Source organism: Stenotrophomonas sp. SbOxS2 (assembly GCF_013416715.1).
Lineage (GTDB): Bacteria > Pseudomonadota > Gammaproteobacteria > Xanthomonadales > Xanthomonadaceae > Stenotrophomonas > Stenotrophomonas lactitubi.
In genome coordinates, this window is sequence record NZ_JAAVXD010000002.1 from 228,987 (window position 1) to 285,553 (window position 56,567).

Sequence of the window (56,567 nt, forward strand, 5' to 3'; positions counted from 1 at the left end):
GAGGCCACGGGTGATCAGGCCGGCACGGGCGTTCAGGCCCAGCTGCATGCCATCGGCCACGCCGGTGGCCACGGCCAGCACGTTCTTCATCGCACCGCCCAGCTCGGCACCGACCATGTCGTCGCCGGTGTAGGCGCGGAACGCCGGACCATGCATCGCCTCGGCCACCGTCTGTGCGAACTCGGGCACGTCGCCGTGTACGGTGATCGCGGTCGGCAGGCCCAGGGTGACTTCCTTGGCGAACGACGGCCCGGTGACAACGGCCAGCGGCACGTCCTCGCCCAGCACTTCGCGCGCCACTTCATGCAGGAAGCGGCCGGAGCCGGGCTCGAAGCCCTTGGTCGCCCAGGCCACGCCGGCACCGGCCGGACGCAGCGGCGCCAGCGCGCGCACGGTTTCACCGAATGCGTGCGACGGGGTCACCACCAGGATCCAGGCGGCACCCTCCACCGCCGACGCCAGGTCGGTAGTGGCGCGCAGCGATTCCGGCAACGGAATGCCCGGCAGGTAGCGCGGATTCTCGTGGCGCTGGTCGATGGCTTCAACCACAGCGGCATCGCGCCCCCACAGCACGGTCTGGCGACCGTGCCGGGCGAGCAGCGTAGCCAGCGCGGTTCCCCAGGAACCGGCGCCGAGTACGGCAATCTTGTCAGCGGTAGTGCTCATCCGTGACGTCGCGGCCGGGATCAGGCGTTGCCGGCCGGCTCGGAGTCAGCCAGCGACGGTGCGTCGCCCTGCTCCTGGCGCTGGCGCAGGGTTTCTGCGTACAGGCCTTCGAAGTTGATCGGCTGCAGGAAGAACGGCGGGAAGCCGCCGGCCTGGATCAGGTCGCTGACCAGCTGGCGCACGTACGGGAACAGGATGTTCGGGCACTGGGTGCCGAGCAGCACGTCGATCGACTGCGGGTCCAGGCCGACCAGGCCGAACACGCCGGCCTGCTTCACTTCGGCCACGTACGCGGTGCGCTCGCCGGCCTGGCAGGTCAGGGTCACGGCCAGCACGACTTCAAAGGCATTCTCGCCCAGACGCTGGACCTGCTGGTTCAGGTTGAGCTGCAGTTCCGGCTGCACCTGGTCGTTGAAGATCGACGGGGCATTCGGCGACTCGAAGGAAACGTCCTTGACGTAGATCTTCTCGACGGTGAACGCGGGGCCGGTGGCGGCATCGACCGGCGCGACAGCGCCGTTGGTGGTCTCTTCGGACATTTCCAGTAACTCCAGTGAATGCAATGAAAACGATGGTCGAATTACTGCGATGGGGGCGGCGGAGGGCGCAAACAAGGCCACTTCCGCCATCGCCTGCGATCAGTTGCGGCCCTTGACCAGCGGCAGTTCTGCCTGCTGCCACGCGGGGATGCCGCCGTCGAGCACGAAGACCTTCTCGAAGCCGGCCTTCTTCAGCGCCTTGGCGGCGGTCTCGGACGCGTTGCCGCTGCGGCACACCAGTACCACCGGGGCCTGCTTGGCGTTGGCCACCAGCTTGTGCTCGGGGCCGAACGCGCTGGCCTGGGCACTGCGGCTGCCGGCGATGTGGCCCTTTTCGAAATCGGCGCTGGGCGACAGATCCACCACCACCGTGCCGCCCGCGTTGATCAGCTGGGTCAGTTCGGCGGGCTTGATGCCCTTGAAGCCCCGGAACAGGCGGCGGATTTCGGTGACGATGAGGGCCACGGTCAGGCCGACCAGGGCCGCGGACAGCATCGGGTTTCGGCCTGCGAAGGCCAGCAACTCTTCGTAATTCACTCAGGTCACGGGTCGATTAAGCGGGCGCCGATTGTCGCACAAGCCGGACGCGACCCGTCACTGCCCCTGCCAGAGGTCCGGCAGGCCCGCGCTTTGCCACCAGCGCTTGGCTTCCGGATCCCAGCGCCAGCGCTCGGTCACCACCACGGTGCGCTCGGCCTGGGTGTTCTGGTTGATCACCCCGATTTCCACCCGGCGCTCGACCAGGCCGCCATCCAGCGCTGCCGTGCTGCGCTCGCGGTAGGACGACACGCGCAGCTGGGCATAGCGGTTGAGCTCGAACTCGGTCGGCGGCTTGGACTTGCGCAGCTGCGGGTCCAGATAGGCGATGGCGTCATCCATGCTGCCCCAGCGGATGGTGGCGCCGTAGGCGATCTGGGTCTCTTCCAGCAGCTTGCGCTGCTTGCGGCTGAGGTCGTCGGCGGCAGCACCGGCAGCGGCGCTGAGCAGCAGCAGGGAACACAGGAGGATCTGGATGAGGCGGCGCATCGGTGGGTTCCGCAGGGCGTCAGCCTGCCATCCTACCCTTTGGCGAAGGCAACGAAACGACCGCTGAATTCGGCCGCGGCCTTGCCATCGGCGCCCGGCTGGGTCGCGACAATGCTGATGCGGGCCTTGCCGCGCTGGCGGAAGGTGGCCAGGAAGGTATCCCAGGCGCCGCTTGCGGTGGCTTCGGCGTGGGCGTGCAGGTCTTCATAGACCGGCGCCAGGTAGCGCAGGTTGCTGTCGGCCACGTAGACCTCGGCGTCGTGGCCGGCCAGGCGCAGGCGCAGGCTGACCAGCGCCCATCCGGACAGGGTCAGCACCGAGGCCAGGCTGCCGCCGAATGCATTGCCCTTGTCATTGACGTTGGCCACCAGCGGCGCGGTGATGCGCAGCACGCCGTCGGCATAGCCATCCAGGCGGATCTGCATCGCGCGGACCGCCGGCATGCAGTCCAGCACGTCCTGCAGGGCAGCCAGCGAAGAGGTCAGGGCATCAACAGCCATCAGCAGCAACCACGACAACAAAGGGCCCGCATAATGACGGGAATGGCCAACCATACGATACCCACTGGCTGGACCCTGATCTCACTGCGCCCGCAGGGCCAGCAGGCGGCGCTGCGCCACGCCGCAGCAGCGCTGGGAGGCCGTACCGTCGCGCTTTCGCCCTGGCGGCTGCAACGTCTGCATGACACTGCTGCAGCGCAGCAATTACAACGTGCGCTGACCAGCGATCGGGTGGTGTTCACCAGTCCGGCGGCCGTCGCGGCGGCGGCCAGCCTGCTACCGCTGGCGGCAGCGCAACGCAGCCCGTGGCTGACCGTGGGTGAGGGCACCGCGCGCGCGCTGCTGGCGCACGGCGTCGCCGACGTCCATGCGCCCCAGCGGATGGACAGCGAGGGCCTGCTGGCGATGCCGGTGCTGGGCGATGTGCGGGGCATGCAGATCGGGCTGGTGACCGCACCGGGAGGGCGTGGCCTGATTGCCGCCGAACTGCAGGCCGCAGGCGCACAGATCACCCGCGCCAATGTCTACCGACGGCTGCCGCTGCGCTTGTCGCGGCGCATGCTGGCGCGTTTGGCCCGTTCTCCGTCGCCCTGGCTGCTGGCCATCAGCAGTGGCGAGGCCTTGCAGCGTTTCTGGCAGCAGCTGCCCGCGCACTGGCAGCAGCGGCTGCAGGCGAACGCGATCGCGCTGGTGGCCAGCGAGCGGCTGGGCGCGCAGGCGCAGGCACTGGGGCTGACCCGGATAGTGCGCAGCGAGGGTCCCACCCATCTTCAGTTGATCGCCGCTGCACACACTGCGCTCACCGGCCCGGCAGCGACCTGAACAGGCACCCGGCAGTGGCTTGCCGGTGTCGTTGGCAACAGTGATGCTGTGCACAACGCTGCCTGCCGGATCTGTTCCGGCGTTGCCGCCGACAAGGAAGCCCGATGAACGACACTCTGCCGCCCGCTCCATCGCCCCATCGCCCCGTGCGCTGGCTGCTGCCGCTTGCCGCGCTGGCGGTGCTGGGCGCGGGCGGCTATGCCGGCTACCACTATTGGCAGAAGCAGCAGAGCGACCAGCTGGCGCAGGCGCAGACCACCGCCGTGCAGCTGAAGGGACTGGAGGCCACGGTCGAGGCCCTGCGCCGTGACCAGCGCGCTGCCAGCCAGCGCCTGCAGGATGCGGCCACCACCAATCGAGTCCTGCGCGACGAAATGCTGGGCCTGTCGCAGCGCAGTGCCTTGCTGGAAGAAAACCTGGCCAAACTGGCCGACAGCGCCAACCAGGGCCGCCAGGCGGTGCAGCGTGATGAGGCCGAACTCCTTCTGACCCAGGCTGCGCAGCGTCTGGCCTTCGCCGATGACGTGGAGGGCTCGCGCCGTCTGTATGCGCTGGCCGCCACGGCATTGGCCGATCTTCCCGACAGCGACGGGCTGAACCTGCGCCAGGCACTGGTGCAGGAACGCAACGCGCTGGATGCGTTGGGCGCGGGCCCTCGCGTGCAGTCGCTGCAACGCCTGGACGCACTGGGCAAGGCGCTGCAGGGCCTGCCTTCGCAGATCGCGCAGACGCCCGCCGACAACACCGCTAAACCGTGGTGGCAGGCCGCGCTGGCGCCCTTCGTGGACATCACCCCGAGCCGTCTGAACGGCCCGCTGACCTCGGCCGAGCGCACCACCATCGACACAGCGCTGCAGCTGGAACTGACCCTGGCCCGTGCAGCGATCGAGCGCGGCGACGGCAGCGGCCGCGATGCCGCGCTGAACAGAATCGATCTCTGGGCGCAGCGGCGCTGGCCGGATTCACCGGACCTGCGCGCGCAACGTGCTGAACTCCATGCCCTGCGCACGCTGCCATTGCAGGCCGACAACACCGTGCTTGGCAGCACCCTGCAACAACTGCGTACCCAGACCGACCGGAGGTAAGCCCGTATGAAACCCCTGCAATCACTGGTCGTGCTGTTGCTGGCAGTGGCCATTGGCGTGGTTGCCGCGCAATGGCTCGGCACCGATGACCTGAACCGCTACGGCGAAGTAACCCTGCGCTACGCCGGCTACGACTACCACAGCAACCTGCCGAAGGTGGCGCTGCTGTCGGTGATCGGCGTGCTGGTGCTGTGGCTGCTGTGGAGCCTGATCGCCGCACCGTTCCGTGCCTGGGGCCGCTACCGCCGCAAGCAGGGCCGGGTGCGCCTGATCGATGGCCTTCTGGCCTACGAGCATGGCCAGTGGCAGCGTGCTGAGAAGCTGCTGGACGGCGCCGCCAAGGATCCGGAAGTGAGTGGCGTTGCGCTGGCCAATGCCGTGCGCAGTGCGCAGGTGCGCGCCGATGCACCCGCTGCCGAGGCGCTGCTGCAGCGTCTGGGCGAAAGCGATGCGACGTTGCAGGCGCTGCTGCGCGCCGAACAGCTGCTGGCCAACGATCTGCCGGTGGATGCGATCAACGCACTGGACGTCGCCGCGATCCAGCCGCTGCCGCCGCGCGGTCTGTGGCTGCGTACCGAAGCGCTGGCCCGTGCTGGCCGCGCGCATGAGGCTTATGGCCAGCTGGGTGCACTGCGCCAGACCAAGGTGCTGCCGGCCGAGGCCAGCAGCGAACTGGAAGCACGCCTGGCCGCGCAGGCACTGCTGGAAGCCGGCGACGTCAACGCACTGGCTACGCAATGGGAAGCCACGCCGAAGGCGCTGCGACCGACCCCGGACGTGGTGGCCGCCTACGCCACCCGTGCGGTTGCACTGGACTGGGACGAACCGGCGCTGCTGGCGCTTGAGCAGGCGCTGGACCACCGCTGGGATGACGAACTGGTGGCGTTGTATGGCCGTCTGCCGGCCGAGCGTCTGGCTACACGCCAGGCCAACCTGCAGCGTTGGCGCAACGTGCACGACGACTCCGCCGCCCTGCGCCTGGCCCAGGGCCGCATCGCGCTGGCGCAGCAGCAGTGGGACGCCGCCGATGCGTTCCTGCATGAAGCCATCGCCGCGGGTGCCGGCGCTCCTGCGTGGGAGGCGCTGGGTGAAGCCTTCGCACAGCGTGGCGAGCATGTACTGGCCGCGCAGTGCCTGACCAACGCACTGCGCCTGCAGCGTGGCGAAGACAGCGTGGCGCTGGTGCGGGCATCGGCAGCGGCCACTGACACGCCGCTGCATGCGACCGTCGAAGAGCAGCCGATTGCACCGTTGCCGCCGGTGTATGACGCCAACGAAGAGCGCGACGCGTTCGGCAACCCGCGGTTGCCGTAGCCCGCTTCGGTAGACGCCAACCTTGGTTGGCGACTTTCGCAACCGCATAACCAGAACGCCGCCCATCGGGCGGCGTTTTCGTGTGTAGATCCACGCCATGCGTGGATGCTCATCGAGCAGTGCCAAGCGAGCTTGGCATCTACCAGAGCAGTCGCATCACCGTTCGACGATCGCCACCACGCCCATGCCACCGGCGGTGCAGATCGACACCAGCGCACGGCCACCGCCGCGCTCGGCCAGCTGCTTGGCCGCCGTGGCGATCACGCGTGCACCGGTGGCGGCGAACGGGTGACCGGTGGCCAGCGACGAGCCCAGCAGGTTGATCTTGTCCGGGTCGATGCGGCCCATCGGCGCATCCAGGCCCAAGCGGTTGCGGCAGTAATCCTCGCTCTCCCACGCGCGCAGGGTGCACAGCACCTGTGCGGCGAAGGCTTCGTGGATCTCGTAGATGTCGAAGTCCTGCAGGGTCAGGCCGTTGCGCTTGAGCATCTCCGGCACGGCCACGGTCGGTGCCATCAACAGGCCTTCGCCGTGCACGAAATCGACGGCCGACACGTGTGCATCGCGCAGGTAGGCCTGCGGCTCGTGGCCATGCGCCCGCGCCCACTCCTCACTGGCCAGCAGCACGGCGGCGGCGCCATCGGTCAGCGGGGTGGAATTGGCAGCAGTCAGGGTGCCGCGGCCGGACACCTTGTCGAAGGCCGGCTTCAGCGTCGCCAGCTTTTCCAGCGAGGTGTCGGCGCGCAGGATGTTGTCGCGCTCGACGCCGCGGAACGGTGCGATCAGGTCGTTGAAGAAGCCACGCTCATAGGCGGCCGCCAGCTTCTTGTGCGAGGACACCGCCCACTCGTCCTGCGAGTCGCGCGAGATGTTCCACTCCTTGGCCATGTCCTCGCAGTGGTCGCCCATGCTCTTGCCGGTACGTGGCTCGGCCACGCCCGGGAACTCCGGCTTGAGCTCGGCGAACTTGAAGCCGGAGGTCAGCGCGCGGATCTTGTCGCCGGTGGTCTTGGCACGGTTGGCGGCCAGCAGGCGGGCGCGCAGCTTCTTGCCGTACACGATCGGCACGTCGGAGGTGGTGTCCGAACCGCCGCCGATGCCGGACTCGATCTGGCCCAGGGCGATCTTGTTGGCTACGGTGATGATGCTGTCCAGCGAGGTGCCGCAGGCACGCTGCAGGGTGATGCCGGGGGTCAACGGCGACAGGCCCGAGGACAGCGTGGCTTCGCGGCCCAGGTTCCAGTCGCTGGAGTGCTTGATGACCGCACCCATCGCTACTTCGCCCAGCTGCTGGCCGTGCAGGCCGAAGCGCTCGACCAGCGCTCCCAGCGTGCGCACCGACATGCCGAGGTTGCCGACATCCGAATACGCGGTGTTCTGGCGGCAGAACGGAATGCGGACGCCACCGAGGATGGCGACGGGACGAGCGTTGGGCATGGAGATACCTGGCATGGATGAGGGTGTCTGCAACATGGCCTGCACGACAGAGCAGGCATAATGGGGCCAAGTGTAGCTGCCGCCCTGTGATGGGCCAACCGTGGAACCATGAGCAAACCCGACCCTGCGATGAATGCCCTTGGCGTGCTGGCCCTGGAACTGGCCGGCGGCGAAATCCCCCGCCAGGCGGTGCTCAGCGCTGAACAGGCCGGTGAACTGGCCGAACGCGTCGGCCGCGACCTGTCCAAGCTGGTGCCACAGGTGGCCGAGCTGGACCTGGTGTTCGCCGCCGCCCATTTCGATCCGGCCGAAGTGCTTCGCCCGGGCTGGCCGATCCATCGCCGCCTGGAAGAACTGCAGATGCGCGCGCCCGGCCGCAACCAAGGCCCGCGCGTGCTGGCCTTCGGCGCCGATGCCAGCGGTGATGTACCGCTGCCGTTCCAGGCCGACGCCACACTGGTCGGCGGTGGCCTGCGGGTGGTGCCGTTCCTGCTGACCGGCAGCGAGGTGGCAACCACGGCGGCCGTGGCCGATGCGCTGGAAGAGGTGCTGCTGGCCAATGGCATGGCCCATGCCGATACCGCGCTGATGGCACAGAACACGTTCGGTGCACGCGTCGAGCACGCACGCTATTTCACCGTGAACGATCTGGCCGCGATGATGTCGATGCAGTACGACAACCAGGGCCTGGCCGCGCTGTGGCCGCTGATTGAAACCGCGATCATGGCCCCGGGCCAGGATGAATGGCTGAGTGACGCGCCCGAGCCGTTGCTGCGCTATACGCAGGGTGAAGCGCGCATGGCGCTGTTCGATCCGGCCGGCTGGTGCGCCCATTACAACCACGGCAAGGGTGACTGCGAGCGCCTGCAGGGCATCTACGAGCAGTTCCTGATGCGCCAGCGGCAGATGGCCGCGGTGCTGGAAGCGCACGGTGTGCCGGTGCTGTTCGTGCATTGCGAGGCTGGGCAGGACGCGCGCGAACTGCTGGCGCGCTGATAGGAAACGGTGGCCGCGACGTGTTGTAGAGCCGAGCCCATGCTCGGCTCAGGGCCCCGGAAGAGCAGCCGAGCGTGGGCTCGGCTCTACAGGAAGCAGTGCAAAGAAAAACGCCGGCTTGCGCCGGCGTTTTTTCATTTCTTACGGGGCCTTGTTGATCACCGCGCACGCCAGGCGCGCACCGGCGTTGCCGGTCGGCTGGGTCTTGTAGTCGTCCGCGTCGGCGTGGACGATCAGGCCGCGGCCGATGATGTCGAAATCATCACCCTTGCCGATGTTGACGTTGCTCGACACCGGGCCATCGACGGTGGCTACGCCCTTGTCGTCGGCCTTGATGTTGGGCATGTCGCCGCCGTGGTGCGGATCGGTGGCCACGTTGCCGTGGTCCTGCTTGCCCGGGTTGAAGTGGCCGCCGGCGCTCATGCCGTCCGGCGCGCTGCAGTCACCCTTCTCGTGGATGTGGAAGCCGTGCTCGCTGCCCGGCTTCAGGCCGGTGATCTGGCCGGACGCGTGAACCTTGCCGTCGACGAGCTTGAAGGTGATCGAGCCCTTGGTTTCATTGCCCTGGGTCGGTGCCAGCTCGGCAGTGGCCGAGGTATTGGCTGCCGGGGCCGCTGCGGTAGCCGGTGCAGTGGCCGGATCGGCCGGTGCTGCCGAACCTTCGGCCGGGGTGGTGGCCGGGGCTTCGGCGGCCGGTGCGGCCGGTTGCTGGTTGCAGGCGGCCAGGCCCAGTGCAGCGATGGCGGCGAACAGCGAAGTGTGGATCAGACGCATGGAAACTCTCCTTGGAAAATGCCGGGGGCGTGATCAGCGGGTTACCCGGATCACGCCGCAGGCGATGCGGACGCCGGCATTGCCGGCGGGCTGGCTGCGATAGTCGTCGGCCCTGGCGTGCACCACCAGTGCACGTCCGGCGATATCCGTGGCGGCGCCTCCGCCCAGGGTAACGCCCTTCAGATGCACATCGATGTTGGCACGGCCCTGCGCATCGGCCTGCAGGTTGTCGATGTCGCCCAGGTGGTGCTTGCCACTGCCGGCACGACCGTGCGCGACACCGGCGGGATTGAAGTGGTTGCCGGCGCTGCTGGCATCCACCGCGCTGCAGTCGCCGCGCTCATGGATGTGGAAGCCGGCCTGCTGCATCGGCTGCAGGCCTCCCACCAGACCGGTGAGGTGCACGCCGCCGGGTTCCACCATCAACGCCAGGCGGCCACTGACGATGCTGGCCGAGGCAGGCGCCAGATTGGCTTCGGCCTGCTTGGCGGTGCTGACCACCGTTGCCGGAGGCGGTGTGGGCTGCGGCTTCTTCGGCGCGCTGCCACAAGCGGACAGGAGCACGGCGGCGGACAAGGGCAGAAGGGCGAAGGACAAACGCATCAAGGACTCCTTGCAGGTAACACTACGGACGGCATCGTCCATGGAGGATCAACAGTTCGGCAAGCGGGTGCGAGGATCGCGTGCAGGCACCGTTCAATGGCCGCCGCGACGGCGACCGGCGCCCAGCTTGCGGGTAAGCGTATTGCGGCCGAGGCCCAGCCGCGCGGCGGCTTCTGCGCGACGACCGTGGGTGATCTGCAGGGCGGCCTCCAGCAGGGCGTGGTCGACCCGTTCGCGTACCTGTGCGTGCAGGCCCTCGGTGCCTTCGGCCAGCTGCCGGCGTGCCCATTCGGACAGCAGCGCTTCCCATTGGCCCGGATCGCCGGCAGCCGTGCTGCTGCGCCGGCTGCGGGTGCGGTTGAGCGCGGTATCGACATCGGCCACGCCAATCGTGTCTGCGGCAGCCAGTGCAGCCATCCGCCAGCACACGTTTTCCAGTTCGCGGACGTTGCCCGGCCAGTCGTGCTCGCGCAGCGCCTGCAATGCAGCCGCAGTCAGGCGCTTGGGCGGCGTATCGAGCTTGCGTGCGGCAGCGGCCAGGAAGGTGGTGGCCAGTTGTGCGATATCCTCGCGCCGCTCGCGCAGCGGCGGCAGCTGCAGGCGCACCACGTCCAGGCGGTGCAGCAGGTCGGCACGGAATTTTCCCTGCGCGACCAGGCCTTCCAGATCCTGATGGGTGGCGGCGACCACGCGCACATCGACGCGGATCAGTTCGCGTCCACCCACGCGGAAGAATTCGCCCTGGGCGAGCACACGCAGCAGGCGCGTCTGCAGCGGCAACGGCATGTCGCCGATCTCATCAAGGAACAGGGTGCCGCCGTTGGCCTGCTCGAAGCGACCGATATGGCGCCGCTGCGCGCCGGTGAACGCACCCGCCTCGTGGCCGAACAGCTCGCTTTCCAGCAGCTCGGCGGGAATCGCGGCGGTGTTCAGCGCGACGAACGGATGCTGCGCACGCGGTGATTCGCGGTGCAGCGCATTGGCCACCAGCTCCTTGCCGGTGCCGGTCTCGCCGATGATCAGCACCGCCAGCGGTGCCTGCGCGAGGCGGCCGATGGCGCGGAACAGCGCGCGCATCGGTGGCGTGTCGCCCACCAGCTGCGGCGGCTGGTCGCTGGCTGCGTCTGCGGCAGGCGTGGGCGCGGCCATGGCCGGCGCCACTGCAGGCAGCACGCGCTGGGCCAGCGCCACCGCATCGTCCAGGTCGAACGGCTTGGACAGGAACTCATGCGCGCCGCCGCGGAACGCACCGGCAGTACTGGCGACATCGGTGTAGGCCGACATCACCACCACCGGCAACTGCGGCAGCGCAGCCTTCAGCTTGTCCAGCAGCACCAGGCCATCGTCGCCGGGCATGCGTACGTCGGTGAACAGCAACGCAGGCGGCGGGCTTTCGGCCAGCGCTTTCAACGCGGGTGCCGCGCTGTCGAAGTCGACCACCTGGTAGCCGGCTTCGCGCAGCGCGGTGCACAGCACGAAGCGCACGGCGCGGTCATCGTCGACCACCCAGATGCATGGCGCGGACGAGGAAGACTCAGACATCGCGCGGGGCCTCCTCGGCGGTGGCGGTTCCGTTGCCGATCGGCAGCAGCAGGGTGAATACGGTATGGCCCGGGCGCGACCGGTAGGTCAGCGTGCCGCGATGCTCGCGTGCGACCTGCTGGGCCAGCGCCAGGCCCAGGCCAGTGCCTTCGGCGCGGCCACTGACCAGCGGCAGGAACAGGTGTTCGGCCAGTTCCTCGGGCACGCCACGGCCGTCGTCAGCGATTTCCAGGCGCAACGCCAAGGTGTGCAGCTGTTCGGCGATGCGCACCCCGTGTTCAACGCGGGTGCGCAGGGTGATGTTGCCGGCGCCGGCCTGGATGGCATTGCGCACCAGGTTCCATACCGCCTGGGTGAGGCGGTCGGCGTCGCCGTCGAATTCGGGGATGCTGGGGTCGTAGTCGCGCTGCAGGCGCACCGCCCAGCCGGCCTCGTTCTCGGCCAGGCGCAGTACGCGCTCCAACGCGGCGTGGATGTTCAGCGCCGCATGCGGCGCGGCCGGCGCCGGCGACAGCAGCTGCTCCAGCAGACCATTGAGCCGCTCGATCTCCGAACCGATCAGATCGATCAACTCGCGTTCGCCGGCATCGCGCTGCGCCGCGCGGCGGGCCAGCAGCTGTGCGGCGCCCTTCAACCCGGCCAGCGGATTACGCAGCTCATGCGCCAGGCCCTTCAGCGCCGCACTGAGCGCGCTGGGCAGGGCCTGGGTCGGGTCAAGCCCGGGAAACTCATCGACCGGATGCGCCTCCAGCAGCCAGCCGCCATCGTCGCGGCGGCTCATCCAGCCTTCGGCGAAACGCGCCGCCTCGCCGGGCAAGGCCAGCGCCAACCGGTTCAGGCGCAGGCTGTCGCGCTCGTCGCGGGCCAGGAAATGGGCCAGCGCCTCGCCCTGCACTTCCAGCGCGGCCAACGGCTGGCCAAGCAGGCGCCGGCCGCTGACGCCCAGCCAGCGCGCGAAGGCCGGGTTGCAGCCGGCAATGCGGCCATCGGGCCCGGACCAGGCCAGCGGCGTGCCGAGGGCATCGAGGGACGGCGGGGGTGCAGGGTCGGACATTGCACCAATGTAGTGCAAAACCAATCTGATCAACCAAGGCGACTCGGTTCTCAGATGCCGCGCGGCGGAGCGCATCACATCTGAGACCTCGAACCAAGACCGTAGATTGGGCCTTGCGCATCGGTTCGGCGCAAAGCGGCACGTCCTCCCTCACGGCCATGAACACCTCTGATCCACAGCCCAGATTCTGGTCTAGGGCATTCGTGCAGACCGGGCGGTAGACTGTACTCACCCCATGAGACCCGCTGCCGGAATCATATGGAAGTACCTGTCAAACAAGACTACACATGAAGAACGCCCCCCCCTTATCCGTTGGAACCTCACCTCGCCCCTCCAGACGAAAGTCGGCGATGTTGCCCTCCCCTCCACCCAAACTGACGGTAATGGATCTATTTGCTGGAGCCGGCGGACTTTCGGAGGGCTTCAGGCAGGCTGGATTCCAAGTGATCGCGGGATCAGACAATGATCCCGATGCCATGGCAACCTACGCGCTTAATTTCCCTGAAGCGCAGGTGATTACGGGCGATATTCGGCAGGCGGCGGTGAAAAGAAAAATAATGTCCGCCGCAAAGAATGCTTCGATCTTGGTTGGAGGACCGCCGTGCCAAGCGTTCTCTCAAGTTCGAAATCACTCTCGCGTGATTGATGATCCGAGAAACGAGCTGTATCGAGAATTCGTCCTTGTTCTGGGAAAATCTAAACCCATGGCGTTCGTGATGGAGAACGTCACAGGGATGGACCAGATGGGTGTGCGTGAGCAAATTGCTGACGATCTATCAATCGGTGGCCAGTATGTAGTTCGTCCGCAAGTGTTAGATGCTGCGAATTTCGGAGTGCCTCAAACTCGAAAACGATTGATTTTTATCGGAATCTTAGCCTCTCTGGGCGTAGATCCACCAATCTTGAGGGGATCAGGAGCTACTGACTCGATCACTCTCGGGCGTTTCTCTGGGTCGCGCCGCCCCATTTACAAAATCGTAACTCAGCAGGGTATTTTTAGCTCGCTGATCAGTTGTGCACTATCCAATTCTTCAGACGCATCAATTGTTAGTTCCTCCGACGCAATTTCGGATCTAACTCAATTGAAAGTTGGCAATAGAGTTGACTGTCAGCCATATTCTGAATTTCCGGAGGCAGCAACTGCGTACCAGCGTGCAATGCGCCAAGGAGCAGGAGAATATTTGACCAACCTTCAGGTTCCGCGCAGTAACCGGGATACAGAACTGCGTCTGCAGGGAATCCCTCCTGGCGGCAATCACCGGGACTTGGAGGATGCACTGCTGGAGCGCTATATAACCGGACAACGATGGGGACAGGACAACGGCACCGGACGCCTTTCCAGAAGACATTTCTACGCTTACCGAAGGCTGCATCCTAGCATTTGGGCGTGGACACTCAATACCAAAGGAGATTCGGTCTATCACTACGACTCTGCACGTGCTCTCTCAGTGCGGGAGTTCGCGAGACTCCAGTCATTTCCTGACCGTTTCGTGTTCACAACCAACCCCACCAAGGGTGTAATCGCCGGCCGACACCAAGGTGGCGCTGCGCATTCAAAATACCGACAGGTTGGAAATGCAGTTCCACCATTATTGGCGAAAGCAATTGCCGATGAACTTCGCACAATCCTCCTCGCCGACAGCCATCAACGCCCAATCACTGCCATTGCAAGCTAACGATGATGAATATTGAAGATCAAACGCAGGATGCGGCTGTGGTAAAAGCAGCATTTGGAGCACTTAATCGGAAGCGCCTGATTGATATATTTTTTACCAACAAGGTGGCCAATACGTGCCCTACGGCTGCGTGGAAATTCGTGTATGAAATGCTTCTCTGGACTGATCAGACCACCGGATTGGCACACTGTTATGAGAGCGACAAGTGCCAGCCAGGAAAGAATTGGTATGCGAGATCCCTAGCATTTCACGGCTGGCTTTCTGAAGCCTTTGAAGTTGAGCCAGATGAGCTTTCTGAGAAACTTGATTGGCTATTCATGCGAGCAGCCAAGGATCTCGCCACAGAGGTCTTGCATCGTGCAGAACGAGTTGCGGCCACCGCTGAAAAACAACGAGGCCCATATAAGGACAGAAAATTTCCAAGACCGGGCGAAGACCCAGAACTGGCAGGGATCATCCGAAGCGCGCTAGGTGACAATTTATCTAGGGAGCCTTCGAGTGAACAATGGCAGGGTCTTGTAAATCGCATTCGCCAATATTTAGCATTGGAGAACAAGCGAAAGAATCTTCTTGGTGAGGGCTTTGAAGATGTCTTGGCCGAAATGTTAAGCCGAACATGCGGACCAAATATATCAATCCGCAGTCGAAGCGCGCTGCAAGACTTGCCCGGATTTAGTAACGCCCGGAAAGGCGACAAACCTAACAAAGTTGACCTTGCAGTTATCGCTCCTGGCAAGAGGGTTTTGGTTACAGTCAAGTGGAGCTTGAGGGCCGACAGGGAAAAGCAATTCGTCGTTGACTTTGGCGACTATCTCGCTGCTGAGTCGCACTCAGAGCCGTTTGACTATGTTTTTGTCACGAATGAATTCGATCCCGCCCGTCTAAAGCGTGCCTGCGAACGTTTGGCTTCGAATAACCATATGTTTCGCCATGTGGTCCACATCAGTACGGATGCACTCCTAGCGACCTATGGGGAGCACCCAGAAGCCACAATGCGCGATGTTGTTCAGCACATTGAGAAGGGACGCCTCATTAGTCTTGAGAAATGGATTGATCACCTGAAGGGTTGAGTGTCGTATGCGTTAGCAGTTAGCGTGACGGGCAACTTTTGGGTGTCGGATTACAGCTTCATGTTGAGCCCAACGAAGACTGCGCGGCCCGGGGCGGGCGAGAACATCGGCCGGGCGCTGTCCCAGAAGAAGCTGTCGTACCACGCGTAGGCGTACTCACGGCCGGTGACGTTCTTCAGCTGCAGGTCCACGCTCCAGGCCGGGGTGATCTGGTACCTGGCGCTGAGGTCGAGCACGGCGAAGCCACCGAACTTGCCCGTGACGTTGCGCTCTTCCAGGTAGTAATCACCCTGCGCACGCGCCTGCAGGCCCAGCTGCAGGGCATCGCTGGCCTGGTAGTCCAGACCGAGGTTGCTGATGTGGCGCGGCGTGGCCGCGACTTCGCGTCCCTGCAGGGACACGCCGGGCGCGCGGTCGTCGCGGGTGATCTTCGCTTCCTGGTAGGCATGCGAAGCCCACAGGGTCCACGCGTCTCCCAGCTGCGCGCTGATCTGCGCATCCACACCGCGGCGGCGGGTCTTGCCCAGCGTGACCGTGGTGCCGGTGGCCGGCATGTTGGACACTTCGTTTTCCGCATCCTGCTGCCATACCGCCAAGCGGGCCTGGCTGCCGGCAAAGGGCTGGAATTTCAGGCCCAGCTCCATGCCCGTGTTGGTGGAGGGCTGCATCGGTGCCTGCCCCGGGGTGAGGTAGGCCGGTGCGGTGGAACCGGTCAGCACCTGGAACGTGCGCCCCCAATTGGCGTAGACGTGAGTGTGCTCGCCCAGGCTGTGGATGACGCTCAGCTTGGGCTGGCCGATGCTGCCGTAGTCCTGCAGGCGGCCGGTGGCGCCGTTCATCAGCCGGGTGTGGCCGCTGAAACGGTCCACGCGGTAGGCCGGCACGATCTTCCATGCGTCGGCGGGCTGGTAGATCGCCTGCACGTACGCGCCCCAGTTGCCGAAGCTGTGGCGGTCGTTGTTCTGCACGCGTGCCGGCGGACGGCTGAAATCGGTGGGTTCGGCGTAGGCGTAGCGCTCGCGGACGTAGCCGTTGTCCTGCTGCTCGTAGTTCAGTCCGCCCTCCACGGTGAGCATGGGGCTGGCCTGCCAGGTGAGCGTGCCGAGCAGGCCGGTCTGGCGCTCGTCCCACACACGGCGCTGGCGCGGCAGATTGCCGGTGGGCAGATCGCTGAAGGTCACCCGCCGGTCGTCTTCATAGCGGTTGTAGTACAGCCGCGTGCCGAAGGTCACCGCGTCGGTCAGCTTCATGTCCAGGTGCGCGGCGAACTGGCGCATGTCGCGGTCATCGCCGTCATTGGCGTTGCGCAGGTCGCTGCGGCGGCGGCCGGCGTGCAGCTCTTCGGCTGTCATGAAACCGGGTTCGTCGGCCTCATGGTGGTAGGCGCGCGCGGTCAGGCCGATGCGCAGCCCGTCCTCCAGCGAACCGAAGAACCACTTGCCGCCCAGTGAGTACTTCTTCGAGCTGTCGTGGTCGCGGTAGCCGTCGCTGGCCTGGGTGCCGACGAAGTAGCTCTGCGCGAAGCCGTTGGCTTCGCGACCCACCGCCAGCTGCGCATCGCGGGTGTTGTAGCTGCCGTAGGCCAGGCGCGCGTCGGTGTAGGTGCCGCCCTGGCGCGTGCCGAAGTTCACGTTGCCACCGATGTTGTGCAGGCCGTAGCGCGGGTCGTTGGTACCGCGCACCACTTCGATGTAGCTGATTTCCAGCGGAAACAGCATGTCGATGAAGCGCTGGTTGCCACTGTTGACGTTGCTGGGGATACCGTCGATCAGCGTCTTGATGGCATTGAGGTAGCCCTCGCCGTTGAAGGCGCGGAAGCTGACCTTGCCCGACTCTGCGCCCTGCCGGGTTTCGGTCAGCTGGATACCGGGCATCTGCCCGAGCAGTTCCCAGCTGTGTGACACGTTGCGGCTTTCGATCTGGTCCGCGCCCAGCACGTCCACCGAAGTCAGCACCTGGTGCGCGCTCAGTTGTCCCTCGCTGTGCTGGTGCACATCGACCTTGCCCAGAGTGAGCGCGGCGTCGGCGGACTGGGCGAATGCTTCAGGGGCGAACGGGGCGGCCGCGAGCGCGGCCACCAGCGTGGGAGTCTTCATCGGGAGGCAGGGGGGAGGCTGGAAATGAAACTTTATAACATTTCGATTCCGCCGACCATCCGATGACTGCAGGCTCCTCGACCTTAAACGGGGTAGCCGGTGGCTTCCCGGGCCTTCTTCCAGGCAATCTCAAACTCGCGTGCGCTGATCTCGTCGTCTTCGTCGAAATCCATGAACGACACCGGCTGGTCAGCCAGCAGGAAACGATCATCGCTGTGGGCATGCTCATCGGCCCAGACCATCTTGGTGCCGTAGATTTCGACCTGGCGCACGATCTTCTCGCCACGGGCTTCCATCAGCACGTTGCCCTTGCCCAGGCCCGACTCGGCCCAGTGCTTGTAGTACTTCTTCGTGTTGGATTTTGCGTTGTTCTTTGCGTATTTCATTGCATTTGTCCTGGCCGCAGGTGCGGCCGGAGAGATCGGAAGAGCGCCATTATCAGGCATATGGGGTCAGATCCCTTTCCTGCGGAAGGGGATCTGACCCCTGCTGACCTACTGCGGCAACGCCACGCCCTTCGGCCACAGCATCCAGATCTTGCCCTGCTGCTTCATGTCGCCGGCCAGCTTGCCGGCGGCCTCGCCACTGCCCCAGTACAGGTCGGCGCGTACCTCACCGGCAATGGCACCACCGGTATCCTGCGCGGCCACCGGGCGTACCACCGGCGTACCGTCCGGGCGCGTGGTCGACAGCCACAGCAGGCTGCCCAGCGGCACCACGGTGCGGTCCACCGCCACGCTGTAGCCGGCGGTCAGCGGCACGTTCAATGAACCCCGCGGACCTTCCGGGCTGTCCGCGCTGCGCACGAAGAACACGTAGCTGGGATTGCTGCGCAGCAGCTCCGGTACGCGTGCCGGATGTGCTTTCGCCCATGCGCGGATCGCGTCCATGGTCACGTCTTCCTTCTTCAGCTCGCCCTGCTCCACCAGCCAGCGGCCGATCGCGCGATAGGGATGGCCGTTCTGCTCGGCATAGGCCAGCCGCACCTGCCTGCCATCGGCCAGACGCACGCGGCCCGAGCCCTGGATCTGCAGCAGCTGCAGGTCCATCGGATCGGTCAGCCAGGCCAGCACCGGCGCCTTGGCGCCCTTGGTCGCAATGCTGCCGGCATCGTCGTAGGGCTTCAGCACCTTGCCCTCCACGCGGCCGCGCAGGCGCTTGCCCTTCAATTCGGGATAGACACTCTCCAGCTGCACCACCACCAGATCATCGGGTGTGCCGTACACCGGCACGGTGGCGGTGTCGGTGCGGGTGAGGCTGCCCGGATAGATGGGTTCGTAGTAGCCGGTGATCAGGCCGTCGGCGCGATGGCCGCCGGCGCGCAGGGAATAGACATCGAGATCGCGCTGCAGGAATGCGCGGATCGCGCTGGCGTCCTTGTCGGACACGGTGCTGGCGGTCGCGCAGGGTTTTGCCCAGATCGCATCGTTCTTCAACCGGGTGCAGCTGCTGCGCCAGGCGGCGAAGCCTGCCTGCAGGTCGCTATCGGATACGGTCGGCAACGTGTTCCAGTCGACCTTGGCGTAAGTGGCGGCAGGCGTTGCTGCAGCAGGGGCTTCAGGACGGGTGCCGGTGGTGGAACAGCCAGCAAGCACGGCAAGCGCAAGAAGGCTCCAGCACGTGCGGTTGAAGGGGGCGATGAGGTCAGTCATTGCCCCAATGTAGTGCAATCGGGCGTGGCGCAGGACCGGGATCGCATCCTGCGCCACACGGTGGACCCTATCGCTTGCCGCCCAGCAACTCACTGCTGCGGGTGGCGAACACCGGTGGCGGCACGTCGAGCACGGTATCGCGCACAACGCGGCCGGCGAGGAAGTCGACGATGCTGCGGGCGATGGCCGGGTTGCCTGTCCACAACTCGTTGTGATGGCTTGCGTTGCGCACCAGCAGCGAGTGGCCGTTGCTGAAGCCCGGCCGCAGTGCCTCGGCATTGGCCGGGGGCGTACGCCCATCCAGCGTACCGCTGATGAACAGCACCGGCACCTCGCTGTGCAGCGGGCCGCGGAAGTCCTCACCCAGATCGGCCAGGCCGAGGCCATCGCCGATGGCCGGGAACGGGAAGTTCAGCCCGTCGCCGAACAGGCTCTGGCGTGCCTGTGCTTCGGCCAGCGCCCGGCGCTGCGGGCTCTGTCCGGAGGCGACGTCCATCGCCAGGCCCATGGCCGGGAACTGCGCGAACTGGGCGCGCCCGATCAGCACCAGGTCGGCCAGCGGGTCGTAGTTGCCCGTCTCGGCCTCGCGCAGCACCAACGGCAGCCACTGCTGGGTGATGCGTTGCCCGAGCATGTTGGCGATGACGCTCTGCGCGTCGTACAGGCCGATGCTGACCTGGCGGCCCTCATGCATGTGGCTGCGGCCCTGCCGCGGCTGCTCACGCAGCGCCTGCAGCACGCGGGTGACCGATCCGGCGAGATCGTCGAAGCCGTCCTTGCGCGCAAGCACCGCCAGCTCCTGCAGCAGCGCGTCGCTGCTCAGCGGCAGCTTCAGCGTATCGTCGGGACCTTCGGATCCCATCAGCACCACGCGCTCAAGACCGGCACCGTGCAGGCGCACCGTGGCCAGGGCCAGATGGGTGCCATAGCTCATGCCCCACAGGCTGATCTTCGGTACGTCCAGCGCGCGCCGCAGGTCGTCAAGGTCGCCGGCACTCTCGGCCGTGGTGTACGCGCCGAGATCGACACCGGCCTGACGCCAGAACGCTACGCACTTCGCCGCCGTGGCCTGCACTGCGGCCAGCGCCGTATCGCGCTGCAGCGGTTGGGCGTCGTCGAATCGTGTTTCATGCGGACATTCCGGCGGCGGCTCGGACTGGCCAGCACCGCGCTGGTCGAGCAGCAGTACGTCCGTCTCGCGCCGCACCTGGTCGAACACCGGCCAGCGCGGACCGCGCGCGGTATCGATACCAGAACCACCCGGACCACCGGCCAGGTAGACCACCGGTGCGGCGCGACCATTGCCGGCCGTTGCGCGCAGGCGCACCACCTTCAGGTGCAGGCGCGGACCGTCCGGCTCGCTGTGCCGTCGCGGCACCTCCAGCGTGGCGATCTCGGCGGGAATATCGCCATGGCCCTTGGTCTGCAGCGTGTAGGGCTCGAAGGCCAGCGCCGCCGGACCGGCCTGCGCGGGAACGGCGGCGGCGAAGGCCAGGCAGAGCGCGGCGAGGGCGACGGCCACGACGGGGCGACGAACCTGGAAACTGCCGGAAGACGTACAGGCGCTGCGGGTCATGTTGGGCTCCGATGGAAGGATGTGCGCCGCCAGCATCTGCTCCCGCGGAGCGCTGCGGACGCGTCCCTCTGCCGAACGTCTCCAGACGCCGGTCCAATGTCTCCGCGCAGCCGATACGATGGCCGCCATGCAGATCCCACGAACCCTGGCTGTCCTTGCTGTACTGCTTGCGGCCGTGGCCGCTTGGCTGATCGTGTCGATGCCGCCACCGGAAATGAGGGTTGTGCAGGGAGCACAGATGGCACCTGCGACTGTCGGGGCATCCGGCGGCCTGCCAACGCACCCACCGCAGCACCTGGCTTGGCGGCCGCTGGACCAGCAGCAGCTGGCGGAGTGGCATGGTCCGTACTGGCTGCGATGGCAGGTGCCAGCGCCGGAAAGCGGCACCGATCATGGACGTACAGTGAGGCTGTCGTTGCGCGCTGCCAGCCAGCTGTACTGGAACGGGATGCCATGGATCAGCAATGGCGCTGTTGGTCGCACGCCGGAAGAAGAGAAGCCGGGGCGCGTAGACGTCGTGCGCGTGCTACCGCCGCCGTCGGGCAACGCCACCGATGAACTGCTGGTGCTTGCATCCAGCCAGCGGCAGCGTTTCGCCCTGCATGGCGCAGATGCGATGGTACTGATCGCGCCAGCCCCCGTGCTGTACGGCCAGATCATCCTGCCATGGCTGATCGCGGCCTTCGCCACCGGTGCGCTGGCAGCCGCATGCCTGTATTTCCTGGCGGTGCTGCGTGGGCAGACGCGCACACCCGGCGCGCGCCTGCTGCTGGCACTGGGTGTGGTGGGTCTTGCACTACCCGCGGTCGAGGCGTGGCGATCATTGCTGGGCTACACCTATCCTTGGCATGGTGTTCGCCTGGTCGCGCTGCTGGCCCTGCATGTGACCGCAGCGCTGCTGCTGCCGGCCTATCTTGCGCGTCGCTTCGAGGTGCCGTTACCGAGGGCGGGCTGTTTCATCTATCTGGCGCTGATCATGGCAGCGGCCATCGCGCTGCCCGGCTTCGACACCCGCTCAGCGGCGGTGCTGCTGTTGAGCCTGCTCGCCTCGGCGTGGGTGCTGATGCGCGCGCCTGCCGACCAGGAAGACCGATGGCCGATCCTGGCGCTGCTGTCTGCGGGCCTGCTGGCGCTGCTGGTCGCACGCGGCGCCTTCCTTGATGGCCCGTATTTCCTGCTGCTGGCGGTGCTGATGGTGTTCCTTCTGCTGCGCCACGCTGCCCAGTTGCAGGCGCTGGACCGGCACAACGCCTGGCTGCGCGAAGAGCGCGCACGGCTTTCGTTGCAGTTGTTGCAACGGGGCATCCAGCCACATTGGCTGATGAACACGCTGACCTGCCTGCAGGAACTGATCGAGCAGTCGCCGATGCGCGCCAGCCGCCTGGTGGAGTCGCTGGCCGATCAATTCGATCGCCTGCGCGACAGCAGCAGCCACCAGAGCGTTCCCTTGCAGGACGAACTGGCGTTGTGCCGCAGCCATCTGGATATCGTCGGCCTTGCCCTGGACCGGCGCATGGTGCTGGAGGTCGATGGCGAAGATGCGGCGCTTTCGCTGCCGCCAGGCATCCTGCATGCACAGGTGGAAAATGCACTGACCCATGCCGGCGCTGGTGCCTGTGCACTGCACCCTTTCCGCCTGCACGTGCAGCGCGACAACACGCGCTGGATACTGGAACTGCGCAGTGCGCGCGGCTCAGCCCCGCACCGCGGCCGTGGCACGGGTACACGTTACATCGAGGCCAGCCTGGCGGCGGCCAGCCCCACCGGCTGGAGCTTCGTGCAGGGCATCGACGGCGACCACTGGTGTGGCCGGATCGAGCTGACATGCGCATCCTGATCGTCGAGGACGAACCCCTGGTGCAACAGCGCCTGCTGCGCATGTGCAGCGAGTTGGCCGGTGCACGCGCGCGTTTCGATGCGGTGGCCGATCTGGAAGCTGCCGGCGACCGGTTGCAGCGCAGCGTCTACGACGGCCTGCTGCTGGACCTCAACCTTGGCGGCGACGATGGCTTCGAGCTGCTGCGCCGCGCGGTGTCCGGGCGCTACCAGTGCGTGGTGGTGTCGGCGCACCGCGAGCGCGCATTGCAGGCGTTCGAGCATGGCGTACTGGACTTCGTGCCCAAGCCCTTCTCACGCGAGCGCCTGGCCCAGGCGCTGGAACGGCTGCTCGACGCAAGCCGCTACCGGCCCGGCTGCGCCCGCTATCTCGGCATCTGGCGTGCGCAGGGGACTACGCTGGTCGAACTGGCCGACGTGCAGTGGATCCGAGCGGACGGCGACTACAGTGAGCTGCGCATGCGCGATGGACGTATCGAACTGCATGACAAATCGCTTGCCGGCCTGGGGCCATTGCTGCCGCCGGAGTTCGTGCGTTGCCACCGCTCCCATGTCGTCAACCTGCGGCATGTCCGCAGCCTGCATGCCGCGTCAGGCAGTCGTTACTGGGTCGTACTCAGCGACGGTACGGAGCTGCCCGTGGGCCGCGCGCATGTCGCGGCGCTGCGCACTGAACTCAATCTGGACTGAGCCTGCGGCCCGCCCCCTCAGGGAGCTGCAACGATGGGTGCGGGGCGCTGCGGCGAGCTTGCATTCCGACGGCTACCAGCGCATCCGCTTCAGGACGGGATTGCCCGAGGCATGGTGCTTGATCACCGCAGCGATGTGCAGGACAAGCAGGCCGGCAAGCACCATGCAGGCGTATTTGTGGGCCGCGTTGAACGCCGACGTCAGCTGAACGTCGATGAGCGGCGGTGGAAGGGTCAGCACGTTGAAGACGTTGATGTCCCTGTCCATCATCAGCACGCCGGTTATCAGCACCACGATCGTGGTCAGATAGATCGCGAAGTGTGCAAGGCGGGCAGCCCGCCCCTCCGCGCTCGTCGGTTGCACTGCGCTTGCCCGCAGCAGTGCCAGCAGCACGCGAAGGGCGAAGAACGGAATCAGCGTAAAGGTCAGCGAGACGTTGAGGAAGCCGATGGCTTGGCGGGTAGCGTCCGCGACATCGAACAACGCCACGTAGAAGCCGCTGAGGGTTGCCCACAGAATGATGATGGCTGAGAACCAGTGCAGCAGCACCTGGATCCTGGTGTAGGTCATTGAACATTGCTCGCCGGTAAGGCCGAGCGACATTAGGGGTTTACCTATCCAGTTTGAATCGGACAGCTTGCAAAACGCAGGGTGAGCGTTCGATTCGGTGAACCTGATCCGCTTTCAGGGCGTCTGCAGCAGCAGCGAATACAGGATGCGGGCGTCTTCGGCGTCGAGTGTTTTCGGCAGGGTGTCACTGCCACGGAAGCGACGGTGGAACGCTCGCACCGCTGCTTCGCGGTTGTCCAGCGGATAACCGAAGTGCGCCAGCGCAGCCCATGCATCGAAGCCTTCCGGCGCAGCACCATCGGCAGCGCGCGGCCACACGCCGAAACCGGCTTCGGCCAACTGTTGCCACGGGAAGAAGCGACTGGGATCTTCCTTGCGCGTTGGCGCCAGGTCGGCGTGGCCGATCACCTGCCGCGGTGGGATGTTCAGGCGTTCAGTGAGATCACGTAGCAGCACGATCAGCGATTCGATCTGCGCGGGGCTGAAAGGCGTACGGCCATCGTTGTCCAGTTCGATGCCGATGGACGCGGAGTTGAGGTCGGTGATGGTGCCCCAGCGCCCGGAACCGGCATGCCAGGCGCGGCGTTCATCGGCCACCAGCTGGTAACGATGGCCATCGGCGCCGATCAGATAGTGCGCACTGACCCGTCCGCCGCTGTTGGCGGTACGCAGCGTGTGCAGGCTCTGCTGCACCGATTTCTGCTCGGTGTGGTGGATGACGATGATCACCGGCGTGCGTGCGTTCTGGTTCGGCGACGGCACCCAGGTGGCAAGCGGGTTGCGGATTTCCTGCGGCGTGGAGGCACAGGCGGCCAGCAGCAGGCAGGCCGAGAGCATCAGGGACGTGCGGATCGGGTGCATGCCCTGATTGTGCGCGATAAGCGCGGACGATGCAGTAGCGCCACGCCATGCGTGGCTGGGCCCCCGACCGTGCCGACCAACGGTCGGCACCCACCAGAGCAGAGCAGTCCAGAGCAGGAGCAGTGCCAAGCAAGCTTGGCACCTACCAGAGCAGGTGCAGTGCCGACCAACGGTCGGCACCCACCCTGCAGATGCATCAGGCCTCGTAGGCCGATTCACCATGCGAGGTCACATCCAGGCCGGTGCGCTCGGCCTCCTCGGTCACGCGCAGGCCGACCACCACCTTGACCAGCAGCAGGATGGCCGCGGTCACCACCGCCGACCAGACCACGGTGAGGCCGACGCTGACCACCTGCACCCACACCTGGTGGCCGATATCCAGATCGGCCTTGGTGCCGCCCAGCGACTGCGCGCTGAACACACCGGTGAGGATCGCGCCGACGATGCCGCCCACGCCATGCACACCGAACACATCGGCGGTGTCGTCCACCTTCAGCAGACGCTTGAGGCCGGTCACGCCCCACACGCAGACCACGCCGGCAACCAGGCCGATGACGATCGCGCCGAGCGGGCCGACGGTACCGCACGCCGGGGTGATGCCGACCAGACCTGCCACCGCACCCGAGGCTGCGCCCAGTGCCGACGGCTTGCCCTTGCTGATCGCTTCAACCAGCGTCCAGCCCAGCACCGCTGCAGCCGTGGCCAGCACGGTGTTGAGGAAGGCCAGCGAGGCAACCGTGTCGGCTGCAGCGGCAGAACCGGCATTGAAGCCGAACCAGCCGACCCACAGCAGCATCGCGCCGATATAGGTGAACGGCACGTTGTGCGGCTTCAGTGCAGTCTGCCCGTAGCCCAGGCGCTTGCCGACGAACCATGCAGCGACCAGACCGGCCACGCCGGCGTTGATGTGCACCACGGTGCCGCCGGCGAAATCGATCGCGCCCATCTCACCCAGGTAGCCACCACCCCAGACGATGTGCGCCATCGGGATGTAGCTGAGGGTGAACCACAGCGCCGAGAACAGCAGCACCGCGCGGAACTTGATGCGCTCGGCGAAGGCACCGACGATCAGCGCGGTGGTGATGCCGGCGAAGGTCGACTGGAAGGCGACGAACAGGTAATCCGGCAGACCCTTGATCGGCGTGTTACCCACCGACTCCGGGGTGAAGCCCTTGAGGAAGGCGAATTCGGTGAACGAGCCGAAGAACGGATTGCCGGCGCTGAACACTGCGCTGTAGCCATAGGCCACCCACAACAGCAGCACCAGCGAGAACACCACCAGGATCTGGCTGAGCACCGACAGCACGTTCTTCGAACGCACCAGGCCGCCGTAGAACAGGGCCAGGCCCGGCACCACCATCAGCAGCACCAGCAGGGTGGAGGTGAGCATCCAGGCGACGTCGCCATGGTCATAGGCGGGCGCAGCCACCGCTTCGGCAGCAGCCGGCGCAGCGGCAGTCGGGTCCTGCAGGGGCTCGACGGCCACGGCCTCGCTCTGCAGCGGCGTGACCTGGGCCTGGGCATGTGCACTGCCTGGCCAGATACCGGCGGCCAGCGCGCTGAGCAGCATCAGCAGGCACACCAGATGGAACCGGGCTTGCCACCCGGTGAGAAGGCGCATCTTCATGGGGGAGTCTCCGGAAGGGGGTTTACAGCGCGTCGGCGCCGATTTCGCCGGTGCGGATGCGGATGACCTGCTCGACAGCGGTCACGAAGATCTTGCCGTCGCCGATCTTGCCGGTGCCTGCAGACGACTGGATCGCTTCGATCACGGCGTCGGCACGCTCGTCTGTGACGACGGTTTCGATCTTGATCTTGGGCAGGAAGTCGACAACGTACTCGGCACCGCGATACAGCTCGGTGTGGCCCTTCTGGCGCCCGAAGCCTTTCACTTCGGTCACGGTGATGCCCGACACGCCGGCATCGGACAGGGCCTCGCGGACCTCGTCGAGCTTGAACGGTCGGATGATGGCGGAGATCAGTTTCATGCGCATGTCCCGATGGTGGATGGGGCCAGCGCGCCAACGCGCGATGGCATCAGGCAACCACGGGCCATCGTGGTGATGGCCGTGGCTGTTGCACCGGACACGAACCGGGCCGGGACAGCCGTGCCTCTCTCCTTGCACGGCCGACGCGGGAGGGAGGGCGGCCCAAGTCGCGTATCCGGTCTCTCTCTTGCCCCTGGATCAGGGGTCAGAGCCCTTTCGTTGACAGAAAGGAGTCCGACCCCGATCTGACCGCGGCTCCCCAGCCGCGAAGACGGATGCGATGGCGGCGGGTGGGAGGGGGTACCCACCGCCATCGCAACCGGTCAGCTGGCGTAGTACAACTGGTATTCCAGCGGGTGGGTCGCCGCGCGGAACTTGGTCACTTCCTGCATCTTCAGCGCGATGTAGCCGTCGATGAAGTCATCGCTCATCACGCCACCGGCCTTGAGGAACTCGCGGTCCTTGTCCAGCGCTTCCAGCGCCTGGTCCAGCGAGGAGCAGACCTGCGGGATCAGCTTCTCTTCTTCCGGCGGCAGGTCGTACAGATCCTTGTCGCTCGGTGCGCCCGGGTCGATCTGGTTCTTGATGCCGTCCAGGCCGGCCATCATCAGCGCGGTGAAGGTCAGGTAGCCCGACTGGATCGGATCGGGGAAGCGCATTTCAATGCGACGCGCCTTCGGGTTGGACACCCACGGAATGCGGCACGAGGCCGAACGATTGCGCGCCGAGTAGGCCAGCATCACCGGGGCTTCGAAGCCCGGCACCAGGCGCTTGTAGCTGTTGGTACCCGAGTTGGCGAAGGCGTTGATCGCCTTGGCATGCTTGAAGATGCCGCCGATGTACCACAGCGCCATCTGGCTCAGGCCGCCGTAGCCGTCACCGGAGAACAGGTTGGTGCCGCCCTTGGACAGCGACTGATGCACGTGCATGCCGCTGCCGTTGTCGCCGACGATCGGCTTGGGCATGAAGGTGACGGTCTTGCCGTTGCGGTAGGCGACGTTCTTGATGACGTACTTCATCCGCAACAGTTCGTCGGCCTTCTGCACCAGGGTGCTGAACTTGGTGCCGATCTCGCACTGGCCGGCGGTGGCCACTTCGTGGTGCTGCACTTCCACTTCGATGCCGACCTGTTCCAGGGTCTTGCACATCTCCGCACGCAGGTCGTGCAGGGTATCGGTCGGCGGCACCGGGAAGTAGCCGCCCTTCACGCCCGGACGGTAGCCGCTGTTGGCGCCGTCGTACTTGGCGCCGCTGTTCCACGCCGCTTCTTCCGAGTCGACCTTGAAGAAGGTGTTGCCCATTTCATTGGCGAAACGCACCGAATCGAAGATGAAGAACTCCGGCTCCGGGCCGAAGAACGCGGTTTCGGCGATGCCCGAGGACTTCAGGTACGACTCGGCGCGCTTGGCGATGCCGCGCGGGCAACGGCCATACGGCTGCATGGTGGCCGGATCGAGGATGTCGCAGCTGATCACGATGGTCGGATCGGCGTAGAACGGGTCGACGTAAGCGCTGGCGGTATCGGGCAGCAGCACCATGTCCGACTCGTTGATGCCCTTCCAGCCGGCGATCGAGCTGCCATCGAACATCTTGCCTTCTTCAAACAGCGACGGCTCGACGATGCTGACCGGGAAGGTCACATGCTGTTCGACACCACGCATGTCGACGAAGCGCAGATCGACGAACTCGATCTGGTTGTCCTTGATCAGCTTCTCTACGGTTTCCACGGACATCGGTACGACCTCGGATGGGAATGAATGCCTGCTGAGGTACAGCAATGACCGTGCCAACTTTTCGCCCTTCACAAGTCGTTGATTTCAAAGCCGCTGCCCCAGCGAGGTGCAGAACCAGGTGCACCAAACGGGTGCGTCGATCACCGGACGCACCCGTTTGGTGCGGCATGGATCGTCTATTCTTTCGAGCTTCTTCCGCCGTCCGCGCCCGCACCGTCCATGTCCGATCTGCTCTCCGCCCTGCTGCTGGGCATCCTCGAAGGCTTGACCGAATTCCTGCCGATCTCCAGCACCGGCCACCTGCTGATCGCCCAGCACTGGCTGGGCGCGCGATCGGATTTCTTCAACATCATCATCCAGGCCGGTGCGATCCTGGCCGTGGTGCTGGTGTTCCGCCAGCGCCTGCTGCAGCTGGCCACCGGTTTCGGCCAGCGCGAGAACCGCGAGTACGTGTTCAAGCTCGGCGCGGCCTTCCTGGTGACCGCTGTGGTCGGCCTGGTGGTGCGCAAGGCTGGCTGGTCGCTGCCGGAAACCGTGAGCCCGGTGGCCTGGGCGCTGATCATCGGCGGCATCTGGATGCTGCTGGTGGAGGCCTATACCGCACGCCTGCCTGATCGCGACCAGGTGACCTGGACGGTGGCCATCGGTGTCGGCCTGGCGCAGGTGGTGGCCGGCGTGTTCCCCGGTACCTCGCGCTCGGCCTCGGCGATCTTCCTGGCCATGCTGCTGGGCCTGAGCCGCCGCGCGGCCGCTGCCGAGTTCGTGTTCCTGGTCGGCATTCCCACCATGTTCGCCGCCAGCGCCTACACCTTCCTGGAACTGGCCAAGGAAGGAAACCTGGCCAGCGAGAACTGGACCGACGTCGGCGTCGCCTTCGTTGCCGCTGCCATCACCGGCTTCGTCGTAGTGAAGTGGCTGATGGGCTACATCAAGTCGCATCGCTTCACGGCCTTCGCGATTTACCGCATCGCCCTGGGCGCTGCATTGCTGCTGTGGTTGCCGTCCGGCAGCTGAACAGCGCCGGGGCACGGTAACCCCGTTGCCGGCCCCGATCCGTTTCCCCCTCGGTTCCCCAAGGAGAATCACCATGAACCGCAAGCTCACCCTGCTCCTCCCGCTGGCCCTGCTGGCCGCCTGCAGCCAGACCCCCGCCCCGGCCGGTACCGGTGGTGACGATCTGGCCCCGGCTGCGGCCAAGGCCGGCGACCAGAAGGCGCTGGCACACCTGGATGCGCAGCGCCTGCAGAGCCAGCACTGGCTGCTGCAGCAGGCCACCGCGGCCGACGGCAAGCGCATCGATGCGCTGTTCGCCCGCGAAGACAAGCCGGTCACCCTGGACTTCGCTGATGGCCGCCTGTCGGTCAGCAACACCTGCAACCGCATGGGCGGCGGCTACACCCTGGCCGACGGCAAGCTGAGCGTCAGCGCCATGGCCTCGACCATGATGGCCTGCACCGACAAGGCGCTGATGGCGCTGGACGAAGCCGTCTCCAGCCGTCTGCAGGGCGAACTGAAGGCCGGACAGGACGGCAACGGCGTGCTGACCCTGACCACCGCCAAGGGCGACGTGCTGGTGTTCAACCCGGAACCGACCGCTGAAACCCGCTACGGTGGCGCCGGCGAGACCGTGTTCCTGGAAGTGGCGGCGAAGACCGAGAAGTGCTCGCACCCGCTGATCCCGGATTACCAGTGCCTGCAGGTGCGCGAAGTGAAGTTCGACGACAAGGGCCTGAAGCAGGGCGAGCCGGGCAAGTTCGAGAACTTCTACGGCAACATCGAGGGCTACACCCACGAAGACGGCGTGCGCAACGTGGTGCGCGTGAAGCGCTACGAAGTGAAGAACCCGCCGGCCGATGCGCCGTCGCAGGCGTACGTGCTGGACATGGTGGTCGAGTCGGCCATCGAGAAGAAGTAATGCAGAAGGGCGGCCGCGAGGTCGCCCTTCTTCGTTGTGGGTAGAGCCGGCCGCTGGCCGGCTGCTGCACACAGCTCCGGCGACATACGGAACATGCCGGCCAGCGGCCGGCACTACCTATATGCATCAAGGAGACCGACATGAAACGGACGTACATGCTCGCACTGGCCTTGCTGGCCATCGGTAGTGGCAGCAATGCATACGCCGCCAGCACACCCACCACCGACCAGCTTGAAGCCCATCTGTGGCAACTCGCGCGCGCCACCGACGCGCAGGGCAAGCGCATCGACGCGTTGTTCGTCAGGGGCCGTGAGCCGTACACCCTGCGCTTCCAACCCGGCTACATGAGCGAGTTGAACCTGTGCAACTACGCAAGCAGCCAGTATCAGCTGCAGGGCGACCGGCTGATTCTGGAGAACGGGGTTGTTACCACAGCTGGCTGCATACGCGCCGAGGTTGCCGAGCAGCAACGGCGTGCCAGCACACTGGTCAATGGCCGGCCGGCCCCGACGCTCGCACTGGACGACAACGGCAGCCTGGTCCTGCGCAACGTGCATGGCGACACGGCGATATTCACCCCCGCGCCGCTGCCGGTGAAATGAAAAGGGCGGCCTTGGGCCGCCCTTTCTCGTTGACTGGTAAAGCCGGCCGCTGGCCGGCTGCCATCTACAGCGGATGCCGGCCAGCGGCCGGCACTACCCGAAGCCTGGTATCAGGCCAACGCCGGGTTCAATGTGTAGGTGCCGTGCAACGCTGCTTCGGCCAGCACGTGGCCGTGCATGGCTCGGAACGCATCGGCGGCGGTGAAGCGCTCGGGCAGCGGCAGCGAGGCGATGTCCAGCGCGAACACGCGGAAGAAGTAGCGATGCACGCGCTCGTCGTTGAACGGCGGATACGGACCGTCGTAGCCGAGGTAGTCACCGGCCATGTCCGGATTGCCGGCGAACCAGCCGGTGAAATCGTTCAGGCCCTGGCGGCTGCCGGCCGGGCCGGCCGGCGCGGTCTTGCCCTTCACGACGAAGCCATCGCTGCAGCTGCCCGCGGCGATCTCCTGCACCGAGGCCGGGATGTCGGCCATCACCCAGTGCACGAAATCGCAGCGCGGCTGATCGCGCGGCACGCTCATGTCATCGCGGCCAACCGTCTCCGGCACTGTCGGTACGTCCGGGTCCACGCATACCAGCAGGAACGAGCGGGTGCCGTCGGGCACGCCGCTCCAGGCCAGGTGCGGGTTGCGGTCGGGGGCGAAGCCGGCGGCATCGCCGGCGGCGAACTCACGGTCGATCGGCGCGGCGTTGACCAGGCTGTGACTGCTCAGTTGCATCTGATGCTCCTCACTCTTCCGGGTAACCCAATCGCACCGCGACCGGGGTGAGCTGGGCGAAGGCGGCGCCCATCACGTCGCGATACCTGCGCCAGTGGCCGGCAGGCAGGCGCGGCGCGCCCAGCTGTGCAGCCGGCGGCATCGGACGTCCGAACACGCGGCCCAGCAGGTCGGCCATCGCATGTGCATCGTTGCCGATCTCGTCGATGCGCAGCAGCACGTGCGGATACAGGTCCTCCTCGTGCAGCGCGGCGATCTGGGTCAGCGAACGCACCAGCCACTGGCTGGCTTCGGCCATCGAGGTCATCGCCAGCGGTGCAGCGGCGCCATAGGCGATCCAGTCCAGCAGCATGTCGCGCGGGTCGCGCAGCACCAGCAGCAGGCGACCCTGCGGCAGCTGCGGGCGCAATGCCCACAACAGCGCGTTGTCCCACCACAGCAGCCAGTCGATCACGGTATCGCTTTCCAGGCCGCGCGCCGGCAGGTGTTCGCGCCAGCGCTCGACCAGGCGTTCCGGGCTCAGCACGCCCGACGCCAGATCCTGCAGCGTGTTGTAGTTCCGGAAGGCATCGTCGGGTGGATTGGCGGTGTAACGATCACTGCGCAGTACCGGGCTGGCAGCGGCCAGGCCGGTTGCCACCCGCTCCACCCCCGAACCCGGGGCGCCCCACAGGAAGATCGGTGCCGAGCCGCTGTCGCGCGTTGCCTCGTCGATGCTGGCCATCTCCGGCCAGCTCGGCGGTGCCTTGGCCTGCGGCGGCAGCGGCAGCCGCTGCGAGGCCTGGTCGGTCTGCAGCGCCATCCACGTACGCAGCGCTTCTTCCGGCTGCCCGGCGCGATCCTGGATTTCGCCCAGCCAGGTCCGCAGGTCGGCGCGGTGTCCCTCCGGTGCCTGCGCGATCAAGGCCTGCACGCGCTCCACGGCGGCGGCCGGGTCACGCTGCAGCAGACCCTCGACACGACGGCTTTCACCGCTGACGCGGCCCGGTTCCAGGGTGGTGATGCGCTCGGCGATGGCTTCGCCCTGCTCGTGTTCACCGGCCATGTCATGCAGGCGCATGCGCGCTTCCAGCGCCGGCAGGTGGCCGGGCATCGCTGCCATCCAGCGCTCCACGACGGCCACGGCGCCGGCACTGCCGACGTCTTCCACGGCCAGTCGTGCCAGCCACAGGTCATGCAGCTGGTCATTGCTTTCCAGAGCCTCATCCAGGCGTGCACGGGCTTCATCTTCGCGGCCCAGGCGCTGCCAGGACATCAGCAGCAGCTGCAGCACCTGGCGCTCACCCTGCAGCGATTGCAGCAGCGGCAGCAGATGCTCCAGCGCCTGCAGCGGCTGGCCACTGCGCAGTGCCAGCTCGCCGGCCAGGCGGCGCATCGGCGGTACATCCAGCTCCGGCTGCTGCAGCGCCTGCTGCATTGCCTCGGCGGCGGCCTCGACGTTGCCCTGGCGCAATGCCAGCTGCACCACCATGCCGTGCAGCGAGGACATCTTCGGGTTCAACGCGAGTACGCGACGGAACGCCTGCTCGGCGAACGCCAGCATGTCCTTGCCCAGATAGGCAAAGCCCAGTGCGTACAGCACGCGGGTATCGTCCGGCAGCGCCTGGCTGGCCGCCGACAGCAGGGCCAGCGCGCGGTCGGCGTCGCCACGACGCAGCGCGACCATGCCATCGATGGTCAGCAGTTCCGGATGGTCCGGCTCCAGCCGCGATGCGAGGGTCGACAGCCGCTGGGCCTCGTCGAAATCGTTGCGGCCCACCGCCAGGTGCGCCTGCATCAGGTAGGCGGGGAAGGCGTTGGGGTCCAGCCCGGTGGTGCGCAGCAGGGCTTCATCGGCGCCGTCGAACTGGCGCAGTGCCAGCAGCAGGCCGGCGTGCTGCAGGTGCAGCTGCGCATCATCGGGCGCCAGCTGCAGCGCCTGCTGCAGCGCCTCCATTGCGGCCTCGGCCTGGCCCTGCTGCTGCAGCGCAAGCGCCAGCCAGCGGTGGGCCTCGGCCTTGCCGGGTTCGTCACGGGTCCACGCCTGGGCCAGCTGCACGGCCTGGCCGGCATCGTTCTGGCGCAACGCTTGGAGGATCTGGTCTTGCATGGCCGTCCGGTTCAAGGTCAAACCCGCATTGTAGCGGGCCGCGCGCCGGTGCCGGTTCAGCCCGGCAGGACCCGCCGCAGACGCTGTGCGACCCAGCGTTCGGAGAAACCATCGCCGCGCCAGTTTTCCAGGAAGCCACAGTGGCCGCCCCAGCAGGCGGTTTCCAGCCGCGCCTGCTGCGGCAGCTGCCAATCGCGGAAGGTCGCGTAGGGGATCACCGGATCGTCCTGCGCCATCAGGATGTCGGCAGGTACCTGCAGCGTGGACAGGCGGTTGCCGGCGATGGAATAGCCATCGAAATAGGCCTGCAACGAACCAAACGTGGTGTGCCGTTCGACCAGCCAGGCGGTAAGCGAACGGATGTCCATGTTCAGCACGCGGTCGTCGCAGTCGCTCAGTTCGGGGAAGAGATCGCGCTTGCGACGCAGCGAGCCGGCCCACTTGCGGCGGAAATACCAGTCGTACATCGCCGGGCCGTTCTCGATGTTCTCCATGGTCAGCCCCGGGTCCAGCACCGGGCAGACGGCGGCCACGTGCTGCAGCGGCACGCCCGCGGCTGGCGCGCGCAGGGCCAGCCGCAGAACGAAGTTGCCACCCAGCGAATAGCCGGCCGCAACCAGCGGCAGATCGGGCCAGCGCTGGGCGACATCGCCAGCGGCATGCACCACTTCGTCGATGAGGTTGGAGTGGAAGATGCCGGGATTGAGGTGATGGGTGTTGCCGTGATCGCGGAAGTTCAGCCGCACCACGTCGAACCCCTGCTCCAGCATGCGGGCAGCGGCCATGCGCATGTAGCTGGATTCGGCGCTGCCTTCCCAGCCGTGCAGCAGCAGGGCGATTCCGCGCGGTTCGCGCCCTTCGACATGGCTGTGCCAGCCCTGCAGGCGCACACCCTCGCCGCCATCGAGGATCAGCTCTTCGCTGACCGCGCCGGTGGCAGCCAGCAGCAGCAGGCCGCGCTGCAGGCGCATGCGGCTGGAACTGAGCATCGACTGCAGGTGCGGATTGCGCAGCCAGCGCGGCGGCTGATAGTCGGACGCGGTGAGCATCGGCGCATCAGCGTCGAGGGTGGGTGGCGGAAAAACGGCCACCATGGCCTCAGTCCCCGCTCATGGCCGCCACGATGCGCGCGCGCGAGGTCTCCGCGATGCGCCGACGGCCTTCCAGGTCCTGGGTGCCGATCGGCTCCAGGAAATGCACTTCGGTATGCCGCGCCGGCTCACCGAGCAGGCGCAGGAAATTGGCGAAGAAACTCTCGCCCGGGCCGAAGGCCACGATGGTCTGTGCATCGCCGCGCACGCCATAGACCAGCGCCACCGGCTGCACCGGTACGCTGGTTTCGACTGCCGCCTGGAAGATGCGCGCGTGGAACGGGCCAACGTCGTGGCCACCACGGGTACGCCCTTCCGGAAACACGCCCACGGCCTTGCCGGCGCGCAGACGGTCGGCCATCACCTGCATCACCCCACCGAGTGATTCAGTGTTGCCACGCTGGTGGAAAATGGTCTGGCCGCGCGCGGCAAGCCAGCCCACCACCGGCCAGCTGGCGATCTCGCGCTTGGCGACAAAGCCCATCATGCGCTGGCTGTGCAGGATGGAGATATCGACCCAGCTGACATGGTTGGCAACGAACAGCACCGCGCCCGGCAGCGGCTGGCCGACACGCGACAGGCGGAAGCCGAAGATCCACATCAGCCCGCCCTGCCACCAGTTCACCACCTTGGCGCCGAAGATATCGTCGCCCACACGCAGCTCGCCCCATGGCGGAAGCATGCCGATCAGGATCAGCGGCAGGAACACGGTGATGTGGACCAACAGCAGCGGTACGCGGTACAGGTAACGGCACACACGCGCCACGCCGCCGCGGGGGGCCGGAGTGGGGGAAGTCATCCGCGCACGATACCGGAGGGCTGCCATCGCTGCCAGCCGAATTCGGCCATAAGTCTCATTGACGGCGGCCATCGGCGGGGAACGCTGGGTTCCGCCGCCGTCACTGCTGCCGCCAGGGCTCAACCGTGCCCAGCCGCCACCACGGCCAGGGTCAGCCGCGAGATGCAGACCAGCCGGCCCTGCTCGTCCTCGATGCGGATTTCCCACAGCTGGGTGCTGCGGCCCACGTGCACCGCGCGCGCGGTACCGGTGACCGTCCCCGAACGCACGGCGCGTACGTGGTTGGCGTTGATCTCCAGGCCCACGCAGATCTGCTTGGCGGTATCCACGCAGAGGTTGCCGGCGCTGCTGCCCAGGGTCTCGGCCAGCACCACCGAGGCACCGCCGTGCAGGATGCCGTACGGCTGGCGGGTGCGCTCGTCCACCGGCATGGTTGCCTGCAGCCAGTCTTCGCCAGCGGCACTGAAGACGATGCCCAGGGTGCTGATGGCGGTGTTCTGGCTGAGTGCGTTGAGCTGCTCGATGGAAACGGCTTCGCGGAATACCTGGGTCATGCGGCTACCTTCAGAGGATGGGAACGAGGCCGGCGCCGAATGCGGTCAGCATGCGTACCAGCAGCCACTTCGGCCCGACATTGACCTCGGGGAAGTCACCCACCGCGACATAGCACCGGTGGAAATCAGCGCTCTGCCGCGGCAGTGGCTGCGGGCAGTCCGGGCCGGGCTTGAACTCGTAGTCGGTGGCGTAGCGCCATGGCCAGAAGTCGAGGATCGGCAGCGCCTCGGAGGCCTTGCCGACGCTGTAGTTCAGGCCGGACAGGACCGGCGGCTTGGCACGCGGCGCCACCGTCCAGGAATTCTGCGGATGGGTATCGCGCAGGATGCTCTGGGCCAGCTGCTCGGCGAAGGCCGGATCGTCGATGATCACCGCGCCTTCGGTGTTGTAGTTCTCGCTGCGCGGATCGAAGTTGTGGGTACCGACCACGCCGATGCGGCGGTCGACCACCAGGGACTTGGCATGCAGGCCCATGCGCGCGCCCTTGCGGGTGACCGGCAGCGGCTTGTTGACCGCCTTGCTGCCCAGGAACGACGGGCGCGTTTCGGTACGCAGCAGGCGGGTCTCGACTTCGCTGCCGGCGGCACGCCGGCGCGCACGACCATTCTCATAGGCGCTGCCGGTACGCGGATGGATCACCCGCGCCGGCGGGTCATCCACGTCCGCAGTAGCCACCACGTCACCGCCGCCACCGGCATTGCTGCCTGCTGCGCTGCCACCGAGCAGCGGATTGCGGCCGGTATCGCTGCCCGGCGCCGCGATCGGGTCGGGCAGCAGGTTGCGGTAATCGACCGGAGCATCCAGCGGGAACGGCTTGAATTCAAAAATGTTGAAGCCAAGCTCGCGCATGTTGCGCCGCTTGTACTTGTACGACAGCGCATACACGATCGGATTGTCGGTGGCGGCCAGGCTGTTGCTGGACACCACCACGCGCGGTGGCTGCGGGCGCTTGCGCAGCTCGCGGAACAGCTTCTGTGCCGGCTTGGACAGCACCAGGTAGGGCGTCTGCAGGATCACTTCGTGCTGCGCGCTGGAGATCAGTGCATCGAGCTGCGGCTCGGTGACATGCTGCCCGGCCAAGGGTGCGTCGGCGCGCTCGCGCCGATGCTTGCGCGGCAGATCGGCCACATAGCGCACCGAGGCGACCGGCAAGGCGGTGTCCACGAACGAACGGGTGACGAAGTCGACATCGTTGGCCTCCTCGCTGACCCGCTCCACCCGCTCGGGCCTGCGGAACTGCGCGGGCGGCAGCACCGGCACGCCCTGCTTGAGCAGAGTACGGCCGACATCGTTCAGGCGTTCGGCCGGCACGCTGCGCTGCGCGCGCCAGAAGGCATCGAAATTGGCGGCCATCGCGCGCGCTTCGGGGCCGGCGATCAGCACGTCACGGTCGCGGAAGTTGTATTCGCGGTCCCAATCGTAATAGTCGTCCTGGTAATTGCGCCCACCGACCACGCCGATCGCATCGTCGACCACCAGCAGCTTGTTGTGCATGCGCTGGTTGAAGCGGCGGAAGCAGCACAGCACGCTGCCGGCATAGTCGAAGTAGTTCAGCCGGGCCTTACCGAACGTCGGGTTGTAGACCCGCAGCTGGAAGTTCTGGTGGGCACCGGCCAGTGCGCCAAGGATCTGCAGGTCGGAGATCGCTGAAAGCTGGTCGATCAGCAGCCTTACCTTCACCCCGCGCCGCGACGCCGCCAGCAGCTCGTCGATGACCAGGCGCGCGCTGTCGTCCTTGTCGAAGATGTAGGTCTGCAGGTCGATGCTGCGGGTGGCGCTGCGCAGCAGGTTCAGGCGCGCGACCAGCGCACCTTCGCCCTCGTCCAGCAGGGTGGCGTAGTGCCGCGGCTGTTCCGGGGTCGATTCGCTGAACGCCCGGCCGGCCAGGGCCCGCAGGGGCGAATCCAGCGCGCAGCGGTCGGCCTGCTGGCAATCCACCTGCGTTGAGCGTGCCTGTACGGCGATCGCCTCGGCGCGATCACGCTGGGCATGCGACAGCGACGCGCAGCCGCTGCCCAGCAACACGGTTGCCAGCACCAGTACACGCAGCAATGGATTCACGGTTTGGACGCCTCGCTGAGACGTGCACGCAGTACGAAAGTCACTCGGTCACTCAAGGCAAGCTGCCAGCTGTCCATGCCGTACCGGCCTCGTTGCACGGTACCGCGGCTGACGACGTCGCAATCATAGCCGGGTCGGGCACATTCCGCTTTCTCGACCTTGAGCGTCTCCGGATGGCTGACGCCGCGCAGGGTCAGCCGCCCATCGATGCCGCCACCGTCGGCGACCGTCTCCGGCCAGTACGGCAGCGAGTCGAACTCGACGAAGGGGTAACGGCCGGCGTCGAAGAACTCCGGGCCGCGCATCCAGCCGGTATAGCGGTCCTTGCCGGGGATCTCCACGGTGCGGGTGAACATCTTCAGGTGGACCTGGTGACGGCCATCGGACAGCACCTCGATGCGCCCCTCGAAACGCGGGAACACCCCCTCGATGCGCTGGCCGAAGCGGGTGCGGACTTCGAAACCGATCTGCGAGCGCACCACATCCAGCTGCAGCGTACGCGGCGACTCGGCCACGACCGCCGGCAGCGCGGTCGGTGGCGGTGCGGCGGCCCAGGCCGGGCCGATCGCCAGAACGACTGGCAGCAGGCAGCGGCCCGGCAACGCAAACCTCATCGGCTCACGGCCACCAGAAGGCGTTCAGGCTGGCCACGCCCGGCTCGATCGTTGCCTCGCGGGCGAAACCGAGCACGGCCACGCCGCCCGGCGGCATGCCGCGGTAATCACTGCTGGTGCCATCGGTCATCAGCGCCACCAGCTGCTCCAGCCCGGGGTTGTGGCCGACGATCAGCACCCGGTCCAGGTCACGGCGCTCGTCCACCAGCGCGGCCAGGGTGCCGGGGGTGGCCTCGTAGATGCGGTCTTCCAGGCGCTTTTCGACATAGCCGATGGCTGCCATCACCGCTTCCAGGGTTTCGCGGGTCCGCCGCGAGGGGGAACACAGCACGCAATCAGGCAGCAGGTTGTTCTCCTTCAGCCACTTGCCGGCGGCTTCGGCTTCGGCGAGCCCCACCGGCGACAACGGCCGGTCGAGGTCGGCCTGGCCGGTAGTGGCCGGTTCGGCGTGGGCGTGGCGGAGCAGGATCAGTTCGCGCATTGCGGGATTCCAATAAAGGGATGGAGACCTACGGCTCTTACAGTTTCAGCCAGGACAACAGGGGTTCCCAGTCGGCCTGGTGCTCGCGCACCTGGGCGGAGCGGTAATCGAAAAGACTGCGACCCAGGCCGGTCATGACCACATAGCTCTGGCTGTCGCGCAGTTGGGCGACCACAGGATAGGGCCAGTCAGCCAGCATCTGCAGGGCCTGCTGCGAGGTCTGGGTCCAGGGCTTGGTGCGGTTCAGCACCAGCCCGACCGGCAGCTTGCGGCTGTGCACGCGGGGTACCTGGGCCAGGCTGTTGAGGAAGCCGACGATGGCTTCGATGTCCAGTGCCGAGGGCAGTACCGGCACCACCACTGCATCGGCAGCGTCGAGGAAATGCGGGATATCGTCGGCCAGTGCGCCAGCCGGTGCATCGATCACCACGGTATCGGTACCGTCGGGCAGCTTCTGCGCCCACTGCTTCTTGCGGTACACGTCGATCGGCAGCACCGCGCTTTCCAGCCCGGCCCGGCGCTGTGCCCAGCGGGTGCTGGACCCCTGCGGGTCGGCATCGGCGATCACCGTGGCCTTGCCTTGCAATGCCGCGTACGCGGCCAGGTGGGTGGCGATGGTGGACTTGCCCACCCCGCCTTTGGAACCGGCCACCAGGATCGTCTTCATGCCAGCCTCGCTTCCGGGTACGTGCCCCGAGCGTACACCGCCGATGGTGACGGAAGGTAGAGCCGTGCTGAACCAGCGCCCCCGGCCTTTGCTATCGTGGCGCCCCCGAAGGACCGAACCGCCATGAGCGAACTGCAGGACCTGAGCGCACTGATCCGCGCCAACACGCCGTTGATCGTGGTCGAGACCCAGGATGAGGGTCGCATCGTCGAGCTGTTCCGGCAGACGCTGATGCATGTCTGGCGGGCCCTGCACCGCTGGTCGATCACCGAGGGCCTGCGCCGCATCGACCTGGAGCGCGAGGACGAGCCGGTCGGCCCGCCCGACGCCAGCGCCGCACTGCAGATGATCCGCCAGGCCGACCAGCGCGGGGTGTACCTGCTGCTCGATTTCCACCCTTACCTGGGCTATGCCAGCCACCAGCGCGCGCTGCGTGACCTGATCCAGCGCCGCCACAGCGAACCGCACGTGCTGGTGCTGATCGGCGCCAAGGTGGAGCTGCCGGCCGAACTGGAAGCGCTGGCGGTGCGCTTCAACCCGCGCCTGCCCGACGCCAATGCGCTGTTGAAGATGCTGCGCGAGGAAGCCGACGCCTATGCACGCGAACACGGCGGACGCCGGGTGGAAGTGGACAGCGAGGCGGTCAAGAAGATCCTGAAGAACCTGCAGGGGCTGAGCCTGGTCGATGCGCGACGCATCGCGCGGCAGCTGATCTATGCCGATGGCGCGCTGCGCGACGACGACCTGCCACAGCTGGCGCGGCTGAAGTTCGAGCTGCTCAACCGCAGCGGCCACCTGTTCTTCGAGCACGACAGTGCCCGCTTCGGCGACGTGGCCGGGGCCAACCGGCTGAAGCGCTGGATCAACCAGCGTCGCGTCGCCTTCATCGCCGGCTCGGCACCGGCCGGATTGGACCCGCCGCGCGGCATGCTACTGCTGGGCGTGCAGGGCTGCGGCAAATCGATGCTGGCCAAGGCCACCGCCACCGGCTTTGGCGTGCCGCTGCTGCGCCTGGACGTGGGCGCGCTGTACAACAAGTACCACGGCGAGACCGAAGCCAACCTGCGCCAGGCGCTGGCCTCGGCCGAGCAGCTGGCGCCATGCGTGCTGTGGATGGATGAGATCGAAAAGGGCCTGGCCACCGGCACCGAGGATGGCGGCGTGTCGCGCCGCGTGCTCGGCTACCTGCTGACCTGGATGGCCGAGCGCAAGGCGCCGGTGTTCATCGTGGCCACCGCCAACCAGGTACACGAGCTGCCGGCCGAGCTGCTGCGCAAGGGCCGCTTCGACGAGATCTTCTTCGTCGACCTGCCCTCGGCCGATGTGCGCGTGGAACTGCTGCGGCTGCACCTGGGGCGACGCCAGCTCAATGCCGACGACTTCGCGCTGCCGGCACTGGCAGCGGCGGCCAGCGGGTTTTCCGGTGCGGAGATCGAGCAGGCGATCGTGGCCGGGCTGTATTCGGCGCATGCCGAAGGCCGGCCGCTGGATACCGAACTGCTGATGGGCGAGATACGGGCGACGCGGCCGTTGTCGGTGTTGATGGCCGAGCAGGTGGCGGCGTTGCGGGAGTGGGCGTCGGGGCGCACGGTGTCCGCGGACGACTGAGGGTTTCCTGCGAACGGCGGAGCCCCTCGTGGCTGCTGGTTGGCCGCGAGAATCAAAAGCCGCGCTTGGTCGGGCGGGGTGGATTCGCGGGGGACGCCGTGAACCCGTCCCTGGGGGCTTGGCCGCGGCATCCATGCCGCGGACACCCCCGCGAACCCACCCCGCCCGGCCACGGACAGTTTCCGGGGGCGATCAGCCACGGAAAAGAAAAAAGAAGAGCAAAAGCAAAAGCCGGTTGGCTGGCCGCTTTTTGTAGCGCCGAGCCCATGCTCGGCTGCATTTCGATCAGATATCGATCATTCGATTCCAATGCAGATTCATCCACGCATGGCGTGGATGTACGTGTCGACCAAGGTCGACACCTACCAACAGCAGCGGGAATCTGTCGAAGGCGGGGCGGTGTGGGCAGGCAGGACCGTTGGCGCCATGGATGGCGCCATCGAGCCCCCAGGGACGGGTTTACGGCGTGTCCTGCCTGTCCACACCGCCCCGCCATCCCTCAGCAAGCCGCTTTGGCTTTGGCTGTTGCCTCTGCGGGTGCCGGGTGCAACCCGGCCGAACCCCCACCCTCAGGGCCAGGCGGGTGGCGCGGCCGCCCAGGCCTGCTGTACTTCGGCCAACGTCGCGCGTTCGTCATCGCGCCAGCCCGGCAACAGCTGCGCGTAACGACTGCTGTCGCGCCATTGCGCCGGCTCGGTGCGCACGGCAGCGGCATACCACTTCACCGCCTCCTGCTGCTGGCCGGCCCGCCACAGCGCCAGCGCATAGCTCGGCGGCACCCAGCCGGGATTGCTGCGCAGGGTGCCGGCAGCGGCCTGCCACTGTTCCAGCGCGGCCAGCGCCTGGCCCTGCCGCAACAGGTCCCAGCCATAGTTCCAGCGTACGCTGCGGCCCAGCGCGCTCTGCACCGGCGCTTCGGCCAATGCCTCGCGATAGAGCTTGTCGCCCAGTTCCGCGCGCCCCTGCGCAATGGCCACCGACGCTAGCTGCGCCGTAGCTTCCAGCCCCTTGCGGCCACGCTCGCGGTGCTTCAGCAGCTGTGCCACCAGATCTTCGCCTTCACCCTGCACCACCGTGATCGGCGCGGCAGCGGCGTCGCTGTCGAAATAGAACTCCTGCGGTGCCGGCAATGCCGGCGCGGCCCACGCAGTGGCCGCTCCCGAGACCAGCAACACGCCGGCCAGGAACTGTCCTGCAACTGACATCCAGATTCCCCCAAGGTTGAAACACCAACCCTCCCTCTCTCTCTCCGATCCTAACCCCAGTACGGCCCTGGCGCGAGTGCCGGGGCTTTTGCCCCCCACTGTTACAATTCGCGCCTTTCCCGCCGCGTGTACCTGCGCGGCCGGTGCCAGCCGATCCTGACCAGGCCAGCCATGACCAGTACCGCGCAACTCACTTCGCCCGCCTCCGCCGACCTGCTCGACCGTGATTACACGCTCGACCACAAGTACACCCGCAACGAAGGACGGATCTACCTGAGTGGCGTGCAGGCGCTGGTGCGGCTGCCGCTGATGCAGCGCCTGCGCGACGAAGCCACCGGCATCGACAGCGCCGGCTTCATCAGTGGCTATCGCGGCAGCCCGCTGGGCGGCTTCGACCTGGAGCTGTGGCGTGCGCGCAAGCACCTGGAAGCGGCCAAGGTGAAGTTCACCCCCGGCCTCAACGAGGATCTGGGCGCGACCATGGTGTGGGGCACACAGCAGACCAACCTGTTCCCCGGCGCCAACGTGCAGGGCGTGTTCGGCATGTGGTACGGCAAGGGCCCGGGCGTGGACCGCTGCGGCGACGTGTTCAAGCACGCCAATGCCGCCGGCACCTCGCGCCATGGCGGCGTGCTGGCACTGGCCGCCGATGACCACGCCTGCCGCAGCTCGACGCTGCCGCATGGCAGCGAGGACGAATTCGTCAGCGCGATGATGCCGGTGCTGAACCCGGCCGGTGTGCAGGACATCCTCGACATGGGCCTGCTCGGTTGGGCGATGAGCCGTTACACCGGGCGCTGGGTCGGTTTCAAGACGATCGCCGAGACGGTGGAATCGTCGGCCTCGGTCGAGGTCGATCCACTGGCCCGGCGCATCGTGCTGCCGGAGGACTTCGACATGCCCGCCGGCGGCCTCAACATCCGCTGGCCCGATCCGCCGCTGGACCAGGAAATGCGCCTGCACCGCTACGCGGTGAAAGCCGCGCAGGCCTTCGCACGTGCCAACGGCATCGACAAGGTGGTGATGGACGCGCCGCGTGCGCGGCTCGGCATCGTCACCACCGGCAAGAGCTACCTGGACGTGCTGCAGGCGCTGGAATACCTGGGCCTGGACGAGCAGGCCTGCGCCGACATCGGCATCCGCGTGTACAAGGTCGGCATGACCTGGCCGCTGGAACCGGAAGGCATCGCGCGCTTCGCGCAGGGCCTGGAAGACATCATCGTGGTGGAGGAGAAGCGCGCCTTCATCGAGCGCCAGATGAAGGAGCAGTTCTTCAACTGGCCGGCCAGCTGGGGCCAGCGCCCGTCCATCGTCGGCAAGTACGACGAGGCCGGCGAGTGGATCCTGCCGTCCACCGGCGAACTGACCCCGGCCACCATCGCCGGCGTGATCGGTCGTCGCATCCAGAAGTTCTTCAACAACGAATCCATCGAGCAGCGCCTGCAGTGGATGCAGGAAAAGGAAGCCGAGCTTGCGTTGCCACGCGCCAGCTTCCCGCGCGTTCCGCACTACTGCTCCGGCTGCCCGCACAACACCTCCACCACCGTGCCGGAAGGCTCGCGTGCGCTGGCCGGCATCGGTTGCCATTACATGGTGACCTGGATGGACCGCAGCACCGACACCTTCACCCACATGGGTGGCGAAGGCGTGACGTGGGCCGGGCAGGCCGCGTTCACCGATACCCAGCACGTGTTCCAGAACCTGGGCGACGGCACCTATTTCCACAGCGGATCGCTGGCGATCCGCCAGGCGATCGCGGCAGGCGTCAACATCACCTACAAGATCCTCTACAACGACGCGGTGGCGATGACCGGCGGGCAGCCGGTGGACGGTCCACTGAGCGTGCCGGACATCGCAAAGCAGATGCGTGCCGAGGGCATCCACACCATCATGGTGCTGTCGGACAACATCACCAAGTGGACGCGCCAGCGCGAGCATTTCCCCAGCGACGTGGAGTTCCATGACCGCAGCGAGCTGGATGCGGTGCAGAAGCGCCTGCGCGAAGTGAAGGGTGTTTCGATCCTGATCTACGAACAGACCTGCGCCACCGAGAAGCGCCGTCGCCGCAAGCGCGGCAAGCTGGAAGATCCGCAGAAGCGGGTGATGATCAATTCGCTGGTCTGCGAAGGCTGTGGCGACTGCGGCAAGAAGAGTTTCTGCGTGTCGGTGCTGCCGAAGGAAACCGAGTTCGGGCGCAAGCGCGACATCGACCAGTCCAACTGCAACAAGGACTATTCCTGCGTCAACGGCTTCTGCCCGAGCTTCGTCACCGTGCACGGTGGCCAGCCGCGCAAGGGCAGCAAGCGCGATGCCTCCACCCTGCTGGACAACCTGCCGGCACCGGTGGTGCGCGGCACCCTGGAGCAGCCCTGGAACATCCTGATCACCGGCGTTGGCGGCACCGGCGTGGTGACCATCGGCGCCCTGCTGGGCATGGCCGGTCACCTTGAGGGCAAGGGCGCCTCGGTGCTCGACCAGACCGGCCTGGCGCAGAAGGGTGGCGCGGTGACCACGCACATCCGCATCGCCCGTCGCCCCGAGGATATCCACGCCGTGCGCATTGCCGCTGGCGAAGCCGACCTGGTGCTGGGCTGCGACATGGTGGTGGTCAACGATTACTGGGCACTGTCGAAGGTACGCGCGGGCCGTTCGCAGGTGGTGCTCAACACCTATGAAGCGATGCCGGGCACGTTCACCACGCGCCCGGACATGCAGTTCCCCGCCGCCGACATCATCGCCGGCGTGCGCGTGGCCCTGGGTGGCGAAGAGCCGCTGCTGCTGGATGCGACCCAGCTGGCCACCGCATTGCTCGGCGATGCGATCGCCGCCAACCTGTTCATCCTCGGCTACGCCTGGCAGCAGGGCCTGGTGCCGCTGTCGTTCGAGTCGCTGATGCGTGCCATCGAGCTCAACGGCGCCGCGGTGGCGATGAACCAGCAGGCCTTTGCCTGGGGCCGCCTGGCCGCGGTCGATCCGCAGGCCGTGCAGCAGGCGGCAGGCGTGGTGCGCAACCGCCATACCGACACCGAGAACACGCCGGGCCCGCTGCATGCACTGCCGCCGGGCGAATGGGAGGGCAACGAGTGGGGCGCTACCGCCGCACCGCGCAACACCGGTGACGAGCGCGAGCTGCGTGGGCTGCCGACGCATGGTGGCGATGTCGCTTTCCTGCCGTTGGACGACGCGCGCCTGTCGCGCTCGCTGGACGAGATGATCGAGCGCCGCTCGGTCTTCCTGACTGACTATCAGGATGCCGCCTATGCCAACCGCTACCGCACGCTGGTCGAGCGCGTGCGCGCGACCGAAGCCGAGCGCATCGGCGGCTCCACCGCGTTGACCGAGACCGTGGCCCGCTACCTGTTCAAGCTGATGGCGTACAAGGACGAATACGAAGTGGCGCGCCTGTACACCAGCGGCGATTTCCAGCGCCGCCTGCAGCAGCAGTTCGAGGGCGATTACCAGCTGCGCTTCCATCTGGCACCGCCGCTGTTCGCGAAGAAGGACGAACAGGGCCGGTTGCTGAAGAAGGAATATGGCCCGTGGATGTTCAAGGCGTTCGGCCTGCTGGCCAAGCTGAAGTTCCTGCGTGGCGGCCGCTTCGACGTGTTCGGCCGCACGGAAGAGCGCCGCATGGAGCGCAAGCTGATCGGCGATTACGAGGCGACCGTGCAGGTGCTGCTGGATGGCCTGGATGACGATCGCCTGGCACTGGCAGTGGAGATCGCCAGCGTGCCCGAGCACATCCGCGGCTTCGGTCACGTCAAGGAAGCACACTTCGAAAAGGCCAAGGCCCGCGAAGCGGCGCTGCTGGCGCAGTGGCGCAACCCGAAGGCGCTGCATATCGTGCAGGTGGCGTAGTAGCACACCGCAAAAAGAAACCTATTGATTGCCTTTTGAGAATGCAATCAATAGGTTGCCTGTGGCGCAGGAAAGAGATAGGTTGCGTGTCGTAAAGCAACCTAACCTTTGCGTACGTGATGGCGTACGGTCATCTTTCCCGAGGACTGCCGGTATGGACAGGCCGCCGCATACGGTGAGAACACCGCAGCAACTTGCGCCGCTGATGCGCGCGTTCAGACGCCAGGCCGGGCTGAGTCAAGCACAGCTTGCCGAGCGACTGGGCATCTCCCGCCAGGCAGTCGGCGCATTGGAACGCGATCCAGCGTCAGCCAGCTTCGAGCGATTGATGCGAGTCTGGGCCGTGTTGGGCCTGGAAATCAGCCTGCAGCAGCGAAGTCCCCGGGAAAACACGTCGACTTCGGAGTGGTAAGCCATGGGTACGTTGCGGGTCTGGATGAATGGTGTCGAGGTAGCGCTCTGGGATGATGCGCGGAACCGGGCATCCCGCCTTTCCTACCTCAGCCAATGGATTGGTTCGACGCAGTCGCGCCCGCTGTCCCTTTCGCTCCCCCTGCTGCCCGACGGTGAAAGCCATCAAGGTCAGGTCGTCAACGACTACTTCGACAATCTTCTCCCCGATAACGTCACCATCCGCAACCGGATCCGCGACCGGTTCGCCACGCGCAGCAGCAATACGTTCGATCTGCTTGAAGCCATTGGCCGGGATTGTGTGGGCGCGGTGCAGCTGTTGCCACATTCGCGCACACCGGATGCCATCCAGCGGATAACGTTCGAACCATTGAATGACTCAGGCGTCGCTGAAGTCCTGCGCCAGGTCACAACAAGTGCATTGCCAGGCACTTCTTCCAGCGACGATGCGTTCCGCATTTCCATCGCTGGAGCGCAGGAAAAGACCGGCCTGCTGCTGCACGATGGTCAATGGTGCATTCCTACCGGAAGTACGCCGTCCACGCACATCTTCAAGCTGCCGTTGGGTATCGTCGGCAACATGCGTGCGGACATGCACCCGTCCGTGGAGAACGAGTGGCTGTGCATGCACCTGCTGGCCGCCTTTGGTATTCCCGTCGCGGATACGCAGATGGGGCGTTTTGAAGATCAAGGTGCACTGATCGTCGAACGTTTCGACCGGCGACTTGCCGCGGATCGCACGTGGTGGCTTCGCTTGCCGCAGGAAGATATGTGTCAGGTCTTTGGCCTCCCCGCTGCCCGAAAGTACGAATCCGATGGCGGCCCCGGCATCGTGGCCATCATGGATCTGCTTCGGCAATCCGAGCAGCCTGAGGATCGAGCAACCTTCTTCAAGACGCAGATCCTGTTCTGGATGCTTGCCGCGACCGACGGCCACGCAAAGAACTTCAGCGTCCACATCGACGCGGGTGGGCGCTTCCGTCTGACTCCTGTCTACGACGTGCTGTCGGTATATCCCATCCTCGGCCGGGGGCCCAATCAACTCGATCCGCACAACGCGCAGCTTGCCATGGCGGTAGAGGGTAAGAACCGCCATCGAAAACTGCATCTTGTGCGACGCCGTCACTGGAACGAAACCGCACGCGTCTGTGGCGTAGCCGATGGCGCAGAGCCATGGATCGAAGCGTTGATCGCTTCCGTGGAACCTGCCATCGAACACGTCACACGCCAGCTTCCAAGCGGCTTCCCTTCAACCGTGTCCGAACCTGTTTTCAAGGGACTGCGTGCTGCGGCGACCCGCCTTTCCAGCATGGCCCCCGACGCCTGATCAGCCCAACCGCCACAGCAGCAGGCGGTTGTTGGACGGCATCGCCACATCCCCCAGGCGGGTAAAGCCGTTGTCGGCCGCCAGCGCCTGCACTGCCTCGCTGTCCCGGATCCCGCTGCGCGGATCACGTGCCTTCAGCCATGAATCGAACTGCGCGTTGCTGTCACTGGTGTAGCGACCGCCGTAATTGAACGGCCCGTACACCGCCAGCAGCGCGCCATGGCGCAGCAGTGCCGGCAATGCGGCGAACAGCGCCTGCACGTGTTCCCAGCTCATGATGTGCAGGGTGTTGGCACTGAAGGCGGCATCGAACGTGCTGCCTTCCGGCAGGCTCAGGCCGGTGGCAGGCGGCAACTCGACCTGCAGCGCCACTGGCGGCAGCAGGTTCAGCAGCGCCGCCTCCGCGCGCCAGACCTCGATGCCGGACAGATGATCGGGATAGTCGCTGGGCTGCCAGCGCAGCCATGGCCAGCGCTCGGCGAAGAAGGCCGCATGCTGGCCGGTGCCGCTGCCGATCTCCAGCACCCGGTGGCGGTCGCCCATCCACGGGTCGAGCGCAGCGGCGATGGGTTCGCGATTGCGCTCGCAGGCTTCTGAATACGGCTTGCTCGACATCGAGACGGCGTCCAGGCGGGGTCGGGCTCATTGTGCACGAGGGGGTGTTGCTCGGCAGGGCTGCGCCCTGCACCCGCAGAGGCAACGGCAACGGCCGAAGCAACAGCCGAAGCAACAGCAAAAGCTGATTTCCTGTGGGTTGGCAGGGTGGGTCCGGTTGAGGGGGACGCCGTAAACCCATCCGTGGGGGCTTGGTCGCGGCATCCATGCCGCTCACACCCCCTCAACCGGACCCACCCCGCCTTCGACAGTTGACCGCGATCTGTCGGAACGGCACGGGATCTGACCCCAGATTTATTTCGATATCTGACAGATGTGTCGACCAAGGTCGACACCTACCAACAGCCGCGGGGAACTGTCAGAGGTGGGGCAGTGTCGGATTGCGGGGTGTCCGCGGCATGGATGCCGCGGCCAAGCCTACAGGGACGTACTTGCGGCGTCCCCGCAATCCGACACCGCCCCGCCATCCCACGGATAGCCCGCTGTTGCCGTTGCTTCGGCTGTTGCCGTTGATTCGGCCTCTGCAGGTGCAGGGTGCAGCCCTGCCGAAACCCACCCCTACCATGACTGCAGTCACTTGCCCGAATGGCCGCCGCTGGCGAAAGTCGAGGAGTTGACGTGATCGGATCGGTCCTTTGCCGGCCGCACGGAAGTGAGAGAGAGACGCAGTGCAACGACGTGAGTTCCTGGCATTTTCCGGTCTGGGCCTGGCGGGCCTGGTCCTGCCGCATTCGCGGCTGATCGCCGCCGAGCAGTTGCTGGCCCCGGTCGACCCGGCCAAGCGCCGACGCCTGGCCGAGGTCGCCCTTGCCGCCGCGCGCTCGGCCAAGGCCAGCTACTGCGACGTGCGCATCGGTCGCTACCTCAACCAGTCGGTGATCACCCGCGAACACCAGGTCGGCAACGTGACCAACCGCGAGTCGTCCGGTGTGGGCGTGCGGGTGATCGTCAACGGTGCCTGGGGTTTCGCCGCCACCCACCAGCAGACCGAAGTGGCGGTGCGCACCGCCGTCGAGCAGGCCACGGCCATTGCCCGCGCCAATGCCAGCATCCAGACCCGGCCGGTGCAGCTGGCGCCCACTCCCTCGGTAGGCGAGGTGCGTTGGCAGACACCGATCCGCCGCAATGCGATGGAAGTGCCGATCCAGGACAAGGTCGAACTGCTGCTGGCGCTCAATGCGGCCGCGCTGAATGCGGGCGCCGACTACATCAATTCCACCCTGTTCCTGGTCAACGAGCAGAAGTACTTCGCTTCCAGCGACGGCTCGTTCATCGACCAGGACATCCACCGCATCTGGCTGCCGTTCACCGCCACCGCCATCGACAAGGCCAGCGGCAAGTTCCGCACCCGCGCCGGCCTGTCCTCGCCGATGGGCATGGGCTACGAATTCCTCGATGGCGAGGCGCGTGGCAAGGTGCAGCTGCCCGGTGGCATCACCGCCTATCGCGATTCCTACGACCCGGTCGAGGACGCCATCGCCGCCGCCCGCCAGGCGCGCGAGAAGCTGAAGGCGCCCTCGGTGAAACCCGGCAAGTACGACCTGGTGCTGGATCCGTCCAACCTGTTCCTGACCATCCACGAGAACGTCGGTCATCCGCTGGAGCTGGACCGCGTGCTCGGCTACGAAGCCAACTACGCCGGCACCAGCTTCGCCACGCTGGACAAGCGCGATGCCGGTTTCCGCTGGGGCAGCGACATCGTCACCTTCTTCGCCGACAAGACCCAGCCGGGCAGCCTTGGTGCGGTCGGCTACGACGACGAAGGGGTGAAGACCCAGCGCTGGGACCTGGTGCGCGACGGCATCCTGGTCGATTACCAGGCTACCCGCGATGAGGCGCACATCCTCGGCCGCGACGCCTCGCATGGCTGCAGCTACGCCGACTCGTGGTCCAGCGTGCAGTTCCAGCGCATGGCCAATGTCTCGCTGGCGCCGGGCAGGAAACCGCTCAGCGTCGAGGACATGGTCAAGGACGTGGAGAACGGCATCTACATCCACGGCCGTGGCTCCTATTCCATCGACCAGCAGCGCTACAACGCGCAGTTTGGCGGCCAGCTGTACTACCAGATCAGGAACGGAAAGATCACCGGCATGGTCGAGGATGCGGCCTACCAGATCCGCACGCCGGAGTTCTGGAACGCCTGCACCGCCATCTGCGATGAGCGCGATTTCCGCCTCGGCGGTTCGTTCTTCGACGGCAAGGGCCAGCCCGGCCAGGTGTCAGCGGTCTCGCACGGTTCGTCCACCACCCGTTTCAACGGCATCAACATCATCAACACCGCGCGCAGTCTCGGCGCTTGAGCCACCCGTCCTTCATGGAGAGCAGCCTTGCACAGACGTGACTTCCTGGCCCTGACCGGGCTTACCGCTGGCGGCCTGATCGTGCCGTCGTTCTTCGGCAAGGCGATCGCCGCCGAGCAGCTGCATTCCAGCCTCGACCCCGCGCTGAAGAAGCGCCTGGCCGATGCCGCCCTGCAGGCCGCGCGCGGCGCCGGCGCCACCTACTGCGACGTGCGCATCGGCCGCTACCTGCGGCAGTTCGTGATCACCCGCGAAGACAAGGTGCAGAACGTGGTCAACACCGAGTCCACCGGTGTGGGCATCCGCGTGATCGTCAACGGTGCCTGGGGCTTTGCCGCCACCAATGCACTCAGCACCGCCGACGTGGCTCGTGCCGCGCAGCAGGCGGCGGCCATCGCCAAGGCCAACGCGGGCGTGCAGACCGCGCCGGTGCAGCTGGCCAAGGCGCCAGGCGTGGGCGAGGTCAGCTGGAAGACGCCGATCCGCAAGAATGCAATGGAGGTACCGATCAAGGAGAAGGTCGACCTGCTGCTGGACGTCAACGCCGCGGCGATGGGCGCCGGCGCCAGCTTCGTCAATTCGATGCTGTTCCTGGTGAACGAGCAGAAGTACTTCGCCTCCAGCGACGGCTCCTACATCGACCAGGACGTGCACCGCATCTGGGCACCGATGACGATCACCGCCATCGACAAGGCCAGCGGCAAGTTCCGCACCCGCGAAGGCCTGTCCGCGCCGATGGGCCTGGGCTACGAGTACCTGGATGGCGCCGCTGCCGGCAAGGTGCTGACGCCCAATGGCGTGGTCAACTACGGTTCGTCCTACGACATGAAGGAAGATGCCATCGCGGCGGCCAAGCAGGCGCAGGAGAAGCTGAAGGCGCCGTCGGTGAAGCCTGGCAAGTACGACCTGATCCTGGATCCGTCGCATACCTGGCTGACCATCCACGAGTCGATCGGCCACCCGCTGGAACTGGACCGCGTGCTCGGCTACGAAGCCAACTACGCCGGCACCAGCTTCGCCACCCTGGACAAGCGTGAGCAGCATTTCCAGTACGGCAGCGAGCACGTCAACATCTTCGCCGACAAGACCCAGCCGGGCAGCCTCGGCGCGGTGGCGTACGACGACGAAGGCGTGAAGTGCAAGCGCTGGGACCTGATCAGCAACGGCAAGCTGGTGGACTACCAGACCATCCGCGACCAGGCCCACATCCTCGGCAAGACCGAATCCGATGGCTGCTGCTACGCCGACTCGTGGTCCAGCGTGCAGTTCCAGCGCATGGCCAATGTGTCGATGGCGCCGGGCAAGTCGCCGCTGAGCGTTTCGGACATGATCAAGGACGTGGAGAACGGCATCTACATCATCGGTGACGGTTCGTTCTCGATCGACCAGCAGCGCTACAACGCGCAGTTCGGCGGCCAGCTGTTCTACGAGATCAAGAACGGAAAGATCACCCGCATGCTTGAAGACGTGGCCTACCAGATCCGCACGCCGGAGTTCTGGAATGCCTGCAGCGCCGTCGCCGACGAGCGCGATTACCGCCTGGGCGGTTCGTTCTTCGACGGCAAGGGCCAGCCCGGCCAGGTATCGGCGGTCTCGCACGGGTCGTCGACCGCGCGCTTCAACGGCATCAACGTCATCAACACCGCACGCAGCCTCGGCTGATCGGTCAGGAGCCCTTACACCATGAGTATCTTCACCGAAGCCCAGGCCAAGGCCATCCTCGACAAGGTCATCGCCCTGTCCAAGGCCGATGAGTGCACCGCCGTACTGGCAGGGTCGATCAACGGCAACATCCGTTTCGCCCTGAACAACGTATCCACCAGTGGCATCGTCGACAACACCGAACTGGCCGTTACCGTGGCCTTCGGCAAGCGCGTGGGTACTGCTTCGATCAACGAGTTCGACGACGCCGCGCTGCAGCGCGTGGTGCGCCGCGCCGAAGACCTGGCCCGCCTTGCCCCGGAGAACCCGGAATTCATGCCGGCCATCGGCAAGCAGAGCTACCGCGCCAGCCCGACCTTCAGCGAATCCACTGCCGCCATCGATCCGGCCTTCCGTGCCAAGGTCGCCGCCGATTCGATCGCGCCGTGCCGTGGCAACGGGCTGATCGCTGCGGGCTTCCTCGAGGATGGCCAAGGCTTCTACGCTACGGCCAACAGCAACGGCAACTTCGGCTACCAGCGCAGCACCAACTTCGATTACACCTGCACCGTGCGCACCGAAGACGGCCGTGGCTCGGGCTGGGTGGGTCGCAACCTGAAGGACGCGGCCGACTTCAAGGCCGACCAGGACATCCGCATCGCGATGCGCAAGGCGACCGAGTCGCAGGAAGCCAAGGCACTGGAACCCGGCAAGTACACGGTGATCCTGGAGCCGGCGGCGGCCGCGGGCCTGATCAGCTTCATGATGAACTTCTTCAGCGCGCGCTCGGCCGATGAAGGACGCAGCTTCCTGTCGAAGAAGGGCGGCGGCAACAAGCTGGGCGAGCAGGTCTACGATCCGCGTGTGAACATGCATGCCGACCCGTGGCATCCGGATGCGCCGGTGCTGCCGTGGGACAACGAGGGCATGCCGCGCGAGCGTATCGCCATCATCGAGAACGGCAAGATCGCCAACCTCGACTATTCGCGTTTCTGGGCGCAGAAGCAGGGCAAGACCGCCAAGGCCACGCCCGGCAACCTGCTGATGAGCGGTGGCGAGAAGAACACCGCCGAGCTGGTGCGCGGCACCCAGAAGGGCATCCTGGTCACCCGCACCTGGTACATCCGCATGGTCGATCCGCAGACCGTGCTGCTGACCGGCCTGACCCGCGATGGCACCTTCTACATCGAGAACGGGCAGATCAAGCACCCGGTGAAGAACTTCCGCTTCAACGAGTCGCCGGTGATCATGCTCAACAACATCGAAGAGCTGGGCAAGCCGGTGCGCGTGGCCGGTGACGAATCCAGCTTCGTGATGATGATTCCGCCGATGAAGCTGCGCGATTTCACCTTTACTTCGTTGTCCGACGCGGTCTGATGGATCGGCGGGCCTGCCTGCGCTGGTTGGCCGCTGCCGCTTCGGCGGCGGCGCTGCCGGCATGGGCACAGGCAGGCCCGCGCAGTTCGCGCTACGACTTCTGGTTCACCCGCCTGCAGTACGACTCCGGTGACTGGGACGTGGATGCGCGCATGCCGTCCAACCTGATCACCTCGCTGATCGACTACACCTCCCTGCGGGTGGACCCGCAGGAACGCGTGGTGGCGTTGGCCGACCCGCGCATGCTGGAGGCGCCATTCTGCTACCTGGCCGGGCACACCCTGGTCGAGTTCAACGCCGCCGAACGGCAGAACTTCGTGCGCTACGTGCGCAATGGGGGCTTCGTCTTCGTCGACGACTGCAACCACGATATCGATGGCCTGTTCGCCACCTCGTTCGAAGCGCAGATGGGCCGGCTGTTCGGGCCGAAGGCGCTGCAGAAGCTGCCCAACAGCCACGCGCTGTACCGCAGCTTCTTCCGCTTCCCCGACGGCCCGCCGGCCACCAGCTTCGAGCTCAACGGCTGGGGCGATGACCTGGTGCACGACTACCTGAAAGGCATCGAGGTCGACGGTCGGCTGGGCCTGCTCTACAGCAACAAGGACTACGGCTGCGAGTGGGACTACGACTGGCGCAACAAGCGTTTCCTGGCCGAAGACAACACCCGCTTCGGCGTCAACATCGTGATGTACGCATTGAACAATTGAACGGACCACGCCCATGACCTCCCCCGACCTCGATACCCTGCTGCCGCGCCTGCACGATCTGCGCGCTGCGCTCGCCCACGCCGTGGTCGGCCAGCACACCGTGGTCGAGCAGCTACTGATCGGCCTGCTGGCTGGTGGCCACTGCCTGCTGGAAGGCGCGCCGGGGCTGGGCAAGACCCTGCTGGTTCGCTCGCTGGGGCAGGCACTGGAACTGCAGTTCCGGCGCGTGCAGTTCACCCCGGACCTGATGCCCAGCGACATCCTCGGCACCGAACTGCTGGAAGAAGACCACGGTACCGGCCATCGCCATTTCCGCTTCCAGCAGGGCCCGATCTTCACCAACCTGCTGTTGGCCGACGAGCTCAACCGTACCCCGCCGAAGACCCAGGCGGCGCTGCTGGAAGCGATGCAGGAACGCACGGTCAGCTACGCCGGCACGACCTACACGCTGCCGGCGCCGTTCTTCGTGCTGGCCACGCAGAATCCGATCGAACAGGCCGGTACCTATCCATTGCCCGAAGCACAGCTGGACCGGTTCCTGCTGCACGTGCTGGTCGATTACCCCAGCGAGGAAGAAGAGCGGCAGATCCTGGAACAGACCACCGGTAGTTCCACCGAAAGCGTGCCGAAGGTGATGGATGCCGACGCGGTGATCGCGCTGCAGGCGGCGGTACGGCAGGTGCATGTCAGCCCCGACGTGCTGGCCTGGATCACCCGCCTGGTCCGCGCCAGCCGTCCCGGCGAGGGCGCACCGGCGGCAATCAACCAGTGGGTGAAATGGGGTGCGGGCCCGCGTGCCGGGCAGTCGCTGGTGCTGGCCGCCAAGGCGCGCGCACTGCTGCAGGGACGTTTCGCCGCCACCCGCGAGGATGTGCAGGCGCTGGCCGCACCGGTGATGCGTCATCGCCTGCTGCTGTCCTTCGCCGCCGAGGCCGAGCAGAAGCGGGCTGACGATGTGGTCGCCGCACTGCTGCAGGCCGTTCCATTCCCGGGTTGATCCACTGGTGACCGCCGGCACGCCGCTGCTGCTGCCACCCGACCTGCGTGCGCGGCTGCGTGCGCTGCGGCTGTTGCCACGCCGGGCCAGCGGCGCAAGCGGCATCGGCCAGCACGCCAGCCGCAGCCGCGGTGCCGGCCTCGAGTTCGCCCAGTACCGTGCCTACGAGCCCGGCGACGAACTGCGCCAGATCGACTGGAAGCTGTACGCGCGCTCGGACCGCTTCTTCGTGCGTGAATCCGAGCGCGAAAGCCCGATCACCGTCTGGTTGCTGCTCGATGCCACCGCCTCGGCGGGCCAGGCCGACCGCGCGGCTCCTGGACGCAGCCGCCTGGACCACATGCGGCAACTGGCAGCCTGCGTGGTCGAGCTGGCGCTGCAGCAGGGTGATCGCTTCGGCCTGCTGGCCATCGATGGCGAAGGCCTGCAACTGGTGCCGGCCGCGCATGGCGCGCGCCAGCGCGACCGCGTGCACCTGCAACTGCATGCCCTGCAGGCGCGTGGCGGATGGCCGGGCGCCGAGCGCTTACGCCCGTTGTGGGAACGCGTGCGCCCTGGCGATCTGCTGCTGGCCATCGGCGATGGTTTTGATGACGAGGGCATCGTGCTGCTGGAGCAGCTGTCCAGCGCGCGCCGCGAGGTGATGCTGCTGCAGGTGCTGAGCGCCGACGAACGCGATTTCCCCTTCGATGCTGGTCACCGCTTCCGCGATCCGGAAACGGGCGATGAACTTCTCGGCGATGGCGCCGCGATCCGCGCTGATTACCTGCAGCGCTTCGCCGAGGCCCATGCCGCGCTGCGGGCGCGGTTGCAGTCCAG

The 56,567-nt window shown here is 66.3% G+C and carries 51 protein-coding genes (2 of these 51 cut by a window edge); 21 read left to right on the forward strand and 30 right to left on the reverse strand.

Translation table 11 applies throughout. The features are described from left to right. The 5 genes from HFK18_RS04205 to HFK18_RS04225 form a co-directional block, all read right to left on the reverse strand. On the reverse strand, positions 1-666 hold the 5' portion of the coding sequence (locus HFK18_RS04205) for an NAD(P)H-dependent glycerol-3-phosphate dehydrogenase (RefSeq protein ID WP_025875929.1). It extends 360 nt beyond the left edge of the window; 666 of the gene's 1,026 nt are visible here — the first part of the coding sequence; the start codon lies at positions 664-666; the stop codon falls past the left edge of the window. Positions 667-686: 20 nt separating this feature from the next. Continuing rightward, a complete protein-coding gene (secB, locus tag HFK18_RS04210) occupies positions 687-1,205 on the reverse strand; it encodes a protein-export chaperone SecB (RefSeq protein WP_025875931.1) in 519 nt (172 codons plus the stop codon). A gap of 99 nt (positions 1,206-1,304) precedes the next feature. Beyond that, entirely contained in the window at positions 1,305-1,742 is a 438-nt protein-coding gene (locus HFK18_RS04215) for a rhodanese-like domain-containing protein (RefSeq protein WP_025875933.1), read from the reverse strand. A 57-nt stretch (positions 1,743-1,799) separates the two neighbouring features. Beyond that, complete coding sequence (locus HFK18_RS04220; protein ID WP_100554367.1) at positions 1,800-2,231, reverse strand: hypothetical protein; 432 nt, start codon at positions 2,229-2,231, stop codon at positions 1,800-1,802. 32 nt (positions 2,232-2,263) lie between these two features. Continuing rightward, positions 2,264-2,731, reverse strand: coding sequence for a YiiD C-terminal domain-containing protein (locus HFK18_RS04225; RefSeq protein WP_100462718.1), 468 nt, complete (start codon positions 2,729-2,731; stop codon positions 2,264-2,266). 33 nt (positions 2,732-2,764) lie between these two features. Between HFK18_RS04225 and HFK18_RS04230 the strand changes: the two genes are divergently transcribed. The 3 genes from HFK18_RS04230 (at position 2,765) to HFK18_RS04240 (ending at position 5,952) form a co-directional block, all read left to right on the forward strand. Then, positions 2,765-3,553 carry a uroporphyrinogen-III synthase gene (locus HFK18_RS04230; protein WP_180164592.1) on the forward strand — a complete coding sequence of 263 codons (789 nt, stop codon included), beginning with the start codon at positions 2,765-2,767 and terminating at the stop codon, positions 3,551-3,553. Positions 3,554-3,657: 104 nt separating this feature from the next. Then, on the forward strand, positions 3,658-4,638 hold the full coding sequence (locus HFK18_RS04235) for a uroporphyrinogen-III C-methyltransferase (RefSeq protein ID WP_180164594.1): 981 nt from the start codon (positions 3,658-3,660) through the stop codon (positions 4,636-4,638). Between the two features lie 6 nt (positions 4,639-4,644). Further along, positions 4,645-5,952, forward strand: a complete 1,308-nt coding sequence (locus HFK18_RS04240; protein WP_180164596.1) for a heme biosynthesis HemY N-terminal domain-containing protein — start codon at positions 4,645-4,647, stop codon at positions 5,950-5,952. 156 nt (positions 5,953-6,108) lie between these two features. On the opposite strand, the gene HFK18_RS04245 is transcribed toward HFK18_RS04240, so the two are convergent. Continuing rightward, the gene (locus HFK18_RS04245) at positions 6,109-7,404 is read right to left on the reverse strand and encodes an acetyl-CoA C-acetyltransferase (RefSeq protein ID WP_100461806.1); all 1,296 of its coding nucleotides are present in this window, start codon (positions 7,402-7,404) and stop codon (positions 6,109-6,111) included. A 93-nt stretch (positions 7,405-7,497) separates the two neighbouring features. Between HFK18_RS04245 and HFK18_RS04250 the strand changes: the two genes are divergently transcribed. After that, on the forward strand, positions 7,498-8,385 hold the full coding sequence (locus HFK18_RS04250) for a hypothetical protein (protein WP_089241689.1): 888 nt from the start codon (positions 7,498-7,500) through the stop codon (positions 8,383-8,385). 141 nt (positions 8,386-8,526) lie between these two features. On the opposite strand, the gene HFK18_RS04255 is transcribed toward HFK18_RS04250, so the two are convergent. From HFK18_RS04255 to HFK18_RS04270, 4 genes are all read right to left on the reverse strand, one after another. Then, positions 8,527-9,159 (reverse strand): superoxide dismutase family protein, encoded by a 633-nt coding sequence (locus HFK18_RS04255; RefSeq protein ID WP_180164598.1) that lies wholly within the window; start codon positions 9,157-9,159, stop codon positions 8,527-8,529. A gap of 33 nt (positions 9,160-9,192) precedes the next feature. Further along, positions 9,193-9,762 (reverse strand): superoxide dismutase family protein, encoded by a 570-nt coding sequence (locus HFK18_RS04260; protein ID WP_100554361.1) that lies wholly within the window; start codon positions 9,760-9,762, stop codon positions 9,193-9,195. Positions 9,763-9,855: 93 nt separating this feature from the next. Further along, positions 9,856-11,304, reverse strand: a complete 1,449-nt coding sequence (gene ntrC, locus HFK18_RS04265) for a nitrogen regulation protein NR(I) (RefSeq protein ID WP_180164599.1) — start codon at positions 11,302-11,304, stop codon at positions 9,856-9,858. Further along, on the reverse strand, positions 11,297-12,358 hold the full coding sequence (locus HFK18_RS04270) for an ATP-binding protein (protein WP_180164601.1): 1,062 nt from the start codon (positions 12,356-12,358) through the stop codon (positions 11,297-11,299). Before HFK18_RS04270 ends, ntrC begins: the two co-directional genes overlap by 8 nt. A 287-nt stretch (positions 12,359-12,645) precedes the next feature. On the opposite strand from HFK18_RS04270, the gene HFK18_RS04275 reads away from it, so the two are divergent. Both HFK18_RS04275 and HFK18_RS04280 read left to right on the forward strand, forming a co-directional pair. Continuing rightward, positions 12,646-14,034 (forward strand): DNA cytosine methyltransferase, encoded by a 1,389-nt coding sequence (locus tag HFK18_RS04275; RefSeq protein WP_218946534.1) that lies wholly within the window; start codon positions 12,646-12,648, stop codon positions 14,032-14,034. 5 nt (positions 14,035-14,039) lie between these two features. Further along, positions 14,040-15,104, forward strand: coding sequence for a hypothetical protein (locus tag HFK18_RS04280; protein WP_218946535.1), 1,065 nt, complete (start codon positions 14,040-14,042; stop codon positions 15,102-15,104). 50 nt (positions 15,105-15,154) lie between these two features. Here the strand turns inward: HFK18_RS04280 and HFK18_RS04285 are convergent, their stop codons facing one another. The 4 genes from HFK18_RS04285 to HFK18_RS04300 all read right to left on the reverse strand — a co-directional run bounded on the left by HFK18_RS04285 (position 15,155) and on the right by HFK18_RS04300 (position 20,428). Further along, on the reverse strand, positions 15,155-17,200 hold the full coding sequence (locus HFK18_RS04285; protein WP_180164605.1) for a TonB-dependent receptor: 2,046 nt from the start codon (positions 17,198-17,200) through the stop codon (positions 15,155-15,157). Positions 17,201-17,283: 83 nt separating this feature from the next. Next, positions 17,284-17,586 (reverse strand): hypothetical protein, encoded by a 303-nt coding sequence (locus HFK18_RS04290; protein WP_089241703.1) that lies wholly within the window; start codon positions 17,584-17,586, stop codon positions 17,284-17,286. A gap of 108 nt (positions 17,587-17,694) precedes the next feature. Further along, positions 17,695-18,852 (reverse strand): MltA domain-containing protein, encoded by a 1,158-nt coding sequence (locus HFK18_RS04295; RefSeq protein WP_180164607.1) that lies wholly within the window; start codon positions 18,850-18,852, stop codon positions 17,695-17,697. A gap of 67 nt (positions 18,853-18,919) precedes the next feature. After that, entirely contained in the window at positions 18,920-20,428 is a 1,509-nt protein-coding gene (locus HFK18_RS04300) for an alpha/beta hydrolase (RefSeq protein WP_180164609.1), read from the reverse strand. Positions 20,429-20,666: 238 nt separating this feature from the next. On the opposite strand from HFK18_RS04300, the gene HFK18_RS04305 reads away from it, so the two are divergent. Both HFK18_RS04305 and HFK18_RS04310 read left to right on the forward strand, forming a co-directional pair. Continuing rightward, positions 20,667-22,265, forward strand: coding sequence for a sensor histidine kinase (locus HFK18_RS04305; RefSeq protein ID WP_257216067.1), 1,599 nt, complete (start codon positions 20,667-20,669; stop codon positions 22,263-22,265). Further along, the gene (locus tag HFK18_RS04310; protein ID WP_180164613.1) at positions 22,253-22,954 is read left to right on the forward strand and encodes a LytTR family DNA-binding domain-containing protein; all 702 of its coding nucleotides are present in this window, start codon (positions 22,253-22,255) and stop codon (positions 22,952-22,954) included. The genes HFK18_RS04305 and HFK18_RS04310 overlap by 13 nt, the downstream gene beginning before the upstream one ends. 72 nt (positions 22,955-23,026) lie before the next feature. Here the strand turns inward: HFK18_RS04310 and HFK18_RS04315 are convergent, their stop codons facing one another. The 5 genes from HFK18_RS04315 to glnA all read right to left on the reverse strand — a co-directional run bounded on the left by HFK18_RS04315 (position 23,027) and on the right by glnA (position 28,106). Next, complete coding sequence (locus HFK18_RS04315) at positions 23,027-23,524, reverse strand: cytochrome b/b6 domain-containing protein (protein WP_180164615.1); 498 nt, start codon at positions 23,522-23,524, stop codon at positions 23,027-23,029. Between the two features lie 114 nt (positions 23,525-23,638). Then, positions 23,639-24,385 carry an N-acetylmuramoyl-L-alanine amidase gene (locus HFK18_RS04320; protein WP_180164617.1) on the reverse strand — a complete coding sequence of 249 codons (747 nt, stop codon included), beginning with the start codon at positions 24,383-24,385 and terminating at the stop codon, positions 23,639-23,641. Between the two features lie 196 nt (positions 24,386-24,581). Then, a complete protein-coding gene (gene amt / locus HFK18_RS04325; RefSeq protein ID WP_089241711.1) occupies positions 24,582-26,012 on the reverse strand; it encodes an ammonium transporter in 1,431 nt (476 codons plus the stop codon). Positions 26,013-26,034: 22 nt separating this feature from the next. Next, positions 26,035-26,373, reverse strand: coding sequence for a P-II family nitrogen regulator (locus tag HFK18_RS04330; protein WP_004134334.1), 339 nt, complete (start codon positions 26,371-26,373; stop codon positions 26,035-26,037). 323 nt (positions 26,374-26,696) lie between these two features. Next, positions 26,697-28,106 carry a type I glutamate--ammonia ligase gene (glnA, locus tag HFK18_RS04335; RefSeq protein WP_180164619.1) on the reverse strand — a complete coding sequence of 470 codons (1,410 nt, stop codon included), beginning with the start codon at positions 28,104-28,106 and terminating at the stop codon, positions 26,697-26,699. Between the two features lie 219 nt (positions 28,107-28,325). Here glnA and HFK18_RS04340 point away from each other — a divergent pair, with 219 nt between their 5' ends. The 3 genes from HFK18_RS04340 to HFK18_RS04350 all read left to right on the forward strand — a co-directional run bounded on the left by HFK18_RS04340 (position 28,326) and on the right by HFK18_RS04350 (position 30,623). Beyond that, positions 28,326-29,120: an undecaprenyl-diphosphate phosphatase gene (locus HFK18_RS04340; RefSeq protein ID WP_180164621.1), complete on the forward strand. Its 795-nt coding sequence runs from the start codon at positions 28,326-28,328 to the stop codon at positions 29,118-29,120. Between the two features lie 73 nt (positions 29,121-29,193). Beyond that, the gene (locus HFK18_RS04345; protein ID WP_180164623.1) at positions 29,194-30,021 is read left to right on the forward strand and encodes an META and DUF4377 domain-containing protein; all 828 of its coding nucleotides are present in this window, start codon (positions 29,194-29,196) and stop codon (positions 30,019-30,021) included. Positions 30,022-30,161: 140 nt separating this feature from the next. Further along, entirely contained in the window at positions 30,162-30,623 is a 462-nt protein-coding gene (locus tag HFK18_RS04350) for an META domain-containing protein (RefSeq protein ID WP_180164625.1), read from the forward strand. A gap of 110 nt (positions 30,624-30,733) precedes the next feature. Here HFK18_RS04350 and HFK18_RS04355 read toward each other — a convergent pair whose 3' ends face one another. The 9 genes from HFK18_RS04355 to HFK18_RS04395 form a co-directional block, all read right to left on the reverse strand. Next, positions 30,734-31,345, reverse strand: a complete 612-nt coding sequence (locus tag HFK18_RS04355; protein WP_180164627.1) for a YbhB/YbcL family Raf kinase inhibitor-like protein — start codon at positions 31,343-31,345, stop codon at positions 30,734-30,736. Between the two features lie 10 nt (positions 31,346-31,355). Further along, complete coding sequence (locus tag HFK18_RS04360; protein WP_180164629.1) at positions 31,356-33,434, reverse strand: tetratricopeptide repeat protein; 2,079 nt, start codon at positions 33,432-33,434, stop codon at positions 31,356-31,358. Between the two features lie 56 nt (positions 33,435-33,490). Further along, positions 33,491-34,525 carry an alpha/beta fold hydrolase gene (locus HFK18_RS04365; RefSeq protein WP_100554514.1) on the reverse strand — a complete coding sequence of 345 codons (1,035 nt, stop codon included), beginning with the start codon at positions 34,523-34,525 and terminating at the stop codon, positions 33,491-33,493. A 7-nt stretch (positions 34,526-34,532) separates the two neighbouring features. Continuing rightward, the gene (locus HFK18_RS04370) at positions 34,533-35,324 is read right to left on the reverse strand and encodes a lysophospholipid acyltransferase family protein (protein WP_180164631.1); all 792 of its coding nucleotides are present in this window, start codon (positions 35,322-35,324) and stop codon (positions 34,533-34,535) included. Between the two features lie 119 nt (positions 35,325-35,443). Continuing rightward, positions 35,444-35,878 (reverse strand): hotdog fold thioesterase, encoded by a 435-nt coding sequence (locus HFK18_RS04375; protein WP_089241726.1) that lies wholly within the window; start codon positions 35,876-35,878, stop codon positions 35,444-35,446. A 10-nt stretch (positions 35,879-35,888) separates the two neighbouring features. Then, complete coding sequence (locus HFK18_RS04380; protein ID WP_180164633.1) at positions 35,889-37,940, reverse strand: phospholipase D family protein; 2,052 nt, start codon at positions 37,938-37,940, stop codon at positions 35,889-35,891. Continuing rightward, positions 37,937-38,554 (reverse strand): YceI family protein, encoded by a 618-nt coding sequence (locus HFK18_RS04385; protein ID WP_180164635.1) that lies wholly within the window; start codon positions 38,552-38,554, stop codon positions 37,937-37,939. Before HFK18_RS04385 ends, HFK18_RS04380 begins: the two co-directional genes overlap by 4 nt. Positions 38,555-38,558: 4 nt before the next feature. Then, the gene (locus HFK18_RS04390; RefSeq protein WP_032977995.1) at positions 38,559-39,035 is read right to left on the reverse strand and encodes a histidine phosphatase family protein; all 477 of its coding nucleotides are present in this window, start codon (positions 39,033-39,035) and stop codon (positions 38,559-38,561) included. Positions 39,036-39,072: 37 nt separating this feature from the next. Beyond that, positions 39,073-39,702 carry a ParA family protein gene (locus HFK18_RS04395; RefSeq protein WP_099819504.1) on the reverse strand — a complete coding sequence of 210 codons (630 nt, stop codon included), beginning with the start codon at positions 39,700-39,702 and terminating at the stop codon, positions 39,073-39,075. Positions 39,703-39,825: 123 nt separating this feature from the next. Here HFK18_RS04395 and HFK18_RS04400 point away from each other — a divergent pair, with 123 nt between their 5' ends. Next, positions 39,826-41,310 (forward strand): AAA family ATPase, encoded by a 1,485-nt coding sequence (locus HFK18_RS04400; protein ID WP_180164637.1) that lies wholly within the window; start codon positions 39,826-39,828, stop codon positions 41,308-41,310. A 569-nt stretch (positions 41,311-41,879) separates the two neighbouring features. On the opposite strand, the gene HFK18_RS04405 is transcribed toward HFK18_RS04400, so the two are convergent. Then, on the reverse strand, positions 41,880-42,515 hold the full coding sequence (locus tag HFK18_RS04405; protein WP_180164639.1) for a tetratricopeptide repeat protein: 636 nt from the start codon (positions 42,513-42,515) through the stop codon (positions 41,880-41,882). A 171-nt stretch (positions 42,516-42,686) separates the two neighbouring features. Here HFK18_RS04405 and HFK18_RS04410 point away from each other — a divergent pair, with 171 nt between their 5' ends. From HFK18_RS04410 to HFK18_RS04420, 3 genes are all read left to right on the forward strand, one after another. After that, positions 42,687-46,373 (forward strand): indolepyruvate ferredoxin oxidoreductase family protein, encoded by a 3,687-nt coding sequence (locus HFK18_RS04410; protein WP_180164641.1) that lies wholly within the window; start codon positions 42,687-42,689, stop codon positions 46,371-46,373. Between the two features lie 154 nt (positions 46,374-46,527). Further along, positions 46,528-46,785 carry a helix-turn-helix transcriptional regulator gene (locus tag HFK18_RS04415; protein WP_089241740.1) on the forward strand — a complete coding sequence of 86 codons (258 nt, stop codon included), beginning with the start codon at positions 46,528-46,530 and terminating at the stop codon, positions 46,783-46,785. Positions 46,786-46,788: 3 nt separating this feature from the next. Further along, entirely contained in the window at positions 46,789-48,111 is a 1,323-nt protein-coding gene (locus HFK18_RS04420; RefSeq protein ID WP_180164642.1) for a type II toxin-antitoxin system HipA family toxin, read from the forward strand. On the opposite strand, the gene HFK18_RS04425 is transcribed toward HFK18_RS04420, so the two are convergent. After that, entirely contained in the window at positions 48,112-48,726 is a 615-nt protein-coding gene (locus HFK18_RS04425; RefSeq protein WP_180164644.1) for a DUF938 domain-containing protein, read from the reverse strand. A 668-nt stretch (positions 48,727-49,394) separates the two neighbouring features. Between HFK18_RS04425 and HFK18_RS04430 the strand changes: the two genes are divergently transcribed. The 6 genes in view from HFK18_RS04430 to HFK18_RS04455 are tightly spaced (at most 27 nt apart) and all read left to right on the forward strand, a layout consistent with a single transcriptional unit that may run on beyond the window. Then, positions 49,395-51,026, forward strand: coding sequence for a TldD/PmbA family protein (locus tag HFK18_RS04430; RefSeq protein WP_180164645.1), 1,632 nt, complete (start codon positions 49,395-49,397; stop codon positions 51,024-51,026). Positions 51,027-51,053: 27 nt separating this feature from the next. Then, a complete protein-coding gene (locus HFK18_RS04435; RefSeq protein WP_180164646.1) occupies positions 51,054-52,688 on the forward strand; it encodes a TldD/PmbA family protein in 1,635 nt (544 codons plus the stop codon). Between the two features lie 21 nt (positions 52,689-52,709). Continuing rightward, a complete protein-coding gene (locus HFK18_RS04440) occupies positions 52,710-54,044 on the forward strand; it encodes a TldD/PmbA family protein (RefSeq protein ID WP_180164648.1) in 1,335 nt (444 codons plus the stop codon). Beyond that, positions 54,044-54,751: a DUF4159 domain-containing protein gene (locus tag HFK18_RS04445; RefSeq protein WP_025876014.1), complete on the forward strand. Its 708-nt coding sequence runs from the start codon at positions 54,044-54,046 to the stop codon at positions 54,749-54,751. The genes HFK18_RS04440 and HFK18_RS04445 overlap by 1 nt, the downstream gene beginning before the upstream one ends. Positions 54,752-54,764: 13 nt before the next feature. Next, entirely contained in the window at positions 54,765-55,748 is a 984-nt protein-coding gene (locus HFK18_RS04450; protein ID WP_180164649.1) for a MoxR family ATPase, read from the forward strand. Positions 55,749-55,755: 7 nt separating this feature from the next. Next, positions 55,756-56,567, forward strand: the 5' portion of a protein-coding gene (locus HFK18_RS04455; protein WP_180164650.1) for a DUF58 domain-containing protein. It continues 85 nt past the right edge of the window; only the first 812 of its 897 coding nucleotides appear in the window; it begins with the start codon at positions 55,756-55,758; its stop codon lies off the right edge, out of view.

Excerpts from the sequence above, each read along its gene's own strand:
- secB (WP_025875931.1), bottom strand. The coding sequence starts at position 1,205 with ATGTCCGAAGAGACCACCAACGGCGCTGTCGCGCCGGTCGATGCCGCC.
- HFK18_RS04220 (WP_100554367.1), bottom strand. The coding sequence starts at position 2,231 with ATGCGCCGCCTCATCCAGATCCTCCTGTGTTCCCTGCTGCTGCTCAGC.
- HFK18_RS04225 (WP_100462718.1), bottom strand. The coding sequence starts at position 2,731 with ATGGCTGTTGATGCCCTGACCTCTTCGCTGGCTGCCCTGCAGGACGTG.
- HFK18_RS04230 (WP_180164592.1), top strand. The coding sequence starts at position 2,765 with ATGACGGGAATGGCCAACCATACGATACCCACTGGCTGGACCCTGATC.
- HFK18_RS04235 (WP_180164594.1), top strand. The coding sequence starts at position 3,658 with ATGAACGACACTCTGCCGCCCGCTCCATCGCCCCATCGCCCCGTGCGC.
- HFK18_RS04240 (WP_180164596.1), top strand. The coding sequence starts at position 4,645 with ATGAAACCCCTGCAATCACTGGTCGTGCTGTTGCTGGCAGTGGCCATT.
- HFK18_RS04245 (WP_100461806.1), bottom strand. The coding sequence starts at position 7,404 with ATGCCAGGTATCTCCATGCCCAACGCTCGTCCCGTCGCCATCCTCGGT.
- HFK18_RS04250 (WP_089241689.1), top strand. The coding sequence starts at position 7,498 with ATGAGCAAACCCGACCCTGCGATGAATGCCCTTGGCGTGCTGGCCCTG.
- HFK18_RS04255 (WP_180164598.1), bottom strand. The coding sequence starts at position 9,159 with ATGCGTCTGATCCACACTTCGCTGTTCGCCGCCATCGCTGCACTGGGC.
- HFK18_RS04260 (WP_100554361.1), bottom strand. The coding sequence starts at position 9,762 with ATGCGTTTGTCCTTCGCCCTTCTGCCCTTGTCCGCCGCCGTGCTCCTG.
- ntrC (WP_180164599.1), bottom strand. The coding sequence starts at position 11,304 with ATGTCTGAGTCTTCCTCGTCCGCGCCATGCATCTGGGTGGTCGACGAT.
- HFK18_RS04270 (WP_180164601.1), bottom strand. The coding sequence starts at position 12,358 with ATGTCCGACCCTGCACCCCCGCCGTCCCTCGATGCCCTCGGCACGCCG.
- HFK18_RS04275 (WP_218946534.1), top strand. The coding sequence starts at position 12,646 with ATGAAGAACGCCCCCCCCTTATCCGTTGGAACCTCACCTCGCCCCTCC.
- HFK18_RS04280 (WP_218946535.1), top strand. The coding sequence starts at position 14,040 with ATGAATATTGAAGATCAAACGCAGGATGCGGCTGTGGTAAAAGCAGCA.
- HFK18_RS04285 (WP_180164605.1), bottom strand. The coding sequence starts at position 17,200 with ATGAAGACTCCCACGCTGGTGGCCGCGCTCGCGGCCGCCCCGTTCGCC.
- HFK18_RS04290 (WP_089241703.1), bottom strand. The coding sequence starts at position 17,586 with ATGAAATACGCAAAGAACAACGCAAAATCCAACACGAAGAAGTACTAC.
- HFK18_RS04295 (WP_180164607.1), bottom strand. The coding sequence starts at position 18,852 with ATGACTGACCTCATCGCCCCCTTCAACCGCACGTGCTGGAGCCTTCTT.
- HFK18_RS04300 (WP_180164609.1), bottom strand. The coding sequence starts at position 20,428 with ATGACCCGCAGCGCCTGTACGTCTTCCGGCAGTTTCCAGGTTCGTCGC.
- HFK18_RS04305 (WP_257216067.1), top strand. The coding sequence starts at position 20,667 with ATGGCACCTGCGACTGTCGGGGCATCCGGCGGCCTGCCAACGCACCCA.
- HFK18_RS04310 (WP_180164613.1), top strand. The coding sequence starts at position 22,253 with ATGCGCATCCTGATCGTCGAGGACGAACCCCTGGTGCAACAGCGCCTG.
- HFK18_RS04315 (WP_180164615.1), bottom strand. The coding sequence starts at position 23,524 with ATGACCTACACCAGGATCCAGGTGCTGCTGCACTGGTTCTCAGCCATC.
- HFK18_RS04320 (WP_180164617.1), bottom strand. The coding sequence starts at position 24,385 with ATGCACCCGATCCGCACGTCCCTGATGCTCTCGGCCTGCCTGCTGCTG.
- amt (WP_089241711.1), bottom strand. The coding sequence starts at position 26,012 with ATGAAGATGCGCCTTCTCACCGGGTGGCAAGCCCGGTTCCATCTGGTG.
- HFK18_RS04330 (WP_004134334.1), bottom strand. The coding sequence starts at position 26,373 with ATGAAACTGATCTCCGCCATCATCCGACCGTTCAAGCTCGACGAGGTC.
- glnA (WP_180164619.1), bottom strand. The coding sequence starts at position 28,106 with ATGTCCGTGGAAACCGTAGAGAAGCTGATCAAGGACAACCAGATCGAG.
- HFK18_RS04340 (WP_180164621.1), top strand. The coding sequence starts at position 28,326 with ATGTCCGATCTGCTCTCCGCCCTGCTGCTGGGCATCCTCGAAGGCTTG.
- HFK18_RS04345 (WP_180164623.1), top strand. The coding sequence starts at position 29,194 with ATGAACCGCAAGCTCACCCTGCTCCTCCCGCTGGCCCTGCTGGCCGCC.
- HFK18_RS04350 (WP_180164625.1), top strand. The coding sequence starts at position 30,162 with ATGAAACGGACGTACATGCTCGCACTGGCCTTGCTGGCCATCGGTAGT.
- HFK18_RS04355 (WP_180164627.1), bottom strand. The coding sequence starts at position 31,345 with ATGCAACTGAGCAGTCACAGCCTGGTCAACGCCGCGCCGATCGACCGT.
- HFK18_RS04360 (WP_180164629.1), bottom strand. The coding sequence starts at position 33,434 with ATGCAAGACCAGATCCTCCAAGCGTTGCGCCAGAACGATGCCGGCCAG.
- HFK18_RS04370 (WP_180164631.1), bottom strand. The coding sequence starts at position 35,324 with ATGACTTCCCCCACTCCGGCCCCCCGCGGCGGCGTGGCGCGTGTGTGC.
- HFK18_RS04375 (WP_089241726.1), bottom strand. The coding sequence starts at position 35,878 with ATGACCCAGGTATTCCGCGAAGCCGTTTCCATCGAGCAGCTCAACGCA.
- HFK18_RS04385 (WP_180164635.1), bottom strand. The coding sequence starts at position 38,554 with ATGAGGTTTGCGTTGCCGGGCCGCTGCCTGCTGCCAGTCGTTCTGGCG.
- HFK18_RS04390 (WP_032977995.1), bottom strand. The coding sequence starts at position 39,035 with ATGCGCGAACTGATCCTGCTCCGCCACGCCCACGCCGAACCGGCCACT.
- HFK18_RS04395 (WP_099819504.1), bottom strand. The coding sequence starts at position 39,702 with ATGAAGACGATCCTGGTGGCCGGTTCCAAAGGCGGGGTGGGCAAGTCC.
- HFK18_RS04400 (WP_180164637.1), top strand. The coding sequence starts at position 39,826 with ATGAGCGAACTGCAGGACCTGAGCGCACTGATCCGCGCCAACACGCCG.
- HFK18_RS04405 (WP_180164639.1), bottom strand. The coding sequence starts at position 42,515 with ATGTCAGTTGCAGGACAGTTCCTGGCCGGCGTGTTGCTGGTCTCGGGA.
- HFK18_RS04410 (WP_180164641.1), top strand. The coding sequence starts at position 42,687 with ATGACCAGTACCGCGCAACTCACTTCGCCCGCCTCCGCCGACCTGCTC.
- HFK18_RS04415 (WP_089241740.1), top strand. The coding sequence starts at position 46,528 with ATGGACAGGCCGCCGCATACGGTGAGAACACCGCAGCAACTTGCGCCG.
- HFK18_RS04420 (WP_180164642.1), top strand. The coding sequence starts at position 46,789 with ATGGGTACGTTGCGGGTCTGGATGAATGGTGTCGAGGTAGCGCTCTGG.
- HFK18_RS04425 (WP_180164644.1), bottom strand. The coding sequence starts at position 48,726 with ATGTCGAGCAAGCCGTATTCAGAAGCCTGCGAGCGCAATCGCGAACCC.
- HFK18_RS04440 (WP_180164648.1), top strand. The coding sequence starts at position 52,710 with ATGAGTATCTTCACCGAAGCCCAGGCCAAGGCCATCCTCGACAAGGTC.
- HFK18_RS04445 (WP_025876014.1), top strand. The coding sequence starts at position 54,044 with ATGGATCGGCGGGCCTGCCTGCGCTGGTTGGCCGCTGCCGCTTCGGCG.
- HFK18_RS04450 (WP_180164649.1), top strand. The coding sequence starts at position 54,765 with ATGACCTCCCCCGACCTCGATACCCTGCTGCCGCGCCTGCACGATCTG.